At 40.8% G+C, this 57671-nt stretch carries 52 protein-coding genes (1 of these 52 running past the window's edge); 23 read left to right on the top strand and 29 right to left on the bottom strand.

Translation table 11 applies throughout. The features are described 5' to 3' along the window. From A9479_RS08440 to A9479_RS08430, 3 genes are all read left to right on the top strand, one after another. Positions 1 to 1131, top strand: partial view of a S9 family peptidase gene (locus A9479_RS08440; RefSeq protein WP_064663187.1) — the 3' portion only. Its footprint begins 1041 nt before the window's first position; 1131 of the gene's 2172 nt are visible here — the last part of the coding sequence; the start codon falls outside the window, past its left edge; it ends in the stop codon at positions 1129 to 1131. 425 nt (positions 1132 to 1556) lie between these two features. Beyond that, positions 1557 to 1922, top strand: a complete 366-nt coding sequence (locus tag A9479_RS08435) for a DUF4870 domain-containing protein (RefSeq protein WP_064663186.1) — start codon at positions 1557 to 1559, stop codon at positions 1920 to 1922. Positions 1923 to 2012: 90 nt separating this feature from the next. Then, positions 2013 to 2453 carry a YqaA family protein gene (locus tag A9479_RS08430; RefSeq protein WP_028834877.1) on the top strand — a complete coding sequence of 147 codons (441 nt, stop codon included), beginning with the start codon at positions 2013 to 2015 and terminating at the stop codon, positions 2451 to 2453. Here the strand turns inward: A9479_RS08430 and folX are convergent. The 7 genes from folX to ycaO form a co-directional block, all read right to left on the bottom strand. Beyond that, the gene (gene folX, locus A9479_RS08425) at positions 2430 to 2786 is read right to left on the bottom strand and encodes a dihydroneopterin triphosphate 2'-epimerase (RefSeq protein WP_013463705.1); all 357 of its coding nucleotides are present in this window, start codon (positions 2784 to 2786) and stop codon (positions 2430 to 2432) included. The genes A9479_RS08430 and folX overlap by 24 nt on opposite strands. Positions 2787 to 2789: 3 nt before the next feature. Next, positions 2790 to 3344, bottom strand: coding sequence for a GTP cyclohydrolase I FolE (gene folE, locus A9479_RS08420; protein WP_008108996.1), 555 nt, complete (start codon positions 3342 to 3344; stop codon positions 2790 to 2792). Between the two features lie 23 nt (positions 3345 to 3367). Next, a complete protein-coding gene (folM, locus tag A9479_RS08415) occupies positions 3368 to 4087 on the bottom strand; it encodes a dihydromonapterin reductase (RefSeq protein WP_013463706.1) in 720 nt (239 codons plus the stop codon). A 127-nt stretch (positions 4088 to 4214) separates the two neighbouring features. Continuing rightward, positions 4215 to 5051 (bottom strand): ammonia-dependent NAD(+) synthetase, encoded by an 837-nt coding sequence (nadE, locus tag A9479_RS08410; RefSeq protein WP_013463707.1) that lies wholly within the window; start codon positions 5049 to 5051, stop codon positions 4215 to 4217. Positions 5052 to 5123: 72 nt separating this feature from the next. After that, entirely contained in the window at positions 5124 to 5756 is a 633-nt protein-coding gene (locus A9479_RS08405; RefSeq protein ID WP_028834876.1) for a YceH family protein, read from the bottom strand. A gap of 47 nt (positions 5757 to 5803) precedes the next feature. Next, positions 5804 to 9157: an ATP-binding protein gene (locus A9479_RS08400; protein ID WP_064663185.1), complete on the bottom strand. Its 3354-nt coding sequence runs from the start codon at positions 9155 to 9157 to the stop codon at positions 5804 to 5806. A 118-nt stretch (positions 9158 to 9275) separates the two neighbouring features. After that, positions 9276 to 11036, bottom strand: coding sequence for a 30S ribosomal protein S12 methylthiotransferase accessory factor YcaO (ycaO, locus tag A9479_RS08395; protein ID WP_036980823.1), 1761 nt, complete (start codon positions 11034 to 11036; stop codon positions 9276 to 9278). Between the two features lie 156 nt (positions 11037 to 11192). On the opposite strand from ycaO, the gene A9479_RS08390 reads away from it, so the two are divergent. From A9479_RS08390 to A9479_RS08375, 4 genes are all read left to right on the top strand, one after another. Continuing rightward, complete coding sequence (locus tag A9479_RS08390; protein WP_064663184.1) at positions 11193 to 13481, top strand: penicillin acylase family protein; 2289 nt, start codon at positions 11193 to 11195, stop codon at positions 13479 to 13481. Between the two features lie 76 nt (positions 13482 to 13557). Next, complete coding sequence (locus A9479_RS08385) at positions 13558 to 14406, top strand: MBL fold metallo-hydrolase (protein ID WP_064663183.1); 849 nt, start codon at positions 13558 to 13560, stop codon at positions 14404 to 14406. Positions 14407 to 14494: 88 nt separating this feature from the next. Then, entirely contained in the window at positions 14495 to 16027 is a 1533-nt protein-coding gene (locus A9479_RS08380) for a bifunctional GNAT family N-acetyltransferase/carbon-nitrogen hydrolase family protein (protein WP_016900226.1), read from the top strand. Further along, positions 16027 to 16344, top strand: a complete 318-nt coding sequence (locus A9479_RS08375; RefSeq protein WP_016900225.1) for a multidrug efflux SMR transporter — start codon at positions 16027 to 16029, stop codon at positions 16342 to 16344. Before A9479_RS08380 ends, A9479_RS08375 begins: the two co-directional genes overlap by 1 nt. 44 nt (positions 16345 to 16388) lie before the next feature. Here A9479_RS08375 and A9479_RS08370 read toward each other — a convergent pair whose 3' ends face one another. Next, positions 16389 to 17270 (bottom strand): DMT family transporter, encoded by an 882-nt coding sequence (locus A9479_RS08370; protein WP_013463714.1) that lies wholly within the window; start codon positions 17268 to 17270, stop codon positions 16389 to 16391. A 243-nt stretch (positions 17271 to 17513) separates the two neighbouring features. Here A9479_RS08370 and A9479_RS08365 point away from each other — a divergent pair, with 243 nt between their 5' ends. Next, the gene (locus A9479_RS08365) at positions 17514 to 17897 is read left to right on the top strand and encodes an MAPEG family protein (RefSeq protein WP_013463715.1); all 384 of its coding nucleotides are present in this window, start codon (positions 17514 to 17516) and stop codon (positions 17895 to 17897) included. A 74-nt stretch (positions 17898 to 17971) separates the two neighbouring features. Here A9479_RS08365 and A9479_RS08360 read toward each other — a convergent pair whose 3' ends face one another. The 3 genes from A9479_RS08360 to A9479_RS08350 form a co-directional block, all read right to left on the bottom strand. Continuing rightward, entirely contained in the window at positions 17972 to 19180 is a 1209-nt protein-coding gene (locus A9479_RS08360; RefSeq protein ID WP_064663182.1) for a TonB family protein, read from the bottom strand. A 9-nt stretch (positions 19181 to 19189) separates the two neighbouring features. Beyond that, positions 19190 to 19564, bottom strand: a complete 375-nt coding sequence (locus A9479_RS08355) for a BlaI/MecI/CopY family transcriptional regulator (RefSeq protein WP_016900222.1) — start codon at positions 19562 to 19564, stop codon at positions 19190 to 19192. A 109-nt stretch (positions 19565 to 19673) separates the two neighbouring features. Beyond that, complete coding sequence (locus A9479_RS08350) at positions 19674 to 20366, bottom strand: pseudouridine synthase (RefSeq protein WP_064663181.1); 693 nt, start codon at positions 20364 to 20366, stop codon at positions 19674 to 19676. A 91-nt stretch (positions 20367 to 20457) separates the two neighbouring features. On the opposite strand from A9479_RS08350, the gene A9479_RS08345 reads away from it, so the two are divergent. Beyond that, positions 20458 to 20763 carry a DUF6482 family protein gene (locus tag A9479_RS08345; RefSeq protein WP_013463720.1) on the top strand — a complete coding sequence of 102 codons (306 nt, stop codon included), beginning with the start codon at positions 20458 to 20460 and terminating at the stop codon, positions 20761 to 20763. Between the two features lie 41 nt (positions 20764 to 20804). Beyond that, complete coding sequence (locus tag A9479_RS08340) at positions 20805 to 21224, top strand: N-acetyltransferase (RefSeq protein WP_064663180.1); 420 nt, start codon at positions 20805 to 20807, stop codon at positions 21222 to 21224. A gap of 14 nt (positions 21225 to 21238) precedes the next feature. On the opposite strand, the gene A9479_RS08335 is transcribed toward A9479_RS08340, so the two are convergent. From A9479_RS08335 to A9479_RS08305, 7 genes are all read right to left on the bottom strand, one after another. Beyond that, positions 21239 to 21598: a HopJ type III effector protein gene (locus tag A9479_RS08335; protein ID WP_013463722.1), complete on the bottom strand. Its 360-nt coding sequence runs from the start codon at positions 21596 to 21598 to the stop codon at positions 21239 to 21241. A gap of 97 nt (positions 21599 to 21695) precedes the next feature. Next, positions 21696 to 22406, bottom strand: a complete 711-nt coding sequence (locus A9479_RS08330; RefSeq protein WP_013463723.1) for an HAD-IA family hydrolase — start codon at positions 22404 to 22406, stop codon at positions 21696 to 21698. Between the two features lie 10 nt (positions 22407 to 22416). Further along, a complete protein-coding gene (locus A9479_RS08325; protein ID WP_064663179.1) occupies positions 22417 to 23361 on the bottom strand; it encodes a tyrosine recombinase XerC in 945 nt (314 codons plus the stop codon). Continuing rightward, on the bottom strand, positions 23358 to 23969 hold the full coding sequence (locus tag A9479_RS08320) for a DUF484 family protein (protein WP_064663178.1): 612 nt from the start codon (positions 23967 to 23969) through the stop codon (positions 23358 to 23360). The genes A9479_RS08325 and A9479_RS08320 overlap by 4 nt, the downstream gene beginning before the upstream one ends. Continuing rightward, the gene (gene dapF / locus A9479_RS08315; RefSeq protein WP_013463726.1) at positions 23966 to 24796 is read right to left on the bottom strand and encodes a diaminopimelate epimerase; all 831 of its coding nucleotides are present in this window, start codon (positions 24794 to 24796) and stop codon (positions 23966 to 23968) included. Before dapF ends, A9479_RS08320 begins: the two co-directional genes overlap by 4 nt. A gap of 64 nt (positions 24797 to 24860) precedes the next feature. Next, positions 24861 to 26114: a diaminopimelate decarboxylase gene (lysA, locus tag A9479_RS08310; protein ID WP_064663177.1), complete on the bottom strand. Its 1254-nt coding sequence runs from the start codon at positions 26112 to 26114 to the stop codon at positions 24861 to 24863. Beyond that, entirely contained in the window at positions 26115 to 26294 is a 180-nt protein-coding gene (locus A9479_RS08305; protein ID WP_013463728.1) for a lipoprotein, read from the bottom strand. 148 nt (positions 26295 to 26442) lie between these two features. On the opposite strand from A9479_RS08305, the gene cyaY reads away from it, so the two are divergent. From cyaY to add, 8 genes are all read left to right on the top strand, one after another. Then, positions 26443 to 26766, top strand: coding sequence for an iron donor protein CyaY (cyaY, locus tag A9479_RS08300; RefSeq protein WP_013463729.1), 324 nt, complete (start codon positions 26443 to 26445; stop codon positions 26764 to 26766). Further along, on the top strand, positions 26763 to 27419 hold the full coding sequence (locus A9479_RS08295; protein WP_041695561.1) for an alpha/beta hydrolase: 657 nt from the start codon (positions 26763 to 26765) through the stop codon (positions 27417 to 27419). Before cyaY ends, A9479_RS08295 begins: the two co-directional genes overlap by 4 nt. A gap of 23 nt (positions 27420 to 27442) precedes the next feature. Then, positions 27443 to 28348: a DUF2914 domain-containing protein gene (locus A9479_RS08290; RefSeq protein WP_064663176.1), complete on the top strand. Its 906-nt coding sequence runs from the start codon at positions 27443 to 27445 to the stop codon at positions 28346 to 28348. Between the two features lie 71 nt (positions 28349 to 28419). Further along, positions 28420 to 29358, top strand: coding sequence for a hydroxymethylbilane synthase (hemC, locus tag A9479_RS08285; RefSeq protein ID WP_064663175.1), 939 nt, complete (start codon positions 28420 to 28422; stop codon positions 29356 to 29358). Next, positions 29358 to 31199: a uroporphyrinogen-III synthase gene (locus tag A9479_RS08280; RefSeq protein WP_064663174.1), complete on the top strand. Its 1842-nt coding sequence runs from the start codon at positions 29358 to 29360 to the stop codon at positions 31197 to 31199. Before hemC ends, A9479_RS08280 begins: the two co-directional genes overlap by 1 nt. After that, the gene (locus A9479_RS08275) at positions 31196 to 32305 is read left to right on the top strand and encodes a heme biosynthesis HemY N-terminal domain-containing protein (RefSeq protein WP_064663173.1); all 1110 of its coding nucleotides are present in this window, start codon (positions 31196 to 31198) and stop codon (positions 32303 to 32305) included. Before A9479_RS08280 ends, A9479_RS08275 begins: the two co-directional genes overlap by 4 nt. A gap of 48 nt (positions 32306 to 32353) precedes the next feature. Beyond that, positions 32354 to 35044: an ATP-binding protein gene (locus tag A9479_RS08270; RefSeq protein ID WP_064663172.1), complete on the top strand. Its 2691-nt coding sequence runs from the start codon at positions 32354 to 32356 to the stop codon at positions 35042 to 35044. A gap of 122 nt (positions 35045 to 35166) precedes the next feature. Next, positions 35167 to 36168 carry an adenosine deaminase gene (gene add / locus A9479_RS08265; protein ID WP_024601988.1) on the top strand — a complete coding sequence of 334 codons (1002 nt, stop codon included), beginning with the start codon at positions 35167 to 35169 and terminating at the stop codon, positions 36166 to 36168. 46 nt (positions 36169 to 36214) lie between these two features. On the opposite strand, the gene A9479_RS08260 is transcribed toward add, so the two are convergent. The 5 genes from A9479_RS08260 to A9479_RS08240 all read right to left on the bottom strand — a co-directional run bounded on the left by A9479_RS08260 (position 36215) and on the right by A9479_RS08240 (position 41514). Continuing rightward, the gene (locus A9479_RS08260) at positions 36215 to 36628 is read right to left on the bottom strand and encodes a CBS domain-containing protein (protein ID WP_013463737.1); all 414 of its coding nucleotides are present in this window, start codon (positions 36626 to 36628) and stop codon (positions 36215 to 36217) included. Positions 36629 to 36799: 171 nt separating this feature from the next. Continuing rightward, positions 36800 to 37513, bottom strand: a complete 714-nt coding sequence (gene fre, locus A9479_RS08255; RefSeq protein ID WP_064663171.1) for an NAD(P)H-flavin reductase — start codon at positions 37511 to 37513, stop codon at positions 36800 to 36802. A gap of 86 nt (positions 37514 to 37599) precedes the next feature. Continuing rightward, positions 37600 to 39066 carry a 4-hydroxy-3-polyprenylbenzoate decarboxylase gene (gene ubiD / locus A9479_RS08250; RefSeq protein WP_013463739.1) on the bottom strand — a complete coding sequence of 489 codons (1467 nt, stop codon included), beginning with the start codon at positions 39064 to 39066 and terminating at the stop codon, positions 37600 to 37602. A gap of 71 nt (positions 39067 to 39137) precedes the next feature. After that, positions 39138 to 41168 (bottom strand): methyl-accepting chemotaxis protein, encoded by a 2031-nt coding sequence (locus A9479_RS08245; RefSeq protein ID WP_064663170.1) that lies wholly within the window; start codon positions 41166 to 41168, stop codon positions 39138 to 39140. 67 nt (positions 41169 to 41235) lie between these two features. After that, on the bottom strand, positions 41236 to 41514 hold the full coding sequence (locus A9479_RS08240) for an MliC family protein (RefSeq protein ID WP_058153982.1): 279 nt from the start codon (positions 41512 to 41514) through the stop codon (positions 41236 to 41238). A 122-nt stretch (positions 41515 to 41636) separates the two neighbouring features. On the opposite strand from A9479_RS08240, the gene A9479_RS08235 reads away from it, so the two are divergent. Continuing rightward, positions 41637 to 42557 carry a DUF808 domain-containing protein gene (locus A9479_RS08235; RefSeq protein WP_058153983.1) on the top strand — a complete coding sequence of 307 codons (921 nt, stop codon included), beginning with the start codon at positions 41637 to 41639 and terminating at the stop codon, positions 42555 to 42557. 15 nt (positions 42558 to 42572) lie between these two features. Here the strand turns inward: A9479_RS08235 and A9479_RS08230 are convergent, their stop codons facing one another. The 3 genes from A9479_RS08230 to A9479_RS08220 all read right to left on the bottom strand — a co-directional run bounded on the left by A9479_RS08230 (position 42573) and on the right by A9479_RS08220 (position 47236). Continuing rightward, the gene (locus tag A9479_RS08230) at positions 42573 to 43514 is read right to left on the bottom strand and encodes a tetratricopeptide repeat protein (RefSeq protein ID WP_013463743.1); all 942 of its coding nucleotides are present in this window, start codon (positions 43512 to 43514) and stop codon (positions 42573 to 42575) included. A gap of 86 nt (positions 43515 to 43600) precedes the next feature. Then, positions 43601 to 45004: a M20/M25/M40 family metallo-hydrolase gene (locus A9479_RS08225; RefSeq protein WP_064663169.1), complete on the bottom strand. Its 1404-nt coding sequence runs from the start codon at positions 45002 to 45004 to the stop codon at positions 43601 to 43603. A gap of 156 nt (positions 45005 to 45160) precedes the next feature. Further along, a complete protein-coding gene (locus tag A9479_RS08220; RefSeq protein ID WP_064663168.1) occupies positions 45161 to 47236 on the bottom strand; it encodes a TonB-dependent siderophore receptor in 2076 nt (691 codons plus the stop codon). Positions 47237 to 47430: 194 nt separating this feature from the next. Here A9479_RS08220 and dbpA point away from each other — a divergent pair, with 194 nt between their 5' ends. Further along, on the top strand, positions 47431 to 48819 hold the full coding sequence (gene dbpA / locus A9479_RS08215; RefSeq protein WP_064663167.1) for an ATP-dependent RNA helicase DbpA: 1389 nt from the start codon (positions 47431 to 47433) through the stop codon (positions 48817 to 48819). A gap of 9 nt (positions 48820 to 48828) precedes the next feature. Here the strand turns inward: dbpA and A9479_RS08210 are convergent, their stop codons facing one another. Then, positions 48829 to 49410, bottom strand: a complete 582-nt coding sequence (locus tag A9479_RS08210) for a DNA-J related domain-containing protein (RefSeq protein WP_024601995.1) — start codon at positions 49408 to 49410, stop codon at positions 48829 to 48831. A gap of 263 nt (positions 49411 to 49673) precedes the next feature. Here A9479_RS08210 and A9479_RS08205 point away from each other — a divergent pair, with 263 nt between their 5' ends. Continuing rightward, complete coding sequence (locus A9479_RS08205; protein ID WP_231893556.1) at positions 49674 to 52403, top strand: tetratricopeptide repeat protein; 2730 nt, start codon at positions 49674 to 49676, stop codon at positions 52401 to 52403. Between the two features lie 79 nt (positions 52404 to 52482). On the opposite strand, the gene rho is transcribed toward A9479_RS08205, so the two are convergent. Together rho and trxA are read right to left on the bottom strand one after the other, a co-directional pair. After that, a complete protein-coding gene (gene rho, locus A9479_RS08200; RefSeq protein ID WP_013463749.1) occupies positions 52483 to 53742 on the bottom strand; it encodes a transcription termination factor Rho in 1260 nt (419 codons plus the stop codon). Between the two features lie 188 nt (positions 53743 to 53930). Continuing rightward, complete coding sequence (gene trxA, locus A9479_RS08195; protein ID WP_013463750.1) at positions 53931 to 54257, bottom strand: thioredoxin TrxA; 327 nt, start codon at positions 54255 to 54257, stop codon at positions 53931 to 53933. Positions 54258 to 54348: 91 nt separating this feature from the next. Here trxA and rhlB point away from each other — a divergent pair, with 91 nt between their 5' ends. Further along, positions 54349 to 55626, top strand: coding sequence for an ATP-dependent RNA helicase RhlB (gene rhlB, locus A9479_RS08190; protein WP_010392673.1), 1278 nt, complete (start codon positions 54349 to 54351; stop codon positions 55624 to 55626). Between the two features lie 45 nt (positions 55627 to 55671). Beyond that, on the top strand, positions 55672 to 57165 hold the full coding sequence (gene gppA / locus A9479_RS08185) for a guanosine-5'-triphosphate,3'-diphosphate diphosphatase (protein ID WP_064663166.1): 1494 nt from the start codon (positions 55672 to 55674) through the stop codon (positions 57163 to 57165). The last annotated feature ends 506 nt before the right edge of the window (positions 57166 to 57671 follow it).

The raw sequence follows: 57671 nt of genomic DNA, 5'->3' as shown, positions 1-57671 counted from the left end.
CAAACGGTGATCCCCGCTCGCGATAATATAAAATTAGAAGGCATCGACTTATTTAACGATTACTTAGTGTATCAGCAGCGTGAAATGGATCAGTCGACTATTATTGCTCGTAACTTAACCACGGGTAAAGAGATACCGCTTAGCTTTAACGACAGTGCTTATACAATTAGCACCTACGGTAACAATGATTTAAATAGCGATACATTACGTGTGTATTATACCAGTATGACAACACCCGCTTCATCGTATGATGTTAATTTAGCTACTGGCAATAAAACATTACTTAAACAACAAAAAGTACTCGGTGATTTTAGTGCAGATAACTACGCATCAGAGCGAATTTTTGTCACTGCACGAGATGGTATTAAAGTACCGGTAAGCCTAGTCTATCGCAAAGACATGTTTAAAAAAGAGGGAACTAATCCGCTGCTACAATATGGTTATGGCTCGTATGGCGCGACCATGGATCCTACCTTTTCTAGCGCTCGCTTAAGTTTGCTCGATCGGGGTTTTGTATTTGCCATTGCGCATATTCGCGGTTCACAAATGTTAGGTCGCCCTTGGTATGAGGACGGTAAACTACTGACTAAAAAGAACACCTTTAACGACTTTGTAGATGTTACCAAGGCATTGGTTGAGCAAAAGTATGGTGCAAAAGATAAAATATTTGCTCAAGGTGGTAGTGCGGGTGGCTTATTAATGGGTGCAGTGGCAAACCAAGCTCCTGAGTTGTATAAAGGTATGGTGGCTGCGGTTCCATTTGTTGATGTAGTGACCACGATGCTTGATGCAAGTATTCCACTTACAACCAACGAATACGGTGAGTGGGGTAACCCTAACGAGAAAGAATACTATGAGTATATGTTATCGTATTCACCTTATGATCAGGTCAGTAAGCAAGATTACCCAAATATGTTAGTTACTACTGGCTTACATGATTCACAGGTACAATATTTTGAGCCTGCAAAGTGGGTGGCTAAGCTGCGAGATTACAAAACAGATGATAACAAGCTACTGTTTAAAATCGATATGGAAGCAGGGCACGGAGGTGCATCAGGTCGCTTCAAACGCTTAGAAGATACTGCATTAAATTATGCTTTTATGCTTGATTTAGCGGGTGTGAATAAGTAACTGGTCTGGCAATATCAATAAGCGCAGCTATTTGCTGCGCTTTTTTATTTTTAAATATACACAAATGCTTTGCATTGGATAAATAAGCATTTACATTAGGGTCTGTTGACCTTTGCGGATTAAAATTAGTTCAAACTAGGGGCGGTTTAATCGCGGCGCGAGGTTTGTAACCTAGTGGGCTAAGTAAAAACCGAGCAACAAAGAGTAAATCGCCCCTAGGCAGAACCCGAAGGGCAGCGCCTGTTTGGCATTGATGCTGCGTTATCGCCTATTTATGGGGAATAACCACACCACATAGGCTCTGCCTTGCCTAAATACCAAACAGACTGCTGCAAATTTAACCTTGAAAGATCAACAGACCCTAAGGTGGCTAATGAGTGTGAATATTATTTTAGCGCAAAATAAAAACGAGAAGGGAGAGTGTAATGGAACAAAATCAAGAGATTAAAGTCGTCAATAAAGATGACCGCACATGGGCAATGCTATGTCATTTAACTGCATTAGCGGGGTTTATTGTGCCATTTGGGTCGGTACTCGGCCCTCTTATTATCTGGTTAATTAAAAAAGATGAAATGCCAATTGTTGATATACATGGAAAAAAAGCCCTTAATTTTCAAATTACTATGGCTATAGCTTATTTTGTTTGTTTTTTACTAATTTTTGCAGCGGTTGGTTTACTACTGTTACCTATGGTGGCTATTTTTTCATTTGTGATGGTGGTTATCGCAAGCGTGAAAGCCAACGATGGCAAAGAGTTTAATTATCCCCTTAGCTTAAATTTGATAAAATAACTGTTTTTATTATTCAGCGCTTTGGTTTTAAGTTAAAAAATCGTCAAACCCAGCTAATTGCTGGGTTTAGTTTTTAGTCATAAGGAAAAAATGCTTTATATAACATTATTTTTTACAGCATTTATATCTGCCACGTTATTACCTAGCTCGTCTGAAGTATTGATGGGTGGCATGATCATGCAAGGCAATACTAACTTATGGCTGATTTGGTTTGCAGCAACCTTGGGTAATGTACTGGGCAGTTGTGTTAACTATTGGTTAGGGACGCAGGCATTGCGTTTTAAAGATAAAAAATGGTTTCCAGTATCTGAAAAAGGGCTTAAAAAAGCACAAAAGCAGTTTAATAAATATGGTGTTTATAGCCTGTTGTTTGCCTGGCTGCCCATCGTTGGCGACCCACTAACCGTTATTGGCGGCGTGTTTAAAGTTCGCTTTACTACGTTTTTAGTGCTGGTAACGCTCGGCAAGGGGTTACGTTATTTAGCGGTAATAGCCCTTGCCGTTGGATTATTTGTGCCAGTCGAGGGTTAAAGAAACCGAATCGGCAAAGCGCAACGCATGAGGTTTATCTACTCGAGCCTTAGCATAATTAACGCTTGGGTGTGAGTGGCAAACAGCAAGGATTTCAGCAACTAGTTTTTCTAACAATAAAAAGTGTCCTTGCTCCACTAAGCTAATTACCTCTTTAGTAATCACTTTGTAGTTAAGTGCTTGGTCTACTTCATCTGTTTCACAAGCTTGATCAGCAGGGTAGTGAATTTCAAGGTTAATGACCACATCTTGTTTTTTTTCACGCTCATCAGGATTAAAACCAATAAATGTTCGTAGTCGTAAGTTAGTTACATTAATAATTGCGTTTGCCATACATTATCCTTTGATCAGCTGTAAAAACTCATTACGTGTTTTCGGATCGGCTCTAAAGTTTCCTAGCATTACCGAGGTACGCATGCTTGAGTTCTGCTTTTCTACACCACGCATCATCATACACATGTGTTTTGCTTCAACAATTACACCCACACCTTTTGCACCGGTTACTTCCTCAACCGCTTTTGCAATTTGATGGGTAAGCTGTTCTTGAATTTGAAAACGACGCGAAAACATATCAACAATACGCGCAAACTTAGATAAGCCTAATACTTTACCATCAGGAATATAAGCAATATGACAGCGGCCAATAAAAGGGAGTAAATGATGTTCACACATAGAGTAAAGCTCGATGTCTTGTATCAATACCATGTCGTCAGCGTCAGAGGTGAATACCGCATTGTTAGTGATTTCGTTAAGCGTTTGACGATATCCTTGAGTAAGGTACTCCATCGCTTTTGCAGCGCGTTTTGGGGTATCAAGTAACCCTTCACGCTCAGCGTCTTCACCTACAGCAGTTATAATTTTTTGATAGCTTTCTTTTAATTCGTTATGCATAAGTTTCTCAGTTTTATTAGGACTTACTTAAGATGGCGACCACCATCAACAGGTAAAGCACGCCCTGTGATGTAATGGCTGTTCAGTAGTAGGTCTATACTATTGATAATTTCTTGGCATCCAGGTTCGATACCCATTAATGATTTTTTTAAAGTTTTAGCGCGATACTGCTCATCATCATGTTGGTTAAAAATAATTAATGATGGTGCGACTGAATTTACTTTTATGTTAGGTGCATATTTAGCACTAAATGATTTAGTTAAGTTATCCAGTGCGGCTTTACTGGCCGCATAAGCAAGATGCTTTGGACTGCCTGTTTCCACTACATAATCAGTCAAATGAATAATGTCAGCGGGTTTAGCATGCGACGCCTGATAATTTAATAGTAAATCTGCGCAGTGTAAGTTTACCAAGTACGGTGTTTTTGCATGAATGCGCATCATATTGTCAAACAGCTGCTCAAAGTGGGGGTTGTTAGCTTCACAGTCCCAGCTTGATGCATTATGAATAACGGCCCTTAGTGAGTCAGTGTGTGATTTAAGCAACGTAATAAAAGTATTAATGCCCTCATCAGTACTAAAGTCAGCATAAAGACAGGTAACCCCTTGTTGTTCCAACGAATCAACAGCCTCATGACGGGTCCGATAAGTAATAATGACCGCTTGCCCTTGGGCTATAAAGTGCTTTGCCAGCGCAAGCCCTATACGTTGTGCTGCACCAGTAATCAAAATAGGGGGTGTCATAAAATATAAAACTCTCTGTTGGCAAGCGTTAAGGTTAACTTTTAAAAATTTAAGCCACTTATTTTCACGTCATGTTTACGTAAAATACAAGCGGCTCGATCAGTTAAATCACGCTTATAATATTGATTTAAAAAGCATCGTATATTGTTGGAATAGGCTGGCGCTTATGTTGCGTGCGCTGGTAAATTGCAATTAGCGTTTCTTCTACATGACTTGAAACTGCTTTACCTTCTAAAAAGTCATCAATTTCTTCATAACTTAAGCCAAGTGCTTCTTCGTCTGTTAGTCCTGGTCTATCACTTTCTAAATCCGCTGTTGGTGCTTTCTCAACTAAAAGCGCAGGCGCACCCAATGTGGTTGCTAATGCACGAACTTGGCGTTTTGATAGGCCAAATAAAGGAGCCAAATCGCATGCACCATCACCAAATTTAGTGTAAAAACCAGTAATATTTTCAGCACTATGATCGGTACCGACCACTAAGCCTTGGCAAAAGCCGGCTATTTCATATTGCGCGATCATGCGTTGGCGAGCTTTGACATTACCTTTAATAAAATCGATTTTATCTTGCGAAGGGAGTGTTTGTTCGGTACCCGCGAGAGTTGCCATTGTCTGCTCATGCAGTGCATCGGTTGCGGGTTTAATGTTTACCGTCATGCGGGTGCTCGGCTTAATGAAATCAACCGCCATTTGCGCTTCACTTTCATCAGCTTGAACGCCATAAGGTAGGCGTACAGCAATAAATTGATAATGAGTGTCAGGGTGTTCTTGGTTTAGCTCATCAATAGCAAGTTGACACAAACGGCCACAGGTCGATGAATCTACACCACCACTGATCCCTAGTACAAGTGAGGTTGAATATGCCGCTTTTAAACGTGCTTTAATAAAATCCACTCGGCGTTTAATTTCAGCGTTTACATCAATCGAAGGCTGAACTTTCATTTCAGCCATAATCTCGGCGCGCATGGCCCGCTCCTTTAGTTAAATAATTTTTACGCTCTACATAGAGCAACTATTATGTGATTTCATATTTATGAATTAAAGCCCTAAGTGAGCTTTTATTTGTTTAAGCTGGACTTTTAGCTCATCAATTTCTGCAAGTAAGTCATTTAGCTCAGTGTTTTTTATATCATCAGTGTGTGTTTGTGCCTCAAGTGATGCCTCGTTCACAGATGATTGATCTGCAAATAAATGAATATATCGACAATCCCGTTTACCTGATTCGCGCGGCAGCTTTTTAACATGATTGCTTTGAATTAGTTGTTCAAGTGACTTTTCAACATCATCAATACGAGCAAAGTCGGCAAGGCGGCTACTGCGTGTTTTTAATTCGCCAGGTGTTTGTGCGCCTCGCAATAATAATAAACAAATAATCGCCCTTTGCTGTTGATCAAATTGCAGGTGACTAAACTCAGTATTACAAAAACGATGATCGTATTTATTAACTCGCCCAGACAGCCCTTCATTTACAGTGACTAATCGCATACTGATTAATTCATCAACGGTTGTTTGAACTTGCTCTTCTGTATAATTAACAACTGGCGCGCGATTCGATTTTTGATTACAGGCATTTGTTAATGCATTTAACGATAAAGGGTAGTGCTCAGGTGTTGTGCTTTGTTTTTCTAATAAACAACCAATAACGCGTTGTTGCTCCATTGATAATTGCAATTGCATACCTTATCTCACCTAATAAATTCTATTTTTAGCTTACACTGTTATTTGCTTGTAAGCCATTGCTGGAGCTTAGAATGAAGAGTTGTGGCATTGAGGGGTTTAGTTAAATAGTCATCCATACCAGTGGCCAAACATTTGTCTTTATCACCCTGCATTGCATTTGCGGTAAGCGCTATTATTGTTATGTTTTTATTTACCTTGCCTGCTTTGCCTTCTCTGATGGCAATAGTTGCTTGGTAGCCATCCATCGTAGGCATTTGGCAATCCATTAATATTAATTGATAAGTGTTAGCTGGGTTTTGCTTCAACGTTTCAACTGCCTCAGCACCATTTTCAGCAATCTCAAATGTCACGTTCAACTGTTTTAAAAAAGCAGCGGTAACAACTTGGTTAATTTTATTATCTTCTACTAATAAGACATGCGCCGCGAGTGTATCTGTCATAACCTCAGTGGCAGCAAGCGACTTTAGTTGTGTATCAACGTGTGTTTGCTCGATTGTGCTTTTTGCAGTCAGCGCATTTTGTAAATCAAAAGGGGTGAGTGGTTTAAATACGAGGGTTTCTTCGGTTAATGGTAAGGTCGCGTTTTTATTTGTATAACTCATGGGAGCCATAATAATTAAATGGCCGCTACTTCTTGTTAAAAACTGCTTAAGTGCGAGTGCTTGAGCTTCGTATAATGGTTCAAATAAAGCACTGTCAACGAGCACAATGTTTGGTGGGGTATCTTCATGGCTATTAATGTAGGCACTTATAGACAGGTAATCGCAGATCGTGCTGACCTTAGCCCCCCAGCGAGTTAATTGTTTTTTGGCAATAGTGGTATTGAGTAAGCAATCATCAATAACCCAAATACGCTTATTTTCAATTGCTTGATATGCTTCGTGCTCTTGAACTAATTGAGGGGTTATCTTTATAAAAAAGGAAAATGTACTGCCTTCATTTGGTGTACTACTCACACTCACTTTGCCACCCATGAGCTCACACAGCTGCTTTACAATAGCAAGACCCAGGCCTGTGCCACCATATTGGCGCGTGGTTGATGTGTCTGCTTGAGTAAATGAATCAAATAAATGGGGCTGTTTCTCTGCGCTGATTCCTATACCTGAGTCAGCGATTGCACATTCTAAAACTGTGGCGCCAAGTGTGTGGGCAATTTTAGCGGTTATCAATATTTCACCGTTTTGGGTGAATTTAACGGCATTACCAATTAAGTTACTTAAAATTTGACGTAATCTATTCGGATCGCTAATAAATTCACTGCTGGTGATATGTGTTGCATCCAAAATTAACGTGGTGTTATTTTGCTCGGCTTTTAATGCAAATGACTCAACCACTTCACCCAGTAAGCGAGGTAAATTAAATTGAATATTTTCAATGTCTAACTTGCCAGCCTCTATTTTAGAAAAGTCTAAAATATCATTAATAATTCCTAACAATGACTCTGCAGATGATTGTGCAAGTTTAATATGATGCTTTTGTTGTTGATCTAATTGGGTTGCTTTAACAATATTAAGCATTCCCAACACCCCATTCATGGGTGTGCGAATTTCATGGCTCATACTGGCTAAAAACTCACTTTTTGCAATCACAGCTTGTTCTGCGGCTTCTTTTGCCTTGACTAGTTGTGCCTCTGTTTCTATACGTTGTTGGCTAGAGTAAAGGCTGCCAATTAAAGCCCCTACAGCAATTAAAAAGCTTTCTTCATTATGGCTCCATGTTCTAACTATATCTTGCTCAGCACAAACTATTCCAATAGAGCCACTGCTTGCAGGAATAAGAACACACAGCATCGCCTTGATTGAAAACGGTTGAAGGTAGCTTTCTTTGATAGGGGCTAAGTAGGGATGTTGTTGAGCATCATCAACACAAAATATCGCTTTTCGTTCTATTGCGGTAAAAAAGTCAGGAATAGTTTCTTGCAGCCACGGAATATTATTTTCGCTACCTGAACGATTAAAACTCGCAAATGGAATTAGCTGGGTTCTTTGTTGGTTAAACAATTTTATACTGGCGCAGTTTACCTCAAGGGCTTGGCAAATAGACTGCGTGATTAATTCTTTAGATTGGCTTAGTTTGCCATTTAATATTTCATCACTCACCGTTAAGGAGGCCAAGGTTTCGTTAAAACGAGCAATTTTACGATTTTCTAATTCTACTTTTTTACGGGCATCAATATTTTGTAATGAACCAAATATTCTTACACAACGGCCATTTTTATGTTCAGCTTCACCGTGAACAAGTGCCCATACAGGCTGACCATTTGCATTGATCACTTCAAGCTCAGTTTCGTAACTTTCACCATGCTTAATTGCTCTTTCAACCAGTTTAGCGATTTTTTCTCTACTTTCACCTTCTTTAAAATAGTTTAAATTTTCTGACCATTTTGGTTGCTCATCTAATGGGTATTCAAGTATTTTTTTAGTCATATCTGACCAAAACACGTGTTTTTTTTCTAAGTTAAACGACCATGCACCGACTTGTGCTAAATTACTCATCACCTCAAGCATTCTTTCGCTTTCTTGTTCACGGTTGAGTATTTTTAGATAAAACAAAAAGGCAGAAATGAGCAAGCCTAACACGGTTAAAATAATGAACCGTAAAGGCCAGACCGAAGAACTCACTGGTTGCCAGCCTTGCTTGGGTATAACATAAAGCTGCCAAACACCTCCTTGAAAGTTTAAAGTAAATTCTAGAGGGTCTTGATCAGTAATAGAGGGGTCACCGAAAAAAAAATCACCTTGCTTACCTAATCCATTACGTCCTTGTATTGCTATATTATAATTTTGCTGTAGTTCAATGATCCCCGAATTTTCATAAACTTTTTCTATATCGAGTACCACTGAGAGCAATCCCCAAAAGGCGTTATTTTCTGGCAAGTATACTGGTACGCGCGCAATCAAAGCTTCGTTGCCTTGGATAAGCTGAAGTGGACCTGCCATCACGATCGTATTCGTGTCTCTTGCTTTAATGGCATCTTCGCGCTGTGCTTTATTTTCCAAAAAATTAAGGCCTATCGCTTTTTCGTTACCTTTAATCGGATGGGTCATTTTTATTACCATGTCTGGCGCCGCGCCAATGTTACGTAGCTCATTTGAGGTTTCAAAAAGGGGAGCTGCAATTTGTTCAAAGCGAGTTTGATCTAAGTTTGGCTCAGCGGCAACAGCAATAGCTAAGCCACGAATGAGTTGAATATTAGACACTAATACAGCTTCAAGTTGTGCTCTATAGGTACTTACCTGCGACAGAGTGCGTAATCGATAAGCATCTTTCTCACGGTGATAATTGACGTGATCAAGCACCAAGCTGATAGTGATTATCAACACCAGCGATAATAAAAAAGCCAGCTTAGCGTTATTAATTCGGGTGCGTTTGTTTTTGCGCTGCGGGGACATAGAATGTAATTAAGTTGTTAATCAAGACTGGCTAACTATAGTCAATTTATCGAAGAAATAAAAATGGCGCAGTTAAAAGTGCGCCATTTTATTTTTATAATTAGTAGTTTAGGTGTGGTTATGAGTCGCTAATTTCGCGCGCCCAATGTTGTTGCTTTGCAACGTGTAATTTGCGGTAACCATCAAGAAGTGCTGCATGCTTTTTAAAGCCCTCAAGCGATAAGCCTGGGAAAGTTAAGCCGTTAAATAATTTACGACCTTCAGCAATTTCAATAGCAAGCGTGACATTGTCGCTACCAAACATTAAACCTAATGCATCTTGATAACTTGCATATTCGCGCTCGTCATCATATTTAATTTCAAGGATTGCTTTTAAGCAACGAAAGTGACGCATCGCTTCGTCGTTTACTTGGCCGGTATGCAAAATCCAATCAACCCAGTCAATAGCTTCTTCATTACCCGCCGCTAAGCATAAATGTGCTTTAAGCTCACCAATGCGTAGTGTGTGCCAAGGTGTATCGGCGTCGGTTGCTAAGCCAATGAATTCAGCTGCGCGAATAATATCGCTGTGACCTGCTTCTTCGAGGTTGTCGTAAATTTCCATCCATTGTTTGCTATCGTACTGATCAAGCGATAAGAAGTCTTCGCGGAATTTAGCGCCTTCATTATTGTTGCGCCAAATTAGCTCATCTACAGGATAAATGTCTGACATACCAGGAACTAAAATACGACATGCATACACGTTTAAGTGGGTGTAATCCATAATATAGATATCGTGACCCATGCTATGAATTAAATCAGTACAGAAGTTGTATTCTTGCTCAGTTGAACCACTAAAGTCCCAATGTACAAATTCAAAATCTGCTTCAGAGCGGAAAAAGTCATGTGAAATTAAACCGCTTGAATCAATAAAGTGCAGTTCAATGTTCTCAGGAGTAGCGACTTCGTCGTTATCAAATGTAGCAGGTTGGAATACGTCAAGTTGATCTAGGCGACGACCTTGCAGTAATTCGGTAACGGTACGCTCTAGCGCTACTTCAAATGAAGGGTGAGCACCAAAAGAGGCAAATACTGACCCATCAACAGGGTTTATAAGCGTGACGCTCATTACTGGGTATTTACCGCCTAGTGATGCATCCGCAATGCGTAAATGGAAGCCATGGCTACGCAGCTCTTCACAGGCTTCATGAATTTTAGGGTATTGTTTTACCACCTCTTCAGGCACGATTGGCAAGCTGATACCTTCGGCAATAATGCGGTTTTTAATAGCGCGCTCAAATACTTCAGATAATCCCTGAACACGGGCTTCAAATTTAGTATTACCAGCACTCATGCCATTAGAAACAAAAATATTACCAATCACATTCACCGGAATATAAATGTCTTGATTGTCGCGCTGACGAGTGTACGGTACAGAACAAATACCACGTTCAAAATTGCCAGAGTTAAAGTCATAAAGGTGTGATGCGGTTAATTCACGCTCTGGGTCAAAATAATCCCATAAGCTTTCATCCATAATACCCTGTGGTATTTCATCGTTTTCAACTTTAAACCATTTCTCGTTTGGATAATGAGTAAAGTCATCATTGGCAAATTCTTCGCCTAAGTAAAAATCAGCAAAAAAGTAGTTACAGCTTAAACGCTCAAAATATTCACCTAGCGCAGAGGCGATAGAGGCTTTATCAGTGGCACCTTTACCATTAGTAAACATCACACCGCAGTCGCTATCTTTTATATGAACTGAATAACAGTTTGCTACAGGGTTAAGCCACAGCGCTTCTTCAATATTAATATTTAGCGCTTTTAGCTTGTTTTGCATGGTAGAGATAGACGATTCTAAATCGCGGTCTTTACCTTTAATAAATGTTTTTTCAGTCATTTTGATCTCAACTAGGTCTGCACAATACATGAACTGTGTATTATCGTGGATTTTGATGTTTATTTCACCCTTTACCCGCTTTTCGTAGTGTTTTTAATAGAACGAATATGAATATATGCTAATAATAGTTTATTGAAAAAGTTGAAGGGTATGTTTATGTTTAAAGTAATCAAACGGTTGCTATTAATTGTTGTGATTTTAGCGCTCGCCAGTACTGCAATTGTTTACGGCGTGTTGACTCTAAGTTTACCTACCCTTGATGGCAAAGGCCGAAGCGATGCGGTAACGCAGCCAGTTAAAGTCGCTCGTGATACGCTTGGCCAAGCTGTTATTACTGCAGCAACTCGCCACGATGCTGCCTATGGCTTAGGTTATGCTCACGGGCAAGACCGCTTTTTTCAAATGGATTTACTTAGACGTAATGCCGCAGGTGAGCTAAGCGAGCTATTTGGTGAAGCCGCGCTTGGGCTTGATAAAAAAATGCGTTTTCACCAATTACGCAAACGCAGCCAAGCTATTTTAAAAACCCTCCCGAAGGCCGACAAACAGCTGCTACGCAGTTATGCCCAAGGTGTAAATGAAGGCATTGCACAAGTAGGGTACCCCAGTTTTGAATATTTACTCACGGGGGCTGAGCAAAAACCTTGGCAAAGTGAAGACAGTTTATTAGTTATTTTTAGCATGTACCTTGATTTACAGTCATCTACATTTGAGCGCGACCAAGCTTTAATTCAAATAGAGCAGCAATACGGTGCTGAAATGGTAAGTTTTTTAACTCAGCCTAGCCAATATCAAGCCGCATTGGATGGCAGTCAGCTCGCTCTTTTGAATAACCCAATCCCCGAACTTTTATCGCAACCAATCACCGCGATTAAACCCATTACCGCTAACTTAGAAGTGGGTAGTAATAATTGGGCGGTCACCTCAAATTTAACCAACACTCAGGCTGCGATGCTCTCTGATGATATGCATTTATCAATGGCTGTGCCGGTTATTTGGTATCGAGCCCAATTAAACTATTCATTAAATAATAAACCCATGCAGGTAACGGGTGTCTCGCTTCCGGGAGCGCCAGCGATTGTAGTAGGCACAAATAACAACGTTGCATGGGGGTTTACCAACGGGTATTTAGATACCGCCGATTGGATTGCGCTTAATAGCGATAGCAAAATGTGGCAAGTAGATGAGCCTATTGCATTACCCAGTGGCAAAGTAGAAAGTTACTCTCTTACGCTCAGTGAATACGGTCCGGTAAAATACATTAATGAAAAGCCTTACGCACTGAGCTGGGCTGCACATCAACCATACGCCGTTAATATGCAGCTATTACAGCTTGAGCAAGCACAGAGTGTTGATGATGCGCTTGATATTGCAAGTGACGTAGGCATTCCTGTGCAAAACCTGCTGGTGGTCGATGACCAAGGAAATGCAGCATGGAAAAATATGGGCGGCATACCTGCGCGAACAACACCCAGTGAATTAGCCGTAAAAGAAGAAGATTACTCCGCGCTTTGGCAGCAAAACGAAATCGATCGACCTTTTATTAAAAATCCTGAAAACGGGCGATTATGGACAGGTAATTCTCGAGTGGTATCTGCTGATGATAACGTCCGTTTTGGTAATGGCGGTTATGCGCTTGGGGCACGTGCAACGCAAATTCGCGATAGGTTATTTGAAAAACAACGTTTTAATGAAAGTGATTTTTATCAGTTGCAGTTAGACAACCAAGCACGATTTTTAATGCCTTGGCATGCCTTATTGCTTGAGCAGTTAAAAAAACAGCCCGCGCGCTATAAAGATCATATAAATGCCCTCGAAAACTGGCAGCAATGCGCTTGCCCGAAATCAATAGGGTATACCTTAGTAAAGACGTATCGTGATGAATTGATAAATATTTTATTTAGCAGTATTGAGACAACACTTAACCAGCAAGATGGCACATTAAAATATGTGAAACGTGATTTAGAGCCCGCTGTTTGGCAGTTAATAAAGGCTCAGCCAACAAGTTGGGTTAATCCGCAGTTTACTAATTGGGAGCAGCAATTACAGGGTGCCTTTGAGCAAACACTCACGCAGTTAACATCAAGGTTTGGTAATAACATAAAAAACTGGCAGTGGGGAAAAGTAAACGAATTAGCGATTGAGCACCCGTTTGCTAAACAAATGCCCATACTAAGTAAGTTACTTAACATGCCAACAGCCCCCGGATTTGGTGACAGTTATATGCCAGCGGTGCAAAAACGTAGTTTTGGCGCATCACAGCGTTTTATTGTTCAGCCTGGGCACTTAAAGAATGCTATTTTAACGATTCCGGGTGGGCAATCAGGGCACCCACTTTCTGAGTTTTACCGAGCTGGCTTTGATGAATATGTAAAAGGTAAGCACACGCCATTATTACCGCAAGCATTAATGCATCAAATTGAAATTGCACCAATGAACGACTAGCCTTGGATGCAAAGTGAGCTAAATAAGTAGTAATAACGTTTTATAACCCAGATAAAGCAATTATAGGAAAACAAAAATGAAAAAATTACTACCGGCATTAATCACCAGTTTACTGTTAAGCAATCATGCATTTGCGGATGAAAGCCCCGTTACGGCTACACAATTAAGTGAACATGTTTACGTGTTATTTGGTCAAGGCGGTAACATTGCCGCAAGTGTGGGGGATGATGGCATTTATATTATTGACGATCAGTTTGCCAAGCTTTCCGACGATATAAAAAAAACCATTAGCGACTTAAAGCCAGGCAGTGCCGAGTTTGTAATTAATACCCATCATCATGGCGACCATACTGGGGGTAACGAAAACTTTGCAAAAGCGGGCGCACATGTGATTGCTCACGACAATGTACACAAACGCTTAAAAGAAAAACATGGTGAGGGTTCTGATTACTTACCGCGAATTAGTTTTGGTCATGATTTAAAACTGCACTTTAATAATGAGCATGCGCATGTTGTGCACTACTCAAATGCGCACACAGATGGCGACTCGGTTATCTTTTTTAGTAACGACAACATAGTTCATATGGGCGATATATATTTTAACTTTGGAAGCTTACCTTTTGTTGATGTAGATAGCGGCGGTAGTGTTGATGGTGTTTTAGCGGCGGTTGATGATGTGATTAAACAAATAGATGAAAAAACAACCGTTATTCCAGGGCATGGCCCGATAAGCGACCGTTCAGGGCTAATGACGTATCGTAAGCTGGTACAAAAAGCGAAAGATGTTATGCTTAATGCTATGCAAAACGATGCCAGTTTAGAGCAAGTCCTCAAAGCCGATCCATTATCAGAACTTGGCCTTGAATATGCAAACTGGTTACCAAAAGAGCGTGTAACCACCCTTTTTTATCGCAGTTTAAAGTAGCGCCTAGCGCGAACCAAAACGCATAAACCTAATTAAGCTGAGCATTTGTTCAGCTTTTTTGATTTTTACGTGCCTAAAGGAGTTGTATATGTCGGCAGAAAAAACCCATCTTGAAATTTGTAACTTAAGCAGAGAACAATACCCACAAATTAAAACCTTGATGGACGAAGCGTACCCTGATTTAGGCGGCGCATGGCCAAGCCATACAATTTTTAGACTTATAGATCAGTTCCCTGAAGGGCAAATTGGTATTGTTGATGATGGCGTGCTGGTGGGTTTAGCGCTGAGTGTACAAGTGGATTATGCACGTTTTTCAAACCCGCACACCTATGAAGATATTGCTGATGGCCATGACCGTGTATTTAGTGATACCACAGGTGACGCGCTATATGGTTTAGATGTTGCTATTAGTGAGCAGTACCGAGGCATGCGTTTAGGGCGTCGTCTTTATGATGCCCGTAAAGAATTATGTCGCCAATATAACTTACGCGCTATTTTAGCGGGTGGCCGCATTCCGCGTTATTACAATCACAGCGACGATATGACGCCAATGGAATACATTGCCAAGGTGGATCAAAAAGAGATATACGATCCAATATTGAGTTTTCAATTAGCTAACGATTTTCAGGTAAAGCGTTTACTTAAAAAGTACCTTCCAGAGGATCAAGAATCAGTAGGTTATGCCACGTTACTTGAGTGGAATAACATTATGTTTGAGCCAACCGATACCGTTATTGAGTCGACTAAATCAATCGTACGTGTTGGGGCTGTGCAGTGGCAAATGCGCTGTGTTGAGTCGGTTGAAGAAATGCTTAAGCAAGTTGAATACTTTGTTGATACGGTGTCTGATTATAAAAGCGACTTTATTTTATTTCCGGAGTTCTTTAACGCGCCATTGATGGGGTTAACTGAGCAAAGTAATCAAACCGAAGCCATTCGTTATTTAGCTGAATACACTGAGACTTTTAAAAACGCGATGTCGCGCATGGCAATTGAGTACAACGCGAATATTATCACCGGCTCTATGCCGCTTGCCGAGGGTGATAAAATTTATAACGTGAGTTACCTGTGCCACCGCAGTGGCAAAATAGATGAGCAACGTAAAATTCATATCACCCCGCATGAACATAATGATTGGGTGATTCAAGGCGGTGATAAAATAGCGGTATTTGAAACCGATGCCGGTCGCGTAGGGATTCAAATTTGTTACGATGTTGAGTTTCCAGAGTTGTCGCGTATTTTAGCAACCCAAGGGCTTGATATTTTATTTGTGCCATTTTGGACCGACACCAAAAATAGTTATTTACGTGTTCGCCACTGTGCACAAGCGCGCGCTATTGAAAACGAGTGTTATGTGGTTATCGCAGGTTCGGTGGGTAATTTACCCGAAGTAGAAAGTTTAGATGTACAGTACTCGCAATCTGCTGTTCTTACACCGTCTGACTTTTCATTTCCACACGATGCCACACTAAATGAGGCCACCACCAATACCGAAATGCTATTATTTAGCGACTTAGATATGGACAAGTTAAAAATACTTCACAGTGAAGGTACCGTGCGTAACTTAAAAGACCGCCGCAGTGATTTATATGAAGTGATATTGAAAAAGAGAGATGTTTAATGGCGTGGATGTACTTAATAATTGCAGGGTTACTTGAAATTGGTTGGCCAATAGGCCTAAAAATTTCACAAAACCCAGATACCCGTTGGCAAGGCATTGCAATTGCAATCGCGTTTATGGTCGCAAGTGGCTTTATGCTTTGGTTAGCGCAAAAGCAAATCTCTATGGGGACTTCTTATGCGGTATGGACGGGGATTGGCGCAGCAGGTACGTTTTTAGTTGGTATATTATTTTATGGTGATGCAGCCACTTTTGGCCGTATTGCTGGTGTATTAATGATTATTTGTGGTGTCATCACCTTAAAAATTAGTCATTAATTGTTATATTAAAAAACAAGCGCAGGTTTATACCTGCGCTTTTTTTAACTACTTGGCAGCATAACCAATATGGCAGCCACTGCAATCAGCACTAGCCCCGCACTGTCTTGGCGCTTTAGCGGCTGCTTTAGCCATAAAATAGAGATTAACATGGTAAAAAATACTTCTATTTGACCGAGCGTTTTTACATAGGCGACATGCTGTAAGCTCATGGCACTAAACCAGCCGACGGAACCTAAGCAGCTAAATACACTCACTGCACTTGTCATTTTCTTATATTGATACATCATTTTAAAGGTATGGCGCTCTTTTAAAGCAATGTATATACATAACATCAATGTTTGTAAGCTAATAATCAGTAATAAAACCCACGCGGGTGCATAAGGAAAAGCAATACCCGAGCTTAAACTCGCTTCGCGGATCCATGACGATGACAACGCAAACGAAGTACCGCAAGCAAGCCCTGTTAAGGCGGTTTTTAAGCTAAAATGTTTCACATTCGCAATGCCGCTTAATAGCAATACAGCGAGTGCGCCAATAAATACACCAATCCAACCTAAAAATGAAAGAGCCGAACCAAAAAATAGTAATCCTAATATCGCCGCCATTAGCGCTTCGCTTTTAGCAAGGCCCGCGCCTACTGCAAAATTGTTCATTTTAAACAACTTCACCATGAGCCCTGTGGCAATAATTTGCACTATGCTGGCTCCAATAATATAGCTAATAAATAAAGGATTAAATGAAGGGAGAGGCGCATCTTGGTAATAATAAAGCGCATATAAATACAGCCCTGCAATAGGGCTTGCGACAATAAAGCGGGCTAGAGTAACGCCAGCAACGCTGACATGAGCGCTTAATTTGCTTTGCAGCGCATTACGCCATGACTGCATAAATGCGGCAAAAATAGTGAGTAAAATCCAAATCATCTTAAACAACATACAAAAAAGTGGAGAGCTAATTTAGCAGTACTCTGGCATTAAAGCGACCATCAAAAAGGCATAATGAATATTCATCACCTGCGACAATTTGCCACAGTGACGCACTGCTTAAATCGGCTATAGTGTGAGGGATGTTACTGCTAGCCGCCAGAGCTCAGGTTATTTATATTTGGCGGCTTTTTTCTATTTGCTGTGTTATTTTGGGTCATAAATAATAACTCGAGAATTATAATGACGATTTTATTGGTTTGCGCCTTAATTGCAGTGATCATGCCTTATGTTGCGAGAATCCCAGCTATTATAGAAATGAATAAGCTCGGTGGTTACGATAATAAACATCCGCGGCAACAACAAACACAACTTACAGGACTCGGAGCACGGGCGCTGGCTGCTCATCAAAACTGTTTTGAATCGTTAGCGGTTTTTGCCGTTGCTTTGGCTGCTGTATTAGGCACAAACAATGTTAATGCCGTAACCGAAACTTTAGCGATGACGCATATTGTAGCGCGTATTTTATTTTGTACTTTTTATTATTTAAACCTCGATATTATTCGCTCGATCACTTGGCTGGTAGGAATAGGCACCGCTATTGGCATGATCGCCGTCAGTTTATAACGAGAATAAGCAAAAACCACAAAGCAAGCAGCCTAAAAGGGTGCTTGCTTTATAGTCTTAAACACTTATTCCCATTAATGCGATATGTTAACTCGCTCTATTAAATCACTTTTTGTAACTGTACTGTTGAGTGCAAAATCAAGTTGTATTAGTACATTTTGTTGTCCCATTGATGAAGGTGTATATTGCCATTGCATCAGTGCTCTTTTTGCTTCTTTGTTAAAGACTGCTTCTGGTTCAGCTTTTACAACAGTAATGTTAGCTGTTTTGCCTGCTGGGGTTATGTCGTATTTTAATACCACTGAACCGCTAATGCCTTGTTCCGCCGCTTGTTTTGGGTAAAGCGGTTCGATTCGCATTACGGGAGCGATAGATGTTTCTTTTTTAGCTGATGCTTCAGGTTGCTTTGCTACAGCTAAGCCACTGAGCAAGCTCGCAGCGATAAGTAACACGCTTCCTTTTGCTAGGCGCGAATGTGCGCCGTTATGTTTGATATTAGTAAGTCGTTGTAACATGGTTTTTTTATCTCCGTAGTGTGAATAAGCCATCAGACCCGCTGGCGCATTGGCAGCGCAGTTTATTAAGGCTTTGCTGTATAAAATTTGTTGCTGTGTGGTTTTATTGCTTAGTACCCGTTCATCACAAGTTAGCTCCTGCAAACGTCTACAGCTTGCGTAAGCCATCCAAGCCAGAGGGTTAAACCACAATAAAATTGTAGCCAGTAATAGCACCACATTTATAAGGTTGTCTTTGCGCTTTATATGCACGTTTTCGTGCTCTAGAATAAGCGCTAGAGTAGCATTATCAAACTGAGTATTATAATTGTGCGGCAATACCAGTTTGCTATTAAAAACACCAATGACCATGGGCGTAGCCACCTGAGCGCTGGTATAAGTTTTTACTCCTATTGTTACTTGCTTAAAATGGGCTAACTCAGTGAGCTGTAGGCCTTTAACAAATCGGGTATGGGTAACAACAGCGGCAATTAATAGGACCGTGGTAATAATGACATACAGTAGCGCCCAACTAACACTTAAGCCGTTTTTAAGTGCTTGATTAGGCGTAATTAAATGGTAACTAATGCCGCTATTTTGCAGTGGCTTAATTGCACTAGGTAAATTAGCCAACAGAACTGATACAGGTATTAACCAAGCTAATTTATACACAAAGCGTGAGCCAAGGGCTTTTAAGCCAAAGCGCTCAAGTAAAACAAACCCTGCAAACAACAGACTTAATAATAGCTGCTGTTCAATGAGCCAATTAAATCCTATTTGAATCGCCATGCTAACTCCTTACTTTTGATTCTTTTCCCAGTCATCAATGACTTTTTTAAGCTCGTTTATATCTTGCTGAGAGAGTTGCTCCGATTTAGCGAAGCCACTTACCAAAGGAGCAATACGACCACTAAAAAAGCGCTCTATGAAGTTCTTACTCTCTTTTAAAGTATAATCAGCACGGGCAATACATGGCGTATAAATATATTGGCGGCCGTCTTTTTCAAAGCTAAGCGCGCCTTTTTTTACTAAACGACCCAATAAGGTTTTAATGGTTTTTTCGTGCCATTGTTTATCGTCACTTAAACGCTCAATAATTTGGCTGGCTGTGGCGGGGTAGTTAATCCAGAGTGCATCCAGCACTTCAAATTCTGCTTTTGATAATTCGATCATTTTATTGCCTACAAGTGTAATCTTTCATTTAAGACTACACTTGTAATCTATTTTTGCAAGTTTATTTTTTGTTTTTTAATCACGCTAAAGGGAGGGGATTAGTGTGAGCTTATTGGCTTAAAATATCGTTTTTGTTAATTTTTATAAAGTGGTTTTCTGGGAGGTTTAAATTATCTAATAGTAATTCACTGATCTGTACGCGGTATAAATCAATGACTGTGTAGCCACAGTAATGCGCCATTTTACGTATTTGCCTGTTGAGCCCTTGTTTTAAAACAATACTAAATTGATTACTCGCTATTTTAACTACTTCACAAGGTCGTGTTATTTGCTTATCAACGGGGACGCCTGCTGCCATTTTTTCACAAAAATGCGCGTCTAATGGTTTATTCACAGTGACTAAGTAGCGTTTGGGTTGATGAAAGTCTGGATGAATCAGTTGATTACAAAAGTCTCCGTCGTTGGTCAAGATAATTAAACCACGAGAATCTTTATCAAGGCGGCCAATAGGGTAAACACGGGTAAGTTGAGGCAGGTGATGGATAAGGCTGCTGGGGTCGTGATGATTGAGTTTACAGTCAATCCCTACCGGTTTGTGATAGGCAAAGTACACTAAATCGGCTGGGCCTTTAATGGCGTGACCATTAACGATAACACGGTCGTTTTCGTCCACATGATCAATATGATTAGCGGGGCGATTATTAACCATGACAACGCCTTCATCAATCAAGCGCGACGCTTGTTTTCGTGAGCAAATACCGGCATGAGCAATGTATTTAGCGAGTCGAATTTTTGTATCCATAATGCAGTGTAATTAAAAAATATTGATCGCGATTATAGCAAAGCTGCGTATTGATTACTTGGACAGTTAATTTAACAGTAGGTAGGTTACTATGGGTATTCAATTTTCAGAACTAAAAAAGCATCAGCCATTACAAAAAGTGGTTGTTCATTCACTGGAAATGGCCTTGTACCAAGTGTCTGTTGTCATTAATAATGTTGAATACTATGTACAAGAAAGTAATGGTGAATTTGTGAAGGCACTAAGCCCATTACATATTCAAAAACGCTTTGAAGATATCGCCTATGCACAAATGATGCTAAGGCACACCAGTGCTTATGATGAAATGTGTGGTCAACCAGAAAAAATTTCCAGTAATATGCTCGAAGTGCCCTTTGGGCAAAACAACCTGTTTTAATATCAGGTATTTGCTAATATAGGTTTATTTGGAATCATCCAATGTACCTATTACATCCCGATAATTCTGAGCAATTAAATCAAGCACTGCGCGCGCACATGCTTGAGTTTAATGCTCAGCACTTCGACGCACAGCGTCAACCTCTTGGCTTTAAATATCTCGATAAACAAGGTGAGTTAGTTGCAGGCATAAGCGGTCATGTGTTTGGTAACTGGTTGCTAATAAGCTGGTTATGGTGCGATGAATCGGTACGAGGCAATGGCTTGGCTGATTCGTTATTAATGTCATTAGAACACGCGGCAATTGAACAAGGCGCTGCTCAGGCTCAGCTTGACACCTTAGATTTTCAAGCCAAGCCTTTTTATGAAAAACGGGGTTACCAAGTTAAATATCAACTTGATAATTACCCACTTAATGGCACTCGTTACTTTATGGAAAAACCGCTAATAGTGGCTAAATAACGCTGATTGGAGCGTTATTTTTTTGCTGTTAATGGCGTACCATCAAAGGTAATACCTAAAAATGGGGTGGCTTCGGGCGCTAACATAAAGGTGCGAATATTCATGTGATCGTCTGCATCTGGGTTGTTTAGTACGTCTTCGCGATAAAATGCCCCAAAACAATCTAATGTATTTTGCTTACTAAGACCATTGAGCTTAGCAAACGCAAAAATTTTGCATGAACCGTTATTTTCACTCGCAGAGCTCAATAACCCATGGTTACTAAAACTGCACGCTGTAAAAGTATAATGCTCATCAATAACGGCCATAGTATCAGCAAAAGCAATGCTTTTAGGCTCATTCGCGAGCGTTGTTAAGTAGTTTGTAAGCGTCATACGCTGTCCTTGTTATTATAAGATATTGTTAAGTAATTACCCCTAACCTATCTTATGATTGATTTATATTCAATTGAGCCAATAAAACAAGCATAGTTTATTTACCAATTAAGTGGGTTAACGCATGAATGTTGGTTATTTCAATATCAGCAAGTCCTTTGTAGGCATAGGCTTGTGCTTGATTATTTAACCACACAGACTGGCAGCCAGCGTTATTAGCACCTTGCACATCGCTATCAAGGCTGTCACCTATGTGTAAAATTTCACTGTTGTTAATACGCAAATGTGTTGCAGCTTGATCAAATAAGGTCGTATGTGGTTTAGCTTTACCGTGCAAGCCAGCTTGCAGCACCAGTTCAAACTTATCTTTTAAATTAAAACGCTCAACCTCTACATTACCGTTAGTAATGGCAATTAATTTGTAGTGCTGGCTTAGTTTATCGAGCAATGTTAGTACGTCTTCGCTCACTTCAATATTACTGCGCGCATCAGCAAATGCTTGATAAGCACTGTGTGCATGATGCTCTACTTCATCGTCTTTAAAACCAAGCTCAGACAAAACTAAGCGTAGGGTATGTTTACGCCACTGAGTGACGTTATCAATGAGTTCAGGTTGGTGTTGAACAACTCGCTCACGGCATTGTTGCCAAAACTGTGGCCCCTGTTTTTTATAGCCTGGCAGCGCATTTAAATAATCAATTTGCGCCTGAACGGCTGCGGTTATGATTGGGCGGTTGTCGTATAAGGTGTCGTCTAAGTCAAAGCTTAGTACAGAAAAAGGAGAAATTGCGCGATTAAATCGGATCATGGTTATTACCCTAATCGGTTCGTTTTTTAGCACGTGGATGGGTGTTGTCGTACACCTTAGCCAAGTGCTGAAAATCTAAATGAGTATAAACTTGGGTTGCAGATAAACTACTGTGGCCTAATAGCTCCTGTACTGCTCGTAAATCGCCAGACGATTCTAAAATATGCGACGCAAATGAGTGGCGTAATTTATGCGGATGCACTTGTGAGCTTATACCTTGTTTAATGCCCCATTCTTGCATTCGCAAACGGACTTGGCGCACAGAGATACGGTTTTTTTTACTACTTAAAAATACCGCGTGTTCGTTTGCGCCCATAAATAGCGGCCGAACCGCGAGCCATTTCTTTAATGCCTCAAGGGCCTTAGAGCCAACCGGTATTAGCCGTTCTTTTGCACCTTTACCACGTACCAGTATTTCACCATTACGGGCATTTATATCCTGCATGTTAGCACCAACTAACTCGCTAATGCGCAGACCTGATGAATACATGAGTTCCATCATGGCTTTATCTCGAATGGCAAGTGGATCGTCATCGGGTATTTCGAGTAAACGTGCCATTTGGTCAACATCAAGATTTTTAGGTAAAGGCTTGGCAAATTTAGGGCCTTTTATCCCTTGCGCGGGGTTATGATAATGCGGTTGCTCAGTAATATTTTTTGCTTTTAAAAACTTATATAAACTTCGAATGCAGCTTAGCTTTAAGCTGATTGTTCTGCCGCTCAGTTGCTTAGCGCGCAGCGCCATGCTGTAACGGCGAATGTACTCACTTTGTACGGCAAACCAATTGTCGCATAGCTTATTAAAATACAAGGCGGCAAAACCTAATTGGCTAACATATTGATTGACGGTGTGCGCTGAATACTGGCGTTCAAATTTTAAGTAATCACTAAATAATGTAATGGGTGTACGCCAGCTATCGCTTAAGTCGCTAATATTTGGCGTGTCGTCGCTCATGCCAGTTCCAGTAACCGTATTTGTAATGAGCGTACAAAATCTAACACAAATAAGTTATCTTGTGAGGGCTCAAAGTGGTTCTCATCGTGGCTGCCAAAAGCCAAAATTGCGTAGGGGTTAGTGGGTTCGCCAATTAAATACAGGGCGGTCGATTGGGTATCCTCGTTAAAGAGTAAGTCGCGCTCTTGCTGATTTACCCGCCCTAAATAATGATTACTATCTGACAATCTATGCTTTACTAAGCCCTCAAACGCGCTGTCGTATCTTACGAGTTTGCACTCATTAATAGTCGGGCTCATGCAAATAATGTTGCGTAAGTTACTTGCCAAAGTATTAAAGTCGTAATTGCTCCAAAGCTGACGATGGCATTGACTGAACAAGCGGTACACGAGTTCATTTTGCGTGGCATACTTGGTCATCGTCTCGATTTGATGTTTTAACTGAGTATTATGTTCACGTAGTTGACGTTGCTGAATATGTACTAACGAAGTCGCCCCCTGAACTTGCTGTTGTAACTCAAGTTGCGCTAATAGCGCAGGTTGATTTATTAAAAAATCAGGGTGCTGTTGTAAGTAATCTATTACTTGCTGTTTAGTTAATTCACTCATAGTGCAACTTGCCCATCAAATACATGTTCAGCGGGGCCTGTCATACGCACTGGGTGGCCTTCGCCACTCCAGCGAACTTGTAAGCTACCGCCTGGTAAATCAACTTGCACTGTGCTGGTGAGCTTGTTTTGAATAAAGCCAATCACCATAGCGGCACACGCACCGGTACCACAAGCAAGTGTTTCGCTTACACCACGTTCCCACACTCTGAGTTTAATGTGTTCTTGAGAAATAACCTGCATAAAGCCAATATTTGCGCGCTGTGGAAAACGTTCATGATTTTCAAGCAACGGGCCAAGGGTACTCACTTGTGCCGTTTCAATGTCGTCTACTTCCATGACGCAATGCGGGTTACCCATAGAAACAGCACCACTAAAAACGGTATGTTCTTCTGCACGAATAATATAAGTCAGCTCACGTTTGGTTGCTTTAAGCGGGATTTTACTCGGCTCAAAATTAGGGTGTCCCATGTTAACCGTTACTTGGCCGTCTTTTTCAATATACAGGGTGAGGTTACCCGATTTAGTTGAAACGCTAATTTTATGTTTATTGGTTAAGCCTTTCATGCGCACAAAGCGGGCAAAGCAACGGGCGCCGTTACCACATTGTTCTACTTCGTGGCCGTCGGCATTAAAAATCCGATAGTGAAAATCGAGATCGGGTGAGTAAGGGGCTTCAACCATCAGTAATTGGTCAAACCCAATGCCGAAATGGCGATCGGCCAGCTTTTTGATTTGATCACGGGATAAAAAAACGTTTTGTGTAATATTATCAATCACAACAAAGTCGTTACCTAAGCCGTGCATTTTGGAAAAATTAACTAACATAGCGCTCTAATTCGGTTTTGCTCTGCGCTAATCATGCCACAGAGCAGCTAGGTAACAAAAACGTTTATGGTAAAATTTTCTCACCTTGGTACAGGCTCTCGATGGTTTCGCGTTCGCGAATAAGATGATGTTGCTCACCATCTACCATTATTTCGGCAACCCGTGGGCGTGAGTTATAATTTGAACTCATTGTAAAGCCGTATGCTCCAGCGCTACGCTGCACTAATAAGTCACCTTGTTTGAGTGCTAGAGGGCGGTCTTTACCTAAAAAGTCACCGGTTTCACACACCGGCCCAACTACATCATAGTTGTGGGTAGGTGTTTCGTCATCACGCACCGATACAGGAATAATTTTTTGCCACGCTTGATAAAGTGATGGGCGCAACATGTCGTTCATACCCGCATCAACAATCGCAAAGTACTTGTCTTGATTTTGCTTAATAAACTCAACCTGAGTCACTAAAATCCCAGCGTTGGCGGCAATAGCTCGCCCTGGTTCAAAAATCAGTTCAAGGTGGCGATAATTAGTAAGGCGCTGTGTTACTTGTGCTGCATACTCACTCGGGTGGGGAGGCTGTTCGTCGTTGTAGGTTACGCCAAGGCCTCCACCAATATCTAAATGGCTTAATTCAATACCTGTATTTTTTAACTCATCAATTAATGCCAGTAGTTTATCAAGCGCCTCTAAAAACGGTTTGGTTTGTGTCAGCTGTGAGCCAATGTGACAATCAACCCCAACTATATTTAAGCCAGGTAACGACGCAGCATGTTGGTACACACTTAACGCGGTTTCGATACCAATGCCAAATTTGTTTTCTTTTAGGCCAGTAGAAATATACGGGTGTGTTTTAGCATCAATATCAGGATTAACACGAATAGAAATTGGCGCGTCTAGATTAAGCTCACACGCTACTTCTGAAATGCGCTCAAGCTCTGAGATTGATTCAACGTTAAAACATTTAATACCTAATTCTAACGCATAAGCAATTTCGTCAGCGGTTTTAGCAACCCCAGAAAACACCACTTTATTGGCTGCGCCTCCCGCTTTGATGACCCGCGCGAGCTCGCCTTTTGAAACAATGTCAAAACCCGCACCAAGTCGCGCCAGTATATTTAATACTGCAATATTTGAATTTGCTTTAACGGCGTAGCACACTAGGCTTTTATGATCTTGAGCTGCATTGGCAAACGCTAAATAATGGCGTTCAAACGTCGCTCTTGAATACACATAACACGGTGTACCATAGTGCTGTGCAATCGTTGCTACGCTGACATCTTCAGCAAATAGTTGGTTGTTTTTATAATTAAAAAAATCCATTTACTGCTCCTGTTTTTGCTCAATAGGTGTTTGCTTGTTGGGGGTGTCTGTTGGCTGATTTTGTTCAGTAGGCTGCTCTGGTAAGTACAGCGGGCCGCTTTGACCACAGCCAGCTAACGCACACAACAAAACGGTGCTGATTAATAGTTGTTTTAATTGTAAGGTATATGTCGCTTTCATTAGATTAATATGGTTGCTGGCTTTATAATCGCAGAGTAACAGAATATCTAAAAAATGCAGCTATTCGCGGATGATTTTATTCCTGTTACACTAGCTGTACAAACATGCACCCATTATTTAGGCGTCTTGCCTGCAAAGGAAATTAACGATGACTGATCACGAATATCACCAGTTAGCAGAAGCTCTTATGTTCACAATTGAAGAACAAGTTGATGATTGTGAAGCAGATTTAGATTATGAATCGGCTCAAGGTATTTTAGAAATTATTTTTCCAGATCGCAGTAAAATTGTGATTAATAAGCAAGCACCGTTGCATCAAGTGTGGGTGGCAACAAAATTTAACGGTCACCATTTTGAAATGCGTGATGGTCAATGGATTGATAACCGCTCAGGCGCAGAGTTTTGGAGTTTCATCAATGAAGCGTCAACACGTCAAGCGGGTCAAGAAATTAAGTGGCAATCATCGCTATGAGTTTAGAGTTTGTTCAATACCCAGCTCAGGGGACGCATAAAGCCACGGTTATTTGGCTACATGGTTTGGGTGATTCAGGTGATGGTTTTGCCCCAGTAGCGCCACAGCTCGATTTACCCAGTGAACTAGGTGTGCGTTTTGTATTTCCGCATGCGCCTATGCAGGCTGTTACTATTAACGGCGGTATGCAGATGCGCTCATGGTATGACATTAAATCGATGGATTTAGACAAACGTGCAGATGAACAAGGGGTTAGGGAGTCTGCAGCAAAAGTTGAGCAATTAATAACGCAAGAAATTGCTAACGGCATACCGGCGAACAAAATTATTTTAGCGGGATTTTCACAAGGTGGCGTCATATCGCTACATTTAGCCCCGCGTTTAGAGCAAAAGCTTGCTGGCGTTATGGCACTATCAACCTATATGTGTGTGCCACATAAATTGGCTGATGAAGCAAAGCAAACACAGCTAAATATATTTATGGCTCATGGGAGCCAAGATGACGTTGTACCGCATAGCGCGGGTAGAAGTGCGTTTGAAGTATTATCAACGCATAACATGGATGTGAGTTGGCAAGAATACCCTATGGGGCATCAGGTTTGTACACAAGAGTTACAAGCTGTGCGCCAATGGTTAATTTCTCGCTTAAGTTAGTTTAGGAGCCGCTGAGGGTCAAAATGAGTCAAAAAATAGTAATAACAGCAAATGTAAAACGTGAACCACAGGTTAGCGAACCCAGCGTGAGCTATGAGTGGCATTGGCGTCGGATTGTGAGTATTTCTATGTTGGTGATTATGACCTCTGCAGCGGTTATTTACGGCCTGTCTAGCGCTGTGAATGCTGATCAAGGGGCGCAGCATCCTAATGAGCAGTTCGATTCTACTGAGCAACAAACAGCAATTGTGTCGTTAAGCGATGATACTGCAGCATCAGCAGAGAGTGAAAACGCAACAGATGCTGATGAGGAGCTGCTGAGCAGTGTCGCAATTGCAGCACCTAAAATCCTTTCCCCAGGTGAGCAAAAACCAGCTCCTATTACCGAACAAGTAACATCAGAGCCTGAAGTTCAACAAAGTATTATTGAGCAAGAAGTAGAGCCAACGATCACTGCTGAGCCTGAAGAAGCAGCCATGGCTGCAACAGATAACCAAACGCCTGAAACCGAAACGGCCAGTGAAAAACCGGCTGAGCAAAAAGTATTTGCTGAATCAGCACAAGTTGCGAGTGTGGCCATTGGTGCCAAAATAGATACAGCTACTATTAGCCGCGCCGTATTGACGCGCAGTGTGAGTAATCGTGAACCAACCAATGTATTTGCCGCCGATGTGCGTTTAAGCCAATTTGAAGAATCATTGTCATTTTTTAGTGAGCTTAAAAACTTACAAGGTCAGCAGGTAAAGCACATTTGGTTATTTGAAGGGGAAGTGATGGCGGAAGTGTCGCTCAAAGTTACTTCTCCGCGCTACCGAACTTACTCAACTAAAAATATTATGGATTCCCAGCTAGGGAATTGGCGCGTTGATGTGGTTGATGAGCGAGGCTTACTCATTGCGCAAAAAGAATTTAGAATTTTAGCTGATTAAATCGCCCTCAGATAGAACAGGTTTTAATCCTGGAAGGTCAACAGACCCCAGTAATTATTAATGGATATTTTATGACTGAAAAAACAAAGTTAGTTCGCATTGCTACTCGTAAAAGTGCATTGGCACTGTGGCAGGCTGAATTTGTAAAAGCGCAGCTAGAGCATTTTCACGATGACGTGCGTGTAGAGCTGGTGCCTATGTCGACTCAAGGTGACATTATTTTAGATACACCACTGGCTAAAATTGGTGGTAAAGGCTTATTTGTAAAAGAACTAGAACAAGCCATGCTTGATGGGCGAGCAGACATTGCAGTGCATTCAATGAAGGACGTGCCAGTCGAATTTCCAGATGATTTAGAGTTACACGTTATTTGTGAGCGTGAAGACCCGCGTGACGCGTTTGTCTCAAATAATTTTGCCAATATTGATGCGTTACCGCAAGGCGCCATTGTTGGCACCTCAAGTTTACGTCGCCAATGCCAAATCAGAGCGTTGCGTCCAGATTTAGAAATTCGTGACTTACGTGGCAATGTAAATACACGTTTAGCAAAGCTTGATAGTGGTCAATACGATGCGATTATACTCGCAGCGGCTGGGCTAATTCGTTTAGAAATGGGTGAACGTATTCGTGACTTTATTGAGCCAGAAGTGTCGTTACCTGCTAATGGTCAAGGTGCTGTCGGTATTGAATGCCGTATGAATGATGAAGTTACTAAAGCCTTATTAGCACCGCTGGAGCACAGTGAAACTCGTATTCGTGTTAATGCTGAGCGCGCAATGAACCGCCACTTAGAAGGGGGCTGCCAAGTTCCGATTGGTGCTTATGCACTGGTTGATGGCGAGCAAGTGCATTTACGTGGTTTAGTTGGGGCAATTGATGGCAGCGAAATTTTACGCGATGAAATTAGTGGGCATGTTGATGATGCGGAAAAATTAGGAGTTGAGCTGGCTAAAAAACTCTTAGCACAAGGCGCAGATAAAATCCTTGCTGACGTATATCGAGACGCATAATGAAACACATCTTGATAACTCGGCCCGAAGGAAAAGGCGCAGCCCTTGCACAGCAACTTGAGCAAGCGGGTTATCAAGCGTCTTTATGTCCTGTTCTAAAAATAACGTATTTAACCCCAACCAGCGTTGAGCTAAGCCCGTTGGTTAATGCCGACAAAATTATTTTTGTTTCGCAAGATGCAGTACATGCACTGAGTGCGCTTAAGCCTGCAATTAACACCAAAGCGCAGTTTTATGGTGTTGGCCAACAAACAGCCGACACCATTTATGAAGTATTTGGTGTACGTGCGGCTCTGCCAAAACAACATGATTCTGAGGGGTTGCTGGCGCTTAAGTCATTGGCTGAGGTTGATGGCAGTAATATCGTGTTGGTTAAAGGTATTGGTGGGCGGCCTGAGATAGCAAAAACCTTAAAACAACGCGGTGCTTTTTTAAATAATTGTGTGGTGTATCAGCGTGAGCCGATAGCGCAACAACCCGCTGACTGGATAGACCACTGGCAAAGCCAGAATGTACACGGTATAGTCATTACTAGTAATGCCGCCGTTGATGCCATTTTTAATACCCTTACCGCGGCGCAACTAACATGGTTACAACAGTGCGAATTTTATGTTGCCAGTGAGCGTATTGGCGATTATTTACAACAGCAAAAAATAAATTCGACACATATACATACTGCGGCAGGGGCTAGCGACCACGCTATGTTTGCCTGCATTAATCAGCAAGGTAGCAAAATGAGTGAACAGTCAGCGACGTCAAAAGTAGAAAAAGCAGCAGCGCAACCAATAGCCAATAACACGTCTAATACCGCTAAAAACGACACTGCAAAAGCCAATAATCAAACGCAAAATAATACCCATAAAGTGAGTAAGGTGGGCAGTTTAGCGTTGGTGATTTCGTTACTTGTTGCTAGTGGCGTGGGTTATGAGTTTTATCAAAAGCTCAATGCCGGTAAAGTGCAAAATTTAGCGGTTAATGCATTAACAGAGCAAAATAAGATTTTGCAGCAAGAGCTGCAAGCGCTTAAGTCTGAGCAACTCAGTCTACAGCAAGCGTTACAAAAGAGCGAAGAGCAAATTGCTATGGCGCTCAATGAAAACTCTGTAAAAAATCAGCAAGCATTAAAAGCAGCACTGCAAAAAGTGCAGCAAAGTGGTAATACATTAAACCCACAAGAAGTGACCAGCTTACAACGCATGGCTGAATTTAAATTGTGGGCTGAACAAGATTACCAAGGCACAAGTGCAGTGCTTAAACGTTTAGATTCACTTTTAAGCGATCACCCAGGCACGCTTGAGTTACGCCAAGCAATTATACAAGACATACAAGCGCTCGATAGCATTAAACCCGTTGCAACAGAGGCGATTTACTTACAGTTAAATAGTGTAAAAGATCGTATCGATAACTTGGTATTTAATGCGGTTAATTTGCCAGAAGAAGCGTCAGTAACTGACGAAAACGCGCTCTCTGAAAATATGAGTGATTGGCAGCAAAACATCCGAAATAGCTGGAATAAAATAGTTGATAGCTTTATTACAATTCGCCATCACGAAGGGGTATTAATAGAGCCGCTATTAACTGATAGAGAGCGCCACCTGATTAATCAGCGCATAAAGCTCAATATTACTCAGGCGCAAGATGCGCTAATGAGCAAGCAAGCCAGCATCTATTTTAGCGCCTTAAACGACACAAAACGTTTGGTTAATGAATACTTTAAGCAAAATGATAATGCCACAAAAGTGGTACTACAAACTTTAGTAAACCTTGAAAAAGAGCCGCTTAACTTTAACCCTGAGGTGACATTGCAAAGTACTCAGCAAGTTAAGGAGTGGGCACAATGATAGGGTTGATCATTTTTATTGTCGCTATTGTATTGGTATTAGCGATCACTCCTTTCGTGTTAGATGAAAAAGGCTATGTGCTGATTTCATTTAATAACACCACCATAGAAGGTACGATTGTTTCGTTTTGTATTATGGCGGCACTGAGCGCAGCGGCTTTGTATTTAACTTATAAACTCGTACGCTACTGTTTATCTATTTACAGAAATACCAAACATGGATTTTTTGCTCGCAGCCAAGAGCGCAAGCATGCAGCTATAGAGCAAGCACTGTGGAGCTTGATTAATGACGATTACGCGCAAGTGGAAAGCGCGTTATCAAGTAACAGTGTGCCAGCTAAATTTTTAGACATACGGTTGGCGTTACTAGCAAAAGCTGCACTGGCAAATAATCAACCCGATAAAGCGCTGGAATACTTGTTTGAAATAAGCCCTGAGCAGCAACTAAAAGTGGCTAAACTATGGTTAGCCAGTGGCGACAGCAGTGTTATTGAACCGCAAATACGGATGGCGGCTGAATCTAAAAAAGCCACGGTACTTGAGCTTAAACTGTACACTGAAGTGTTGGTGCAACAGCAACACTTTAAAATATTAGAAGACTTTTTACCGCGCTTATTACGTAAAGATGCATTGAGCGATAAGCAGTGGCAGCAGGTGTTTTTAGCTTATTTTGCTGCTCAAGCAAGTGATGAGCTAACAAGTAAGTACCAGCAATTAGGTAAGAAATTACAAGCACATGCGCACACTGCGTACTTAACTCAAATGGCAAAAACAGGGCAGTTGGCGAGTGTTGAAAACGAGTTAATTAAAATGCTCAAACACGCTAAGCACCACACTGAGCTTGCCGACATTTTACGTGAAGCTGCGCCAAGTAATGCTTACAAGCTGCAATCAAGCATTCAAGAACGGTTGAAAAAAGATGAGCACAATAACGCGTTATTATTAGCGCTGGCGTGTTTAGCGAATGCCCAAGGTGATTATGATTTAGCTGCACGAGTATTCGACAAAGCGCTTAATAGCGATAACAAATCACAGTATCGACAACAAGCTATACTAAGCTATAAACACAGCGCACAATTAGATAAGGCGCTTGTGCTCTATCAATAATGGATTATATTTTATAAATCAATAATTAAAAGCGCAGGAGCGAAGGCTATGAAAAATGTGTTTACACTCTCTTTTAGTCTTGCATGCGCTTATTTTTTTACCGGTTATCTTAGTAATTTATTACTCGCAGTAGACGGTTATGCCGTGGCTTCTTGGCCACCTGCAGGCATTGCACTAGCCAGTTTTTTATTATGGCGCCATCGCGCTTACTTAGGCATTATTGCTGGTTCTTTACTGATTAATTTAATTCATTTAGACCATGTTACAGATATTTTAAACTGGCAAATTTTGTTACATGCAGTGGGCCTCAGCTTCGCTGCTTTTTTGCAAGCATGGCTTGGCGCGCAAATAATTACAAAAGTAATAAAAGCCCCTCTAGACCTTTCATCGATAAAATTGAGTATTCAAAGCTTAGTAATTGCAGGTCCTGTCTGTTGTGTTATAGGCGCCATTGCTGGTACGAGCTTATTAGTATTTAACCAGATCATCCCTGCTGCGAATGCGCTGGATAATTTTATTACTTGGTGGATAGGTGACAGCATTGGCGTATTAATTTTTACCCCATTACTATTAGCTGTATTTCACTATTCTGAAATGCGCCATCGACTACAAGTTATTGTTCCTGCATTACTTATTTATGCGATTATTAGTATTAGTTTTTATGGTGCAGCGAGTGTAAAAAAACAAAAAGACACTCAAAAGCAAGAAACGAAAGTGCTTGCGACTCAAAGCGCTATAAATCAAAAGTTAGATGAGATCATTGCGCATCTATCTTTATTAAGTGGTTTTTTAGCAAATAGTGAAGACGTTAGTTTTAGTGAGTTTACGCAGTTTACAGCTAAACAATTAAGCTACAGTGAAGAAATACTTGCTTTTAAATGGGTTCCTGCGATTACTGATGATTCTCGTGCCGAGTATCAATCATCGATTGAGCAAGTTGATAGCGAAAACCCGTTTATCAAACAAAAATCAGCGAATGGGCAATGGCAAAAAGCCCCCTATCGAGAGCTCTATTACCCCGTAAAATATATAAACCCACTTAGGGGAATGAAAGATATTGTTGGGTTTGATTTAGGTTCAAACGAGCAAGTACGCACAGCACTCACTAAATCTAAAGTACTTAATGAATTGGTGATCAGTGAACCGACAGCACTGATACCGAATAACGAAGAATTAAGTGTATTTTTTATGTATCCCGTTTTTGGAAATGTGGTAACAGAAGGCGATTTTAAAGGATTTGTTGTTGCCGTAGTTAGCTTAGCTAAACTTTCTAAGTCGCTGTCGTTTGACTCTAATGAGCGTATTGCGATTAGTTTTTTTGATATTAATAATGCTGAAAAACAGCAGGCACTTTATATTGCAGAGCATCATTCTATGGTGTTACTAAAAAAATATCAGTTGCTAATTGGTCAGCGAATGTGGCGCGTTGAGCTGCATCAACCCGTTTTAAAATCATCGTGGTTCATATACTGGCTAGCGCAAATAGTGGGTATGTTATTTGTGTGGTTGTTGATTATATTTTTGATCTCTGTGACGGCTACCAATATTCGGATTCGCGAACAAGTGGCAAAGCAAACACTCACGCTACGCCAAGAAAAACAAAAGGCCGATGAAGCCAGTGCTATAAAAAGTCAGTTTTTAGCCAACATGAGTCATGAAATACGCACGCCAATAAATGGCATAAAGGGTATGCACTATTTAGCGCTACAACAACAGGATTGGCAGCAAGCAAAAGGCTATATAGAGCAAGCTGATGGTGCTCTAAGTGTATTATTAAGAGTGTTAAACGATGTACTCGATTTTTCTAAAATGGAAGCCGGTAAGCTTGAGTTAACGCAAGAGCCTGTGAACCTCAAGCAATTAGCCGAGGACATCGTTGGTTTAATGCAATTTGAGGTGGAGAGTAAATCGCTTTCTTTAAAATTAGAGTATGACAGCGATGCGCATTTAATTCTCAATACCGATCCTATTCGTTTAAAGCAAATTCTGCTTAATTTATTAAATAATGCAGTAAAATTTACCGCAAAGGGCTGTATTACGTTAAAGATTTGGCAATCATCAAAAATGACATATTTTAGTGTTAACGATACCGGGATTGGCATTAGCTCTGCAGCTCAAAAACAGCTTTTTAAACCCTTTTCTCAAGCAGATAGCTCAACGTCACGTCAGTACGGTGGTACTGGTTTAGGTTTGAGTATTTGTAAAAAATTGGTCGAATTGATGGGAGGGGCTATTGATTTAAAAAGCAGTGAGGGGCATGGATCTACGTTTACTTTTAGCTTACCAGTTCATTCATCGCTGCCAAAAGCCAAATACAGTGCTGATGCTTTATCAAAAATTGATGTGAGTAATATTTCTTTAGAAAAATATCAATTACTTATAGTGGAAGACAACCCATTAAACCAACATGTTGTAAGTGCTATTTTAGAAACTAAACACGGTATTGCTGATATCGCAAATGATGGCTTAGAAGCGATTGCGATGCTTAGCGAAAAAAACTACGACCTAGTATTAATGGATATTCAAATGCCTAATATGGATGGTTTACAAGCAACAAAAGTGATTCGTAATGAGTTAGGTTTTTTTGATTTACCTATTATTGGTTTATCCGCCAACGCTCACGAACAAGACGCTCAAAAAGCGATTGCCTCTGGAATGGATAGCTACATGACCAAGCCTATTGAAGCTGATGAGCTATTTAAAACGCTTTGGTATTATTTATCTCGTTTAGATAAGTAACAGTTATTTTTGTACAAAAGGCAGACATAAGACCTCCAAGCGCCATTTTAAATATTCTACACTTGAAATATTACAGTACCTGCGTATCATTCGCGCAATTTTAATTCAACCGAGTAGCTACTATGATTAATAGAAAAATACCTTTGCTAGATATTCACCGTCACTTAGATGGGAATGTACGCGCGCAAACCATACTAGAACTTGGTCGTCAGTTTAATATAGCTTTACCAGCAGATAATGTTGAGGCACTTATTCCTCATGTTCAGGTTATTGATCCTGAGCCAAACCTAATGGCTTTTTTACAAAAGCTTGATTGGGGGGTCACGGTACTGGGTGATTACGATGCCTGTAGACGAATTGCAATAGAAAACATTGAAGATGCACAAGCGCAAGGCCTTGATTACGTAGAACTACGTTTTAGCCCTTACTACATGGCACAAAGCCAAGGTTTACATCCTCAGGGCGTTGTTGAAGCCGTGGTCGATGGTATTAAAAGTGCAACAAAAGATGCTGATATTAAAGCAAACTTAATTGGTATTTTATCTCGTACTTACGGTGTTAAAACCTGTCAACACGAGCTGGATGCTTTACTTGCTTTTAAAAATGATTTGGTCGCGGTTGATTTAGCCGGTGACGAAATTGGTTACCCTGGTGAACTGTTTGTTGATCACTTTAAACAAGTACGCGATGCATATTTAGCGGTTACCGTGCATGCTGGCGAAGCATTGGGTGCTGCCAGTATTTGGCAAGCATTAAACGAGCTTGGCGCAAGCAGAATAGGGCATGGCGTTAAAGCGATTGAAGACTCAACGCTAATGGATTATTTACGTGATAACCGTATTGGTATTGAATCGTGCTTAACCAGTAATATTCAAACCAGCACAGTGAATGATTTAACTAAGCATCCGCTTAAACAGTTTTTAGATCATGGCATTTTGGCCAGCATTAATACCGATGATCCGGCTGTTGAAGGGATTGAAATTGAGTACGAATACGCAACTGCAGCGCCACAAGCTGGTTTATCGCAAGCTGATATGGAAAAAGCGCAAGCCAATGCACTTGAAATTGCGTATTTAAGTGATGCAGATAAACAGGCACTCAAAACCAAAGTCGCACAGCGTTAATCACCCATACGATTAAAAATGCCACTGTTTACAGTGGCATTTTTGTTTATATGTGGGTTTGACAGCTAACGTAATTATCATAAAGTGCTTTTAAAATATCGGCACGGCTGATCATGCCAACTACAACGTCACCATCAACCACGGGATAATTCTTTGGCTTACCAGGTTGCATTTGTTCTGCTAATTCCATGATATTGGTATCACCGCTGACCGTCACAACTTCTGTTTGCATCAACTGCGACACTTTTACCATACCGTCACAAAAATAACTGCTTTGCATTAGCGGTTTTAGTAGCTCTTGCTCAGAGATAAAGCCGACTAAAAGCTTGTTATCATCAAATACTGGGGCACCAAGCAATTTAAATTTTTGTAGTTCTGCAATGGCGGTCGTCATTTCTGTATTAGGGGTGATATGAGGCAACTTGTGTTGCATAAAATCTTTTACTTTTGTATTTAGCATTTAGGTTTCTCCCGCTGAATGTTCTATACAAAGTATGGTTTATAGATTGGATTTTAGGAAATTGTTTATGTTGATGAGTTTAATAGGTAATAACAATCATCGCAGCGGTAATGGCGGGCAATAAAAACAATTAAGGCACCCTAAGGTGCCTTAAAAATGATGCATTTGCTGTTATTTTATAAAAGCAAATGCATCCGCGTACATGTTTTCGCGAATGGCACCGTGGCTAATAAAGTCATCGCGCACTATGCCTATCATGTCAAAACGACCTGCCATATAAATATCGTAAGGTTCAAGCGAGATGATATCGTCCATTACCGCTTTATGCACATAACCAGTATGGCCAGTCCAGCTGTCAGTAGGATTTTCTACCACAGGAATAAATTCGAAGTGCTTATGACTATCTGCCCAAGCTTTCATTTCGCTGTGTGCATACAGCGCAGACTCTTCTTTAACACCCCAATAAAATAGCACTGGGCGCTGACAATTTATTTCAGCAAGGTGATCGGCCATTGATTTTGCGTAAGAGAAGCCTGTGCCGCCAGCAAGTAAAATAATGGGGCGCTCGCACTGCAAACGTAGTTGAGAAACACCTAAGCCCGCTTCAATAGTCACTGTTTGATTATTATTGTGGGCACTACGAAGGTGCTCTAGCGATTGCATAGCATATGAGTCAGCAACTGAAGCACCAATATGTAATTCTATAGCATCCGTTTGTGAAGGACGGCTTGCAATTGAAAACGCACGTTTATCTTTTTCACCTAAAACCAATTGTAAATATTGGCCAGCTTCAAATGTGACGGGTTGCTGCGGCTTTAAAATAACTTTATGAACAAATTCTGTTAGTGGACTGATAGAAACAACGTCAGCGTGTAATGTTTGCATGTTTTACCTTAAATTAGCGGATACGCACTTTATTTGAGCAATAGTAGCATATCCGCAGGGTGAGTTTATAGCCTAGACCAAAGTCGTTAAAGAATACCTAGGCTATCCCAAAGTTCATCAACGCGATCTTTAGTGGCTTGATCCATAACAATAGGTTCGCCCCACTCACGGGTTGTTTCGCCAGGCCATTTGTTGGTTGCATCCATGCCCATTTTTGAACCAAGGCCAGAGACAGGCGATGCAAAGTCTAAATAGTCTATTGGCGTGTTTTCAATTAACGTGGTGTCGCGTGCAGGATCCATACGGGTGGTAATAGCCCATATTACATCGTTCCAATCTCGGGCGTTAATGTCATCATCGCAGACAATAACAAATTTAGTGTACATAAACTGTCTTAGGAATGACCAAACCCCCATCATTACGCGCTTGGCGTGCCCGGGGTATTGTTTTTTCATCGTAACCACGGCCATACGGTACGAGCAGCCCTCTGGCGGTAAATAAAAATCAACGATTTCTGGAAACTGTTTTTGTAAAATTGGCACAAATACTTCGTTTAAAGCCACCCCTAAAATAGCTGGCTCATCAGGCGGACGACCCGTAAAGGTACTGTGATAAATAGGGTCTTTACGATGAGTAATATGAGTGACTGTCATAACGGGAAAGTCATCGACTTCATTATAGTAACCCGTATGGTCGCCATAAGGGCCTTCAGGTGCCATTTCACCTGGCATAATATGCCCTTCAAGCACGATTTCTGCGCTGGCCGGTACTTGTAAATCATTCGAAATAGACTTAACCACTTCCGTTTTACTGCCACGCAATAAACCGGCAAAAGCATATTCGCTTAATGTATCGGGGACCGGAGTAACCGCCCCTAAAATTGTGGCAGGATCAGCCCCTAATGCCACTGATACCGGATACGGCTCACCAGGGTGTTCTTTGCACCACTCTTGAAAATCAAGCGCGCCACCACGATGAGATAACCAACGCATAATAATTTTATTTTTGCCAAGTAACTGCTGGCGATAAATCCCTAAATTTTGACGCTTTTTATAAGGCCCTTTGGTAACGGTTAAACCCCAAGTAATTAAAGGCGCAGCATCACCAGGCCAGCAATGCTGAATAGGAAGCTTGGTTAAATCAACATCGTCACCTTGTAAAATAACTTGTTGGCAAGGCGCTTTTTTTACTTCTTTGGCTGGCATATTAAGGACTTGCTTAAATACCGGAATTTGTCCAAGGGCTTCTTTAATGCCTTTTGGTGGCTCTGGCTCTTTTAAAAATGCCAATAACTTACCAACTTCACGTAATTCACTGACATCTTCTTGGCCCATGCCCATTGCTACACGCTTAGGTGTACCAAATAAGTTAGCTAGAACAGGCATGTCATACCCTTTCGGGTTTTCAAATAATAAAGCGGGGCCTTTAGCACGCAGTGTGCGATCGGCAATTTCGGTCATCTCAAGATACGGGTCGATTTCTTGGCTGATGCGTTTTAATTCGCCTCGTTTTTCAAGTAAATCGATAAAATCGCGTAGATCTTTGTATTTCATTGTGGGCCGTTACTTAGCAAAAAGTTAAAAGTATTATACCCAGTTCATGCAAGCCAAGTCATTACTTGCACTTAAAACTTAAAGCGCTCTACCGCACCTTTTAAAGAGTGTGCAAGTTGGTTAACATCTTCACTTTCGCTTGCTAGGGTCGTCGCATTGTCGGCATTTAAGGTGGCATGATCGGTTACCTTAGCCATTATTTGTTGGATATCAGTGCTGTTTGCAAGTTGTTCATGCGATGAATGGGCAATGTCTTTGCTCATTGCATTGACCGATACTAACGTGCTTTTGATACGCTCAACGGCTGCATTTAGTTCAGTACTATTTTCAACACAATGTTTGGCTTGTTGTTGACCATCATTTATTTCAGCTTGGGTAGTCTGAGTATGTTGTTGTAGTGTGTTGATCATGGTGGTTATTTCGCTAGTGGAGCTTTGTGTTCGTGCTGCAAGCGAACGCACTTCATCGGCCACTACGGCAAATCCTCGACCATGTTCACCGGCTCTTGCTGCTTCAATGGCCGCATTAAGCGCTAGCAAATTGGTTTGCTCTGCAATACTGCTAATCGTATCAACAATCGCGCCAATCAGTTGGGTGTATTGTGCAAGCTCCTCGGTGCTGCTGACGGCTTTATCTAAGCGGCTTAAAAGAGATTCAATACTTTGGCTATTGTTGTTTGCAATGTCATTGACATCATTTGCAAACTGCGAGGCATTCGTTATTTCATTTGAGGTACTCTGCGCTTGTTCGTAAACGGCTTGTGAGCTTTGTAGCATACGTTGCGCTAATGAGGTTGCTTGTGCGCTGCGTTCCAGCTGTTGCTTAGCAACGATGGTCATTTGTTGCCCTTTTTCACTGGTTTGAATGGCTGAATTATCGAGTTCGTAGGCGTCGTTACTGATCCCTTTTATTAGGTGAGTTAAATCATCACAAAGCTTATTGGTATTATGCAGCAGGGTACCAAATTCGTCTTTACTTAGAGGATTACTACGCTGTGAAAAGTCACCTGAGGCTATGCGTGCGAGTTCTTTATTCACCTTTTTAAGTGGTTTTAGCATGGCGTTAGTAGTAAACACTGAAATAATAACCAGCAAAACAATTAAAACAAAAGCAATAATAATAACTAAGCTAGAGCCGGTATTGATTGCTGACTTAGCGCTCTCTTGCAGGGAGTCAAAGCGCGTGTCTGCAAGTTTATTAAGCTCAATTAGCTGATTTTCTATAATGATAAAAGCATGTTGAAAACTTTCAAACCGCTGATCAACCTTGTCTTTGCTATTGAGTACAGTGTTCTGCAATGCATACAGCCCATCAGGATTATTTAATAGGCTGCTTAAATCGTTAAACGCCGCTATTAACTCATTGGCGTTGAGCTTATTTGCAATAGGAGAGGCTTGTTGCTCTAAATAACTAAGATTAGATTGAATATTATCGAGTAAAAAAGAAGTGTCCTGTTGGTGGGCATTGATATCTTCAGAGGTGGTTACTTGCCCGATGCCTTTGACATTATTGTTTAGAGTAAATAATAAATCATCAATTCGAGTCGCTGTGCCAAAGACTGCATTTAAAAGCGATTGCTGGTTGCCTGCTACGTTTATAAGCTCTATATCAAGTAATTGGTTACTCAGATCGCGAAGCTGTTCATTAAAGGTAACTGTCAGTGCTGCGGCGGTACTTTGCGCCTTAAAGCGTTGCTCTTTTGCTGCCAGCATGTCGTTGCTTATTGTATTTAGCTCAGTGAAGTCATTATGAATAGTAACAAGTAATGTTTGCATACTTTGTTGCTTGGCAACTTGCGCTTTTAGCGTCTCTAATTTATTAAAAAACTGTGTTTGCTCTGCGTGTGCTTGCTTTTTATTTTGCAGTAGTAAATCAAGTTTAGTTTGGCTGTAAGCAATGGCGTTAAATTTAGTAATTGAAAGTAGCGATAAACGCAGGTCTTTACTCGCTTGCTGTACCGGAACCGCTAGCGTTTCTATGCGCGAGTTAGTGGTACTGATTTGATGGAGTGACCAGTAAAAAAATATGCAGCTGGTAAGCATTAACAGGCCAATAGCTGAAAAGGCTAAAATTATTTTATGTTTTATAGCGATAGAATGCATAACTTTATCAACAATATTAAGACTTTTGTTAGTGTAGCAAGTTTTTTAATATGTTGTTAGTTAATGGTTAATTGCTTATGCATTGATATTTTTTACCGTCAATTATTAGCATAGCTTGCTCGCCCTTACTCCAAAACAGTACCTTGGTATTAATATATTTGCTACCAGAAGCACTCACCTCATGAGTTAATAAATAATCATGCTTATTAAAGCGGAGCGTCGCCTGTTTGTTGCTAATAATATCTAGCTGTGCAGCGGTGTTATCGCACATGTAGTTAGTTGTAATGGGTTGCTCATTGCATGCAACCAGCGCTATTAAAGCAATAGTAGTGGCGTAGTGTTTCATTAGGTTGTGTTTTACTTATTTAGTCGCTTGGTTAATTAAGAGCTTAGCAAAGCTAAATTAACCGTTGGTGAAAATAAGGCTTTACGTTATGTTTAAGCTCTTATTTTTAGCTAGGGAATATCATGGCTGGCACTAACCTCTTAACATTACTTGATGATATAACGACCTTACTTGATGATATTGCGACTATGAGCAAAGTTGCGACTAAAAAAACGGCAGGCGTACTAGGAGATGACTTGGCGCTCAATGCGCAGCAAGTTACAGGGGTCACTGCCGATAGAGAGCTGCCGGTAGTATGGGCGGTGGCAAAAGGGTCGTTTTTAAATAAAGCGATATTAGTCCCGGCTGCGTTATTAATTAGTGTGTGGTTGCCTTGGCTAATTACGCCACTTTTAATGATGGGTGGTTTATTTTTATGTTTTGAAGGCGCTGAAAAAGTATTTGCTCGCTTTTTACCTCACCATGAGGAAACGATAGATGATGATGAAAAGTTAGATTTAGTTGAATATGAAAGGCAAAAAGTAAAAGGTGCTATTCGTACTGACTTTATTCTGTCTGCTGAAATTATTGTAATTACCTTAGGGACTGTGGCTGGGGCTACGTTAATGAATCAAGCACTGGTGCTAAGTGTTATTGCTATCATCATGACAATTGGTGTTTATGGACTGGTAGCTGGAATTGTAAAACTTGATGATGCTGGATTGTATTTACTTAACCAATCAAAACTCTCTGCGAATAAATTTAAAGAATTACTGGGTAAAGGCCTACTTGCAGCAGCTCCCCGACTTATGCAGTTTTTAGCCTTTGCAGGTACAATCGCCATGTTTTTAGTGGGGGGTGGAATTTTAGTGCATGGTGTTGAGTTACTGCATCATACGCAGATTGATATCATACATTATGCCCAGTCAACTTTAGGTGGGGTAGGTGAGATGCTAGCCCCTTTAGTATTTGATGGCTTACTTGGTGTGGTTGCGGGTTTGGTTATTGTTATTATGCATGTAACCTATACTAAGCTCTTTAAAACCCATAGTAGCGCGGCGTAATCGCGCTACTTTACATTATTCACATTGTGCACTTTTACATAATTGCTCAAGCTCGTGTTTAGCTTTGCTATTACCTTGAGCAATGGCTTTTTTATACCAATAAATAGCTTGTGGGGCGTTTTTCTCTGTGCCTTGCCCGTCGCGATACATTTGCGCCAGATTTAGTTGCCCCCATTGAGAACCTGTTTGCGCTGCAAGAGTAAAGCTTTCTAGCGCTTCATCGTATTGCCCATCTTTGTGGTACATAATTCCTTGTTGATTATTTTTATCGAGCTTTACTCCTTTATATAAAGGTTTTGGCTGTGGCGGAAACATCACAAATCCACCATATAAACTATTTGCATAGGGGCGCAGTACGTCGAATATAATGTCATCCTTGTATAAGCGTTTTATTTCATTACGAGGCAGGGTGATGGTTTTAGACGAAAAGTAATCTCTTTGCACTAATAAACTGGCACGCATTGCTGTGGTTATAGCGCTGCTGCGCTTATAGCTGTAATTACTCACCTGAAACGTTATAAATTGCTGATCAAAGCTCAGCACTTGCGCTACTTTTAAATTAGTCAGTGTCCACGGTTCATGAGTGAATTTATCGGCCTTTACTAAATAGGTATCGTAGGCTTTGGGGTTGGTTAAATAACTTTGTTTTAGTGCCTCAGCATTAAGGTGTTTTTGGTAAAAAAATAACAATACCCACAGCAATAAAACTAACCCAATACAGTATTTGGGTAGGCTTAGCTTTTCGAACAGGGGTAACTTTTTAATGCTTGTAGGCTCACAATGTCCACATTGATAGCACTCGCGTTTATAGCTCAACTTTATCGGAACTATAGGAAGAATAGTAAAGCGCAAAAAGCGGCTTTGGTTAACTAAGTGATAGCTGTTACTTTTGCAATTAGGGCAGCACTGTACTTGTGTAAAATGAGGAAAAGACTGACTGGTATTGAAAAGCAGCATGAAAATACGCTCCCTGTTTTAATTCTCTTTAAGTTAAAACAATGAGCGTATTAGTTAAAGCAGCAAACTGTAAGTAATTATGTCTGTTACTCTTTAGTGCGTGCTTTTGGTTTAATGGTCGTTTTAGCGTCGGCGGCCATTAACGCAAATACAGCATAAGCAGCGGTGTTTTGACGAAGTTTAGCGGGGGTTACTTTATCAAGGGTGTCATCCGCTGTATGGTGGTAATCAAAGTAGTCAGTACCATCTTGTGCCAGTTCAAAAATAGGTGCAGAAACTGCATTTTTAAATGGGATGAGATCGGGTCCGCCTTTAGCTTCATTTTGGCCAATGTATTCAATATTTAATGGCGCAAGTTCTTTGGCAATCGCGCGCACTACTGGCAGTGAAGCTGCGTTTACATTTGATTCAAAGCCATAAACTACATCAGCACCAAAGTCAGACTCTGCAGCAGCCACAATGTTATTAAGCTCATTTTTATGCTTTGCAAAATACGCTTTTGCGCCCCAAAGGCCGAGTTCTTCAGCTGCAAAAAGCACAACGCGAATACTGCGCTTAGGACGTTTTACATCACTAATATGCTTTGCTGCTGCCATGGTTAAGGCAACGCCAGCGCCATCATCCAGAGCGCCAGTACCTAAATCCCACGAATCTAAGTGTCCACCAATAAGTACATATTGCTCAGGGTTTTCAGTACCATTAAATTGGCCAATGACGTTATAACCAGTGCCCTCGCCTAGGTTTTCGGTTTGTACATTAATATTAACCGACACGTCTTTGTTTAATGCGACTAATCGTGCTATTTGGTCAGCATCAGGATTGGCAATAGTCACGTTAGGTATTTTAGTTACCCCTTCTTTATAATAGCTACCGCCGGTATGTGCAAAGCGATGGTGGCCAGTGCTAACTGAGCGCATCATATAGGCAACGGCGCCTTTTTTAGCCGCTTCAATTGCTCCGGTAGCACGGGCTTTTACCGCGGGGCCATAACCATTGCCGTCAATATCACGGTTCATACGGTAATTAATATAAGCAATTTTACCTTTTAAGCTATTCGCCGGTGCAGCTTTTAATTCGTCAAGGGTTTCGAATAAGACGACAGGTGCGCTGATCCCCTCTTTGGGTGTACTAATGCTGTTACCCAGTGCTGTTAAATGCAGAGGTTGCTCGCTTGGAGTGAGTATTTTTCCGCTTTCGCTATAGCGACGCCATTCAGGGAAGGTTACTTCTTCTAACCAGACTTTATCAAAGCCCAATTCATCAAACTTTGCTTTTGCCCAAGCAACGGCTTTCTTATCGTTTTCGGTGCCTGGTAGGCGCGGGCCTATTTCAGTGGTGAGTGATTCTAGTAATTGATAGCTTAAATCACTTTTAAGGGCGGTGGTGCGCACCTCATCTACTTGTTGTAGCTGTTTTGCAGTGAATTCACTGTTGTTGGCGCTTACCGTCATGCTGGTGGTAAATAGGAGTGCTGTGAGCAATTGTTTCATATTCAGAGAGCCTTTGTAATGATTAACACCATTAAAGCATGTAACAAAGAGGATAAAAAATAGATGAGATGAGTAGGCTATTCAGTGGGTTCAAAAGTCAGTTCAAAAAAAGCCCACCTCAAATTGAGGTGGGCTATGGGTTTTTAAAGTTTGTATTTAAAAGCTAAATTGCGCTGCTAAACGCACGCTTGTGCCTTCACCTACCGTCACGTTATTTAATCCACCACCGGCTAGGTAGTTTTTATCGAATAAGTTTTCAATGTTTAAACGCAGGTTAATATCTGTATTACTTACCTTAAGTGCGTAGGTTGCGCCAACATCAACACGGGTATATCCCTGTTTTGTTACTGTATTGGCATTATCGGCAAAACGTTCGCCTTCATAAAAAGCGCCGGCATTAAAAGCAATGGCGTCGTTGAGTTCATAACGGGTCCAAAGTGAGGCAGACCACTTTGGTGCATCGGTTGGGCGCTTACCTTCTAATTCTTCATCTCGTTCATAGTTAGCATCTAAATACATGGTTGATGCCATAACAAATAAACGATCGGTAGCAGCACCTTGTGCAGAAAGTTCAAAGCCTTTATGGCGTTGTTCACCTGCTTGCGTGGTTATGCTGGTTATATCACCAATAGGGTTAATCAGATTTTCGCTCACTAAGGTGCCTGTTTTACTAATATCAAATAGGGCGCCGCTGAGCATTAATCGATCATCAAACAGTTGCCATTTAACCCCAACTTCTCGTTGCTCAGAGGTAATGGCATCGAGTTTCATGCCATTATTAACATCATTTTCATTTTCTAATGTTTCGTTTTGCGGCTCAAATCCTTCCGAGTAACTTGCGTATACGGTTGCTGATGCATTTGGATGGTAAAGTACGCCGACCTTAGGTACGAACGATTCGTTATTGCTGTTTTCTTTACTTTGTTTATCGTAACGACCACCCAGTGATAGTTGCCATTTAGGCGAGAACGAAATCAAATCTTGGATATAAATCCCGTAGTAATCGTAGGCAGATGAGCTAACAGTATCATCTGATTTGTAACTTATATTAGGGCGATTAGGCTCATTTTGACCGGCAGAAAAATTAATTGCATCAGCAGAGGTTCGTAATTGGCCGTAGTAATAATCTAGTGAATTAGCGCCTATTAATAATTGATGATGCACACCCACGGTTTCAAATTCGCCAATAAAGTCGATAAAAGCAGTTTTAAACTGCCAATCATCAAAGCGATCGTAAGGGCGTGACTGATAACTATCGCCTTCGATAAAGTCACTTGGCTTACGTGGTGCTGACTCAAAACGCTGGCGCTCAAATGTTTGTTCATTGTAGCCAAGTTTTACTTGCCAGTTATCGGCTAAAAATACATTAAAATCAATGCCCATGTTTTCAACGGTGATGTCGGTAAATGCCCAAGACATGTCACGAATTGTTTTATCGTTACCAATGATATTAGCATCATTATCGATCCAAGCCCCCGTATCTAGACCTGCTTCGTCATCGGTACGGTCATAGTGAACACGTACTAAGGCATTATCGCTAATATCGTAATCAACCACTAATGCACCTAAAAAACGATCGCGTTCGCGGTTATCACCGTTTTGATACTCACGCCAGTATTCAACGTCTTGTTTTACTAATACGCCACGGGCACGTAAATCTTCAGCTTCAGTCAATGCGCCGCCAGCATCAAGCATAAAGCGAGTTGAGCCATGTTGATCGACATCGGCACTGGCATTAAATAACGTTTGTGCGGTTGGCTTTTTAGTCACCATATTTACTAAGCCGCCAGGGCCCGATTGGCCGTACAAAATACTCGATGGTCCTTTAATTACTTCAACTTGCTCTAAAATTTCAATAGGTTGTTGATAGTGCGACCAATGCTGGTGGCCATCACGCAGGTAGCCGGTTGATGAACTTAACTCAAAACCACGTAAGTTAAATACTTCACGATTACGTTGCTTAGATCCTGGCGTTAAACTCGCATCGTTACTTAGTACTTCACCTAAGGTGGTTGCTAGTTGCTCATTTACAATTGTATCTGTAATAACAGTGACTGATTGTGCGGTATCGAGTAATGAGGTTGAGGTTCTCATTGCCCCACTGGCATTATCTACTTTGTAGTCGTTGAAGTAACTGCCTTTTACTTCAATGCGCTCTATATTTGCGGTGTTAGCAAATACATTTGCAGAGGTACTGGCTAAAAGTGCGATAAAAAGTGGGTTAAGTTTCATTAGTAGCTTCCGGCTTAGAGTTATTAGAATAGTAAAACGCCGCAGATCTTAATGAAAATAACTATCATTTGCAATATCTTTATTTGCACTTTTTATCGTGCGTTGTTAATGGTTGCTAATTGTTAAATCTGCTATTATTAGCCGCATATTTATTGAGACTTTTCTCAAGTTATTTTTTTGCTATGGAATTTACTGTGACTGCAACTGCTTTTTCATCGTTGGCCTTACCTTCTGGGTTAGTTGATAATTTATCAACACTCGGCTACACCCAAATGACTCCTGTACAGGCACAAAGCCTGCCTCCTGTTTTAAGTGGTAAAGATATTATTGCCCAAGCTAAAACAGGCTCAGGTAAAACAGCGGCATTTAGTCTAGGCGTTTTAGCCAAGCTGAATGTTAAACGCTTTCGTATTCAGTCGTTAGTGCTGTGCCCAACCCGTGAGCTTGCAGAGCAGGTAGCGGTTGAAATGCGTAAATTAGCACGCGGTATTCATAATATTAAAATTTTAACTTTGTGTGGCGGGGTATCAATTGGTCCTCAAATTGGCTCACTTGAACATGGTGCGCATATTATTGTAGGTACACCAGGGCGAGTTGACGACCATATTCGTAAAGGTACATTGCGCTTAGATGATGTTGAAACGCTGGTACTTGATGAAGCCGACCAAATGCTTGATATGGGTTTTCAAGACACCCTCGATGCCATAATTGAGTGTATTCCAACAAATCGTCAAACATTGTTATTTAGCGCGACTTTTCCAAAATCAATCGAAGCCATTGCAAAGCGTGTTCTGAGCAACCCTGAAATGATTAAAGTAGAAGAGCAGCAAGAAAAAAGCACTATCAAGCAATACTTCTATAAAATGGATAATAATAAGCAACGTTATCCAACCCTTAAATTACTATTACTTAAATTTACCCCACAAAGTTGTGTGGTGTTTTGTAATACCAAGGTAGAAACACAGCAAGTATGTGATGATTTAGCCGATGAAGGCTTCAGCGCCGTTGCATTGCATGGCGATTTAGAGCAGCGTGACCGTGAGCGTACACTGATTCATTTTACCAATAAGAGTGCGTCTATTTTAGTGGCAACCGATGTAGCAGCACGCGGCTTAGATATTGATGATATGGACATGGTAATTAACTATCACTTAGCGCATGATCCACAAACGCATGTTCACCGTGTAGGGCGTACCGGGCGAGCGGGCAAAAAAGGCATTGCGTGTTCTATTTACGGTGATGCTGAGCAATTTAAAGTAGCGCAAATTGGTGACCACTATGAGCGTGATTTTACCCCTGAGCCAATGCCATCTTATAACCTATTAGATAAGCCTCCATACAAACCTGAAATGGTGACTTTGATGATTGATGCAGGCAAAAAACAAAAAGTGCGTGCCGGCGATATTTTAGGCGCATTAACAGGTAAAGATGGTATAGCAGGGCGCCAAGTGGGTAAAATTAATGTACTTGATAACGTGGCTTTTGTCGCGGTAGAGCGTAACTCATCTAAACCCGCGTTACGTAAATTAACCGAAGGCAATATTAAAGGGCGTAAAATCCGTGCTCGTCGCCTGACGCGCTAGTTTTACGTTTTAAGATGAGCAGCTCGCCTTGAGTTGCTCATATTCCATTTTTAATTGTTTAAACACTTCATTATCACCCCCTTGTTTGTCTGGATGATGCTGAACGGCTAGTTGTCGCCAACGCTTTTGTAATGTTTTTAAGGTAATTGGTTGTACTAATTGCCAGCGAGCGATTAATTGCTGATGTTGCTGAGCACTTAAAGGCGCTTCATGTTGTTTAGGCTTACTGAAACGTTGCCAAAAGCTATCTAATAATGCGTTAATTTCTGCTGTTGATGTTTCAAAGTTTTGCCAGTTTAAGTAGTAGTCACGCAGCGGATCGTTTGGGTGAAGTTGGTTTTGGCGAGGGTCGCTTACCAGCTCAATATGTAAACTTTTAATCAGTAGCTGCTGTTTTGGCATAACTTGCTGCTGTAACTGATAAAGTGCATTCATAATTAAAAAATTACGTTTAAATAAATCACGCCCAGGATCAGCGGCTAAGGTATCAAGTAACCCACGTTCTTTTAGTTCCGATGCTAAAGTATGAACCATCCACACTTTATTATTGATTAATAGTTCAAAAATCTCATCTATCAGTGGGTTAAGCATTGTTTACAATCTATTAATTGGTGTATCTTGAACAAATTATCATACACCTAAGTAACATTAAACCCCAAGGAGTGGGCGTGAATGCCTGTTTTATATTGGTCTAAATTAGATGTTTACATATTGTTTGGGTGTCATTTTATTATGGCTAGCAAGGATTAAAGGATATTTTTATGCTGACTCGGTTAAAGCGCATCTGCTTAATTGGTCTTTTGGTTGTACTGAGTGGTGCATCAAACGACGCTTTATCCAATGAGTAGACAAGTTTGTTTGAGCAGTTCGATCTTGAGCAAACATGGACTAAAAAGCACCGCCTTGCAACAGACATATTAGCTAACCCTGATCTTCCAAATTTACAACGCGTGACCATTTACAGTGACTTAGCGGAGCTGGCGTTTACACAGAGTGATTTAGCTAATGCACTAAAGTATTTTAAATTACTAGAGGCGAATAGCACCCTCAAAGAACAGCCAAAACTTTATTTTCGTGCAATTAAAATGCAAGGCGTGGTGCTTTATTATCAAGGGTTAGTGCAACAAGCGGTCGTTGATTATAATCGCGCGTTAAACATTGCCATTACCCTTAAAAGCCCGATTAAACAGGCTAACTTACTCAGTAATATTGGGCTCGCTTACTTTGATATGTATAACATGGAGCTAGCCCTCGATTATTATCAGCAAGCCAAAGTCATTTATGAAAAAGAGGGGAGCGCACAAGATAAAGCCGATATATTACATAATATCGCCGGTATTTATATTCGTCTCTCTCGGTATGAGTCCGCGCTTGAGATGTATCGTGAGGTTTTAAAAGTTTTTCAAGAGCTTGGTGATGACGATGGCGTTGCACAGGTATACGGTAACATGGGTGTGGCGTACACTGAATCGAGGCAGTACCAGTTAGCGTTGCATTACAACCAATTAGCTTTGCGCTACTATCAAAGTGTTAATAACGCCTTTCAGCTTTCGACTAAGCACACCAATTTAGCCACAATTAATCTTAAATTAAATAAATTTGATGTCGCGTTATATCATGCTAATGCAGGGCAACAGTTTGCACTTGAGGCTGATAATAAGTCGTTACTAGCGGCTGCCTTACACGTGTTATCGACTGTTCAATTTGTGCAAGGCGATACAGAAAATGCCAAAGAAACCTCAGAGCGTTCAATTACGCTTGCCAAAGAGTATAATAATGGCATGCGCATAAAAGACGGTTTGGGGGTTGAGGCGCTGATCCATGCTAGCTTAGGGGATTATGAAAAAGCGTTAAATTTGCATCAACAGTATGTTGATTATCAGCGCAGTGTTAATACCGAAGAAGCCTCAAAAGCGGTCAGTCAATTTCAAATTCAGTTTGAATCAAATCAGCTAAACCAAGAAATTAAACAATTAAAACAGCAACAATACTTACAAGAATTACAAATAGCTAAACGTTCACAGCTGACATTCTTATTAGTGATTGTTGCCATATTGATTTTAATTACAGTAATTGCTGTTTATAAACGCCGGACAGAAAAACAAGCGAAGTTAAAGCTGAGCGAGCAAGTTGAACAGCGCACCAAAGAGCTGCAAAGTGTGGCGCAAGAACTGCGTGAAGCTAACGAGGTTAAAAGCCAGTTTTTAGCGAATATAAGCCATGAAATTAGAACGCCATTAACCGCTATTTTGGCGCAAACAGATGATCTTATTAGTGGTCAGTATAAGGCTGAGCAATTACAAGATGAGCTTAGGGTAATACAACGACAAAGTGAGCATTTAAGAAGCCTGATTAATGATGTGCTTGATTTAAGTAAAATCGAAGCAAACAGGCTAGAACTTAACATTAGCTGTTTTGATATGGTGCAATTGATCAACGATGTTCATGCTATGTTTTCTCCACAAACTAAAGCGAAAGGCTTGTCACTGATATTAGAGAGTCAGTTAGGTGATACCTATTTTACGCGGCTAGATTTAACTCGAGTAAAACAAATACTTATTAATTTATGCGCCAATGCCATTAAGTTTACTCATAAGGGGCACGTAACAATTGCTGTTAGCAAAACGGATCAAGGGCTGCTCTTTTGTATTCAAGATACCGGAATTGGCATGAGCTCCTCACAGCTTAAGCTTATTTTTGAATGCTTTAGCCAAGCAGATAACAGCATTAGCCGACGTTTTGGCGGTACTGGTTTGGGCTTGAGTTTGTCGCAGCAGTTAGCAGCTATGATGGGTGGCTATATTAGCGTGCAGAGTGAGTTTAAAAAGGGCAGTGAGTTTTCGTTCTATTTGCCTTGTATACAAGTTGAAGAGCAAGTTTGCCACGATGATATGCAAGCTAAATCGGCTGCAGGGCATAGGTTGTTATCGGGTAAGGTGGTGCTTGCTGAGGATCACAGTGATAACCGCAAACTGATCAGTCGTTATTTACACTCCCTAGGACTTGAAGTGATTGCCGTTGAAAATGGTGAGCAAGCCGTAGAGCAAAGTTTAAAGTTGTATCCGGATTTGGTGCTGTTAGATATTCAAATGCCCGTTATGGATGGTATTTCTGCGTTTGAACTACTCAAACAATGTGGTTATGAGCAGCCTATTTTAGCGTTAACGGCCAATGCCATGAGCCACGAGATTGACCACTACTTATCACTTGGTTTTAGCGATTATTTAGCAAAACCAATAGACAAAGAATCTTTTTACACTGTTTTAGCTAAATACTTAAGCTCAGCAAATGAGGATTCATCGACAGAAAGTATTCATGTAGATATGAGTGATTTAGTAGTGAGTTTTAAACAAAGCCTGATTACAGAAAGTGAGCTAATTGAACAGCATTTTAAAGTTGGAGATTATAAATCGCTGCAAAAAGATAGCCACCGAGTTTTAGGTGCGGCACAAATGTTTGAGTTTAAAGAAATAGCATTAGTGGCAAAAGCACTAGATGATGAATTACTTCAGTCACAAATTAACACTCAAAAGTTAACAACATTAGTAAATGACTTGCTGGTACTGCTTAAGCAATACGGATAAGCTGATTTACTCTAAAAATAAAAAAGACACCATCTGGTGTCTTCTTTATTTAAAAACGTTTATTTAACCAGCGTTCAGATTACTGACGTTTCATCGAATCAAAAAACTCATCGTTGGTTTTACTCATTGATAGTTTATCGATTAAAAATTCCATGGCATCAATTTCTGACATGTCATGGACTATCTTACGTAAAATCCACAGCTTTTGGAGCTCATCAGGCTTAGTAAGTAATTCTTCACGACGCGTACCAGAACGGTTAAAGTCGATAGCTGGGAATACACGTTTTTCCGCAATTTTACGGTTAAGGTGTAGTTCCATGTTGCCCGTACCCTTAAACTCTTCGTAGATAACTTCATCCATTTTAGAGCCGGTATCAATAAGCGCAGTCGCAATAATTGTTAAACTACCGCCTTCTTCAACGTTACGTGCAGCACCAAAGAAACGTTTAGGCTTATGTAATGCATTAGCATCTACACCACCGGTCAATACTTTACCTGATGATGGAATAACGGTGTTGTAAGCACGTGCTAAACGTGTGATTGAATCAAGTAAAATCACCACGTCTTTTTTGTGCTCAACTAAGCGCTTTGCTTTTTCAATAACCATTTCAGCAACCTGTACATGGCGAGATGCTGGTTCATCGAATGTTGATGCAATAACTTCACCTTTTACTAGGCGTTGCATCTCAGTCACTTCTTCCGGACGTTCATCAATAAGTAAAACCATTAATGTAACATCAGGGTGGTTATGTGTGATTGATTGCGCAATATTTTGTAGCAACATGGTTTTACCCGCTTTTGGCGGTGCTACTAATAAACCACGTTGGCCGCGGCCAATGGGTGACGCTAAATCAAGAACTCGTGCGGTAATATCTTCTTTACTGCCGTTACCACGTTCCATACGAAAACGTTCGTTTGCATGTAGTGGTGTCAGGTTTTCAAAAAGGATTTTAGTGCGAGAGTTTTCAGGTTTATCAAAATTAACTTCGTTTACTTTAAGTAAAGCAAAGTAACGCTCACCATCTTTTGGCGGACGAATAAGACCTGAAATAGAGTCGCCAGTACGCATACTAAAACGGCGAATTTGGCTTGGAGATACATAAATATCATCTGGGCCAGCTAAGTAAGAAGCTTCTGATGATCTTAAAAAGCCAAAACCATCTTGCAAAATTTCTAATACACCACCGCCGAAGATATTCTCTCCGCCTTTGGCGTGGGATTTAAGAATAGCAAAAATAATGTCTTGCTTTCTTAAGCGGGCTACGTTTTCGAGCCCCATGGACTCAGCTAAGTTTACAAGCTCTTTTATAGACTTGTCTTTTAATTCGCGTAAATGCATATTGGTGGGTTCTTTATTACAGTTGTCATACTCAAAATCGCTTTATTAGATCGTTGAGTGAGGTTTGTTGAATATAACTAAGGATTAGTTGGCTTTATAAACTAGCAGGTCATTACTGCAGCGTCCAGTACTTCTGTAAAATAAATAATAAAAAAAGGGCTGAGCGCCCTTTTTTTATAAATTTACACTTAGATGTTGTTTTCTAAAAACTCAACTAATTGTGTTTTTGATAGTGCGCCTACTTTAGTTGCAGCCACTTGACCATCTTTGAAAAGTAGTAGTGTAGGAATACCACGAATACCAAATTTAGGTGGAGTACCTGCGTTTTGGTCAATGTTTAATTTAGTAATCGTTACACGGCCATCAAATTCCTCAGCAACTTCGCTTAGAATTGGGGCGATCATTTTACACGGTCCGCACCATTCAGCCCAAAAGTCTACTAGTACAGGTTTGTCTGATTGTAATACGTCAGCTTCAAAGCTATCGTCGGTAATTTGGATTATTTTCTCGCTCATTGCGCTCTCCGGTTTAGTTAGGCGAAATATTTAGTGCGTATTTAAACACTCTTGTTTCTTATTGCAAGTTTAAACGTTATGCTTAAACGCTATGACTAAGACACATTTGACCGATAAAAAGTTTTCAGACTTTGCTATTGCACCGGAAGTGGTTGCCGGGTTAACCGAAAGTGGGTTTGAATATTGCACACCCATTCAAGCTAAATGCCTACCGTTTATTTGTGAAGGGCGCGATATTGCGGGCCAAGCACAAACAGGTACAGGCAAAACGTTGGCGTTTTTAACCGCCACATGCCATCGGTTATTACAATCTAGCAAAGCACCTAGTAAACATCCAAGAGCCCTGATCATGGCCCCAACTCGGGAGCTTGCGATTCAGATACACAAAGATGCAAAAATTTTAGCGCCGCACTGTAATCTTAACTTAGGTTTAGTATATGGTGGCGAAGATTACGAAAAACAACGTGCACAACTAGAAAAAGGCGTTGATATTTTAATTGGTACTACAGGTCGCCTAATAGATCTGTACAAGCAAGGCTGTTACACCCTTAATGAAATTGAGGTAGTCGTGCTAGATGAAGCCGATCGTATGTTCGATTTAGGCTTTATTAAAGATATCCGTTATATGTTCCGTCGTATGCCGGATACATCAGAGCGTTTAAACTTATTATTCTCTGCCACACTGTCGTATCGTGTACAAGAGCTTGCATTTGAACACATGACAAACCCAGAGCATGTGCAAATAGAACCCGATGTAAAAACGGGTAAACGTATTCAAGAAGAGCTATTTCATCCTTCACAAGAAGATAAAATTAAGCTGTTGTTAACCTTGATTGAAGAAGAATGGCCTGAGAAAGCCATTGTTTTTGCAAATACCAAACACAGCTGTGAAACTGTGTATGCATGGTTAAAAGCAGATGGACATCGAGTGGGTATGCTCACCGGTGATGTAAACCAAAAGAAACGTCAATCAATACTCGCGCAATTTAGTAAAGGCGAGCTAGACTTTTTAGTGGCTACCGACGTTGCTGCGCGTGGTTTACATATTCCAGAAGTAAGTCATGTATTTAACTTTGACTTACCTGATGATTGCGAAGATTACGTTCACCGTATTGGTCGTACAGCTCGTGCAGGCGCTTCGGGTCATGCAATTAGCTTTGCGTGTGAGCAGTATGCTTATAACCTTCATGAAATTGAAGAGTACATCGAGCACAGCATCCCTTTATCGCATTACGATAAAAGTGCATTGCTAGATGATTTGACTAAGCCGACTATTCACAGAAAACGTAATTTTTCTACCGGTCCACGTAATCGTAGTAATAACAACGGACGTCGCCCAAATAATGGTTACCAAAAAGGACGGTCTTAACCGACCGTTAGTTTGATAGTATTCGTAACTAGAGGTTTTTGAACGGTGGGGCAACTTAAACCGCAAAAAAATGTATATGCAGTCATTGATTTGGGCTCAAATAGCTTTCATATGCTTATTGCCAAATCAGTGGCGGGTGGCTTGCAAACAATAGGTCGCGTCAAACGCAAAGTAAGACTCGCCGCTGGGCTTGATGATAATAATCTATTGAGCTTAGAGGCTATGCAACGAGGCTGGGAGTGTTTGGCCTTGTTTGCGGAACGTTTGCAAGATATTCCCAAGAAAAACATCACCATTGTTGCCACTGCAACACTTCGTTTAGCAACCAACGCCGACGACTTTAAATTACGTGCTGAAAAAATATTAGGCCATAAAGTTAATGTTATTAGTGGTGAGCTAGAAGCGCGAACTATTTACAAAGGAGTTGCGCACACTTCTTCATGTGCGGGCAAACAGCTAGTTATTGATATTGGTGGTGCGAGTACTGAAGTGGTGATCGGCCAAGGCTTTGAAGCACGTCACTATAAAAGTCTTAATATAGGGTGTGTTACTTACCTTGAACGCTACTTTAAAGATTGCCAGTTAAATGAAGCAAACTTTAATACTGCTATTAAAGCCGCGCGTACTGTTATTGATGAAATAGCGCCTGAGTATAAAACGGCTGGTTGGCAACTTGCCTCTGGTGCGTCAGGGACCGTACAAGCTATTCAAGAAATCATGGTGGCACAAAATTTAAATGAAATGCTCACCCTTGAAAAGCTATACACCATTAAGCAACAATCTATTGCTTATGAGACTATAGCTGAACTCGACTTGCCAGGGTTAAGTGAAGAGCGACGTTTAGTGTTTGTATCTGGGCTGGCTATCTTAATTGCACTGTTTGAGTCACTAGAAATAGAACAAATGGGATTGGCGGGTGGCGCGCTTCGTGAAGGTGTTTTATATAGCATGCTACCGGAACTGCATAATAACGACATTCGTAAACGTACTATTGATGGTTTTATGAATCGTTATCATGTGGATCAAAAGCAAGCATCGCGAGTATCCGGCTTAGCTTTACAATTAGCTAGCGAGGTTAATCACTATTGGCCGATAGAAGCATTAAGTGGATTACCGCTTTTAAATGCCGTGGCGCAACTTCATGAGATTGGTTTATTAATAGAGTACAAGCAATACCACAAACATACCGCTTACATTTTAGAAAATACCGATATGCCAGGTTTTTCGCAATCAGAACACAAAGTGATCGTTGCGATTGCCAACAGCCATCGTTCAGACCTTCAAAAAGGATGTTTAGATCATTTAGGTGCGCACAGTAACGTTGCAACGTATATCGTTCGACTATTACGTGTTGCCGTTATTTTATCTATGCGCCGCCAAGATGATGTCTTGCCCAACTTTAAGATAACAGCTGAAAATGAAGAGTTAGCTATTCAATTTGAAAACGATTGGTTAAAAAACCACCCATTAATGGCAAGTGAGCTAAATCAAGAGATTAAGTATCAGAAAAAATGTGGTTGGAAACTTAAAGTAAACTAGTTAAACCGCTCTTTACCACAGTTTTTAGTGGTTAAAATGAGCGTTTAGTTGTAATTTTGTTCGAACAGTCATTTATTTCAAGTTTTCTTCAAAAAAGGGTTGATCTGTTTTCGGATCTCCCTATAATGCGACCCCACTGAGACGGGGAACGCCAACGCATAGCGAGGCACGAGCTACTCAGTGAGTTGAGTAAAACTTAGTTTCGAAAACTTTCAAGTTTAACAAAATTAAGTGTTGACAAAAAAATAGGAAAGCGTAGTATGCGCAGCCCTAGCGAGATAAAGTTTAACGCTTTAATCGCAACGTTCTTTAACAATATAAAGCAATCATCTGTGTGGGCACTCGTACAGATTGAGTTCTAACAGCCAAGCTTAGTTTACTAAGTGAGGCAAACAAATTTAGAGTCTCAATGTGATTTCTCGAAAGAGAAGCTGAGTGACCAACAGCAATAACTACTTAGGTAGGAATTGCAGCACAGTCAATTCAATATCGAAAGATATTAAATA

The organism is Pseudoalteromonas sp. MQS005 (assembly GCF_001661605.1).
Classification (GTDB): domain Bacteria; phylum Pseudomonadota; class Gammaproteobacteria; order Enterobacterales; family Alteromonadaceae; genus Pseudoalteromonas; species Pseudoalteromonas tetraodonis.
This window is presented reverse-complemented; position numbering and strand designations above follow the sequence as displayed.

Coding starts and splice junctions, on each gene's coding strand:
- A9479_RS08435 (WP_064663186.1), top strand. CDS start 1,557: ATGGAACAAAATCAAGAGATTAAAGTCGTCAATAAAGATGACCGCACA.
- A9479_RS08430 (WP_028834877.1), top strand. CDS start 2,013: ATGCTTTATATAACATTATTTTTTACAGCATTTATATCTGCCACGTTA.
- folX (WP_013463705.1), bottom strand. CDS start 2,786: ATGGCAAACGCAATTATTAATGTAACTAACTTACGACTACGAACATTT.
- folE (WP_008108996.1), bottom strand. CDS start 3,344: ATGCATAACGAATTAAAAGAAAGCTATCAAAAAATTATAACTGCTGTA.
- folM (WP_013463706.1), bottom strand. CDS start 4,087: ATGACACCCCCTATTTTGATTACTGGTGCAGCACAACGTATAGGGCTT.
- nadE (WP_013463707.1), bottom strand. CDS start 5,051: ATGCGCGCCGAGATTATGGCTGAAATGAAAGTTCAGCCTTCGATTGAT.
- A9479_RS08400 (WP_064663185.1), bottom strand. CDS start 9,157: ATGTCCCCGCAGCGCAAAAACAAACGCACCCGAATTAATAACGCTAAG.
- ycaO (WP_036980823.1), bottom strand. CDS start 11,036: ATGACTGAAAAAACATTTATTAAAGGTAAAGACCGCGATTTAGAATCG.
- A9479_RS08390 (WP_064663184.1), top strand. CDS start 11,193: ATGTTTAAAGTAATCAAACGGTTGCTATTAATTGTTGTGATTTTAGCG.
- A9479_RS08385 (WP_064663183.1), top strand. CDS start 13,558: ATGAAAAAATTACTACCGGCATTAATCACCAGTTTACTGTTAAGCAAT.
- A9479_RS08380 (WP_016900226.1), top strand. CDS start 14,495: ATGTCGGCAGAAAAAACCCATCTTGAAATTTGTAACTTAAGCAGAGAA.
- A9479_RS08375 (WP_016900225.1), top strand. CDS start 16,027: ATGGCGTGGATGTACTTAATAATTGCAGGGTTACTTGAAATTGGTTGG.
- A9479_RS08370 (WP_013463714.1), bottom strand. CDS start 17,270: ATGATTTGGATTTTACTCACTATTTTTGCCGCATTTATGCAGTCATGG.
- A9479_RS08365 (WP_013463715.1), top strand. CDS start 17,514: ATGACGATTTTATTGGTTTGCGCCTTAATTGCAGTGATCATGCCTTAT.
- A9479_RS08360 (WP_064663182.1), bottom strand. CDS start 19,180: ATGGCGATTCAAATAGGATTTAATTGGCTCATTGAACAGCAGCTATTA.
- A9479_RS08355 (WP_016900222.1), bottom strand. CDS start 19,564: ATGATCGAATTATCAAAAGCAGAATTTGAAGTGCTGGATGCACTCTGG.
- A9479_RS08350 (WP_064663181.1), bottom strand. CDS start 20,366: ATGGATACAAAAATTCGACTCGCTAAATACATTGCTCATGCCGGTATT.
- A9479_RS08345 (WP_013463720.1), top strand. CDS start 20,458: ATGGGTATTCAATTTTCAGAACTAAAAAAGCATCAGCCATTACAAAAA.
- A9479_RS08340 (WP_064663180.1), top strand. CDS start 20,805: ATGTACCTATTACATCCCGATAATTCTGAGCAATTAAATCAAGCACTG.
- A9479_RS08335 (WP_013463722.1), bottom strand. CDS start 21,598: ATGACGCTTACAAACTACTTAACAACGCTCGCGAATGAGCCTAAAAGC.
- A9479_RS08330 (WP_013463723.1), bottom strand. CDS start 22,406: ATGATCCGATTTAATCGCGCAATTTCTCCTTTTTCTGTACTAAGCTTT.
- A9479_RS08325 (WP_064663179.1), bottom strand. CDS start 23,361: ATGAGCGACGACACGCCAAATATTAGCGACTTAAGCGATAGCTGGCGT.
- A9479_RS08320 (WP_064663178.1), bottom strand. CDS start 23,969: ATGAGTGAATTAACTAAACAGCAAGTAATAGATTACTTACAACAGCAC.
- dapF (WP_013463726.1), bottom strand. CDS start 24,796: ATGTTAGTTAATTTTTCCAAAATGCACGGCTTAGGTAACGACTTTGTT.
- lysA (WP_064663177.1), bottom strand. CDS start 26,114: ATGGATTTTTTTAATTATAAAAACAACCAACTATTTGCTGAAGATGTC.
- A9479_RS08305 (WP_013463728.1), bottom strand. CDS start 26,294: ATGAAAGCGACATATACCTTACAATTAAAACAACTATTAATCAGCACC.
- cyaY (WP_013463729.1), top strand. CDS start 26,443: ATGACTGATCACGAATATCACCAGTTAGCAGAAGCTCTTATGTTCACA.
- A9479_RS08295 (WP_041695561.1), top strand. CDS start 26,763: ATGAGTTTAGAGTTTGTTCAATACCCAGCTCAGGGGACGCATAAAGCC.
- A9479_RS08290 (WP_064663176.1), top strand. CDS start 27,443: ATGAGTCAAAAAATAGTAATAACAGCAAATGTAAAACGTGAACCACAG.
- hemC (WP_064663175.1), top strand. CDS start 28,420: ATGACTGAAAAAACAAAGTTAGTTCGCATTGCTACTCGTAAAAGTGCA.
- A9479_RS08280 (WP_064663174.1), top strand. CDS start 29,358: ATGAAACACATCTTGATAACTCGGCCCGAAGGAAAAGGCGCAGCCCTT.
- A9479_RS08275 (WP_064663173.1), top strand. CDS start 31,196: ATGATAGGGTTGATCATTTTTATTGTCGCTATTGTATTGGTATTAGCG.
- A9479_RS08270 (WP_064663172.1), top strand. CDS start 32,354: ATGAAAAATGTGTTTACACTCTCTTTTAGTCTTGCATGCGCTTATTTT.
- add (WP_024601988.1), top strand. CDS start 35,167: ATGATTAATAGAAAAATACCTTTGCTAGATATTCACCGTCACTTAGAT.
- A9479_RS08260 (WP_013463737.1), bottom strand. CDS start 36,628: ATGCTAAATACAAAAGTAAAAGATTTTATGCAACACAAGTTGCCTCAT.
- fre (WP_064663171.1), bottom strand. CDS start 37,513: ATGCAAACATTACACGCTGACGTTGTTTCTATCAGTCCACTAACAGAA.
- ubiD (WP_013463739.1), bottom strand. CDS start 39,066: ATGAAATACAAAGATCTACGCGATTTTATCGATTTACTTGAAAAACGA.
- A9479_RS08245 (WP_064663170.1), bottom strand. CDS start 41,168: ATGCATTCTATCGCTATAAAACATAAAATAATTTTAGCCTTTTCAGCT.
- A9479_RS08240 (WP_058153982.1), bottom strand. CDS start 41,514: ATGAAACACTACGCCACTACTATTGCTTTAATAGCGCTGGTTGCATGC.
- A9479_RS08235 (WP_058153983.1), top strand. CDS start 41,637: ATGGCTGGCACTAACCTCTTAACATTACTTGATGATATAACGACCTTA.
- A9479_RS08230 (WP_013463743.1), bottom strand. CDS start 43,514: ATGCTGCTTTTCAATACCAGTCAGTCTTTTCCTCATTTTACACAAGTA.
- A9479_RS08225 (WP_064663169.1), bottom strand. CDS start 45,004: ATGAAACAATTGCTCACAGCACTCCTATTTACCACCAGCATGACGGTA.
- A9479_RS08220 (WP_064663168.1), bottom strand. CDS start 47,236: ATGAAACTTAACCCACTTTTTATCGCACTTTTAGCCAGTACCTCTGCA.
- A9479_RS08210 (WP_024601995.1), bottom strand. CDS start 49,410: ATGCTTAACCCACTGATAGATGAGATTTTTGAACTATTAATCAATAAT.
- rho (WP_013463749.1), bottom strand. CDS start 53,742: ATGCATTTACGCGAATTAAAAGACAAGTCTATAAAAGAGCTTGTAAAC.
- trxA (WP_013463750.1), bottom strand. CDS start 54,257: ATGAGCGAGAAAATAATCCAAATTACCGACGATAGCTTTGAAGCTGAC.
- rhlB (WP_010392673.1), top strand. CDS start 54,349: ATGACTAAGACACATTTGACCGATAAAAAGTTTTCAGACTTTGCTATT.